This window comes from Listeria grayi (genome assembly GCF_900638015.1).
In the GTDB taxonomy this organism is placed as follows: domain Bacteria; phylum Bacillota; class Bacilli; order Lactobacillales; family Listeriaceae; genus Listeria; species Listeria grayi.
This window is the reverse complement of the sequence record NZ_LR134483.1, coordinates 2,292,501-2,350,171: the sequence shown is the minus strand read 5'-3', so window position 1 is coordinate 2,350,171 and position 57,671 is coordinate 2,292,501. Positions and strand designations below refer to the sequence as shown.

Here is a 57,671-nt window from a genome sequence, read left to right as displayed (position 1 = left end):
TAAACTTAGTGATCTCCATGATCATCAAACGTGCGGCCATCAAGCAGAACTCGGTAGCAATGAAGTCAAATGCCTTACATTTATATACAGATGTATTTACATCTGTCGGGATCGCCTTCAGTTTGTTTTTAGTCTATCTTACTGGCTGGTTGTGGCTAGATCCAGTTATCGCAATCATCACAGCGATCTATATTATGTATGAAGCATGGCAATTGTTAAAAGAATCGTTCCCCCCACTGATGGACGAGCGCTTATCTCCCGATGAGGAGAAAGAGATCAAGCGGATCATTGAGTCATATAGTGATAACTACATCGAGTTCCATGATTTTCGCTCCAGAAGAGCAGGGGCAGAAGAATATATTGATTTTCACCTCGTTTTTCCGGCAAGCATGTCAATCGAAGAGGCACACCATTTGTGTGACGAGATCGAGACAGCAGTCAATGATTTTTATTCGAAAGCGCAGGTATTGATCCACATCGAACCAGAGGAAGAACGGAAAAATAAATAATAATGAAAAGAAATCTATCTTGAGACGGATTTCTTTTTTTATATTGAAAATGATACAATAGAAACAAGACTATGCCGGAAAGGAAAATGAATCATGACTTCCATATTGATTGCAGATGACGACAAAGAGATTGTAGATTTGGTAAAGCTATACCTCCAAAACGAGGGCTATCAGATCTATCAAGCCTATAATGGAAAAGAAGCCTGGGAGATCGTTCAAGATAAAATGCCGTCCTTAGTGATTCTGGATGTAATGATGCCGGAGATGGACGGACTAGAGGTCTGTAAAAAAATGCGCAATGAAAATATTTTGACGCCGATCTTGATGTTGAGTGCGAAAGCAGAAGATAATGACAAGATCATGGGGCTCTTAACAGGAGCTGATGATTATATGGTCAAGCCTTTCAATCCGCTTGAGCTATCTGTACGCGTAAAAGTGATTCTGAGAAGGATCCAGAATATCCGAGCCAATAGTAGTGTCGATACAGCTAAAACGATCATTGGCCCGATCGTGATCGATAAAGATCAGCACATTGTGACGGTGAATGAAAAAGAGCTACATTTGACGACTTCCGAATTTGATATTTTATATTTGCTGGCCAGTGAACCGGGACGTGTTTTTAGCTCAGAATATATTTTTGAAAAGATCTGGCAGGAGAAAGCGCTTGGAGCAAGTAAAACGGTGATGGTCCACATCAGTAATTTACGAGATAAACTTCGCGTTGCTATGGCGGGAGAAAATGTTATCAAGACCATCTGGGGAGTGGGCTATAAAATTGAACTTTAAAAAAATCTTTCTACATGTCAGCCGAATGATGAATATTTGGCAGGTAGCATTCTTTGCGGTTTTATCATGGATGTTCGCATTGTTTTTGCTGCGGACGATGTATCTCTGGTTAGTAGCGATCCGCGATGATTCTATTGTACTCAAGGGATTATCAGATTCTTTTGTCCGCCTATTTGGCAAGACGAAATATACCCAACTGCGGGAGTCTATCGGGTTTGGGATCACGAAATATATCGTTGTTCTACTGCTCGCGACTTTGATTTTCTATTTATTCTACCGCTTTTGCCGGCATCAAATATTTAAGAAACAGCTGCGGACGATCAATTTTGCATTGCGGGAAGACCGTCCTGTGGATACCGCCAGTTATGTAAAGGATATCCAAGAGCTGGAAGAAAATATTGAGAATATGCGTAAACGGCAGCGTGTGCTTATGGAACAAGAATCACAAGCTCAAAAGGCGAAAAATGATTTGATTACCAACGTATCACATGATCTACGGACGCCGCTGACTTCGATCTTGGGTTACCTAAGCTTTATTCACGAAGACCGCTATCGTGATGAGATCGAACTGCGCTATTACACCGAATTAGTGTATGGCAAGGCGAAGCATCTTCATAAGTTGATTGACGACTTGTTTTCCTATACCCGTTTGGAAAGTACGGAATATCCGCTGAAACATGATATGCTTGATATGAACGAACTACTGAGCCAGCTTGTTTTAGAGTTCGAAGCACAAGCAGCTGAACGAAAAATCAAGATCAATGAGAGCTATCAACTTGATAAATTGATCGTAACAGGTGATGGGAATCAGATCATGCGGCTATTTGAAAATTTATTTTCCAATGCGCTCCGCTATGGCGAAAATGAGTTGGAGATCGTAGCTCGAAAAGAAGAAGAAATGGCTGTGGTCGAGGTTTCTAATTATGGAGAGGAAATCCCAGCTATCGATTTGCCATATTTATTCGATCGTTTTTATAAAGTCGACAAAAATCGGACGACCACTGGAACGGGGCTTGGGCTTGCGATCGCGAAGTCGATCGTAGAGAAGCACGGCGGGATCGTGACCGCAGAGAGCAAAAATCGCAAAACGACATTTATTGTCAAATTACCGCTTGCTGAGCATCAAAGTCGGAAAAATTGTTCGTATTCAATCAATAGTTGACAAAATTAAGCAGTTCGGTGTAATATAAACGAACAGCAATTATAACTAATAAAATCATATTCTTATCAAGAGCGGTGGAGGGAAATGCCCTACGAAGCCCGGCAACCTAAGCAATTTGCTTAAGGTGCTAATTCATGCAAAACATTTGTTTTGGAAGATGAGAAGAAAGTAATCGACCTCTAAATCGTCGCCTTTCTGCTCACTTGCAGAAAGGCTTTTTTCATATTCTGACAGAAAAAAAGGTGAATAAAAAATGATTACACTCAAACAAGTAGTGAAAGATTATAAAACGAGATCGCAAAAAATCCGTGCTGTTGATCATGTCGACCTTCAAATCGAGGACGGTGAGATCTTTGGAGTAGTTGGTTATTCCGGTGCTGGGAAAAGTTCATTGATCCGAATGTTCAATGGTTTGGAGCTTCCAACAGAAGGAACGGTTCAGATCGGCGAGAATATCATCAGCGAGATTCGTGGCGGCAAACTTCGCAAAGCCAGACAAAAGATCGGTATGATTTTTCAGCATTTCAATCTGCTGTGGTCGCGAACAGTTTTTGAGAACATCGCTTTTCCACTGGAGATCGCTGGCATCCGTGGTGCAGAAAGAAAACAGCGTGTCAATGAGCTGATCCGGTTGGTTGGGCTGGAAGGAAAAGAGCGTTCCTATCCATCCGAATTAAGTGGCGGTCAAAAACAGCGTGTCGGGATTGCCAGAGCGCTTGCCAATGACCCAAATGTACTGCTTTGCGATGAGGCGACTAGTGCGCTCGATCCGCAAACAACGGATGAAGTACTGGATCTGCTGCTTGATATCAATAAAAAACTCAATCTGACTATTATTGTCATCACCCATGAAATGCATGTTATCCGCAAAATCTGTAATCGGGTCGCTGTCATGGAAGAAGGAAAAGTAGTAGAACTCGGCAATGTGCTCGATGTTTTCCAGCATCCGCAGCAGCAAGTGACCAAACGTTTCGTGCGTCAAGTGACCGATTCCGATGAGACAGAAGAACTGATCCAACTGCTCTTAGAAAATTACGGTGAGCAAGGTGAGATCGTGAAGTTGCTGTTTGTAAATAAAAATGCGACTCAACCGATCATTTCAGAAGTAGTTAGGGCGCAGCAAGTGTCATTGAATGTCCTGCATGGTTCGTTGACACAGACGCAAAACGGTGCATACGGTACCTTATATGTTCATTTGACAGGAGAGCCGGAGCGTATCGCCAAGAGTATTGAACAATTTCACCAATTGCAGGTAGAAACGGAAGTGATCAGCAAATGATGAACCATTTATTCCCAGATGTGGATTGGCAGTTGATTGGAACTGCCACCCAAGAAACACTTTATATGACAGTGATTTCCCTAGTGCTGGTTTTTATAATCGGAATCATTCTAGGATTGCTGCTGTTTTTGACAGCTAACGAAGACAGCATTTGGAAGAAGATCATCCATTGGATCACAGCTGTTATTGTTAATATTTTCAGATCGATCCCATTTATCATCCTGATCATTTTATTGATCCCAGAGACAAAACTTCTAGTCGGAACGATCATTGGACCAAAAGCCGCACTTCCAGCTTTGATCATTGGCGCAGCACCTTTTTACGGTCGTTTGGTAGAAATCGCCTTTCGCGAAGTAGACAAGGGCGTTATCGAAGCCGCTAGAGCTATGGGTGGGAATATTTTCACTATCATTTGGAAAGTGCTGTTACCAGAAGCCATGCCGGCGATAATTTCCGGGATCACCGTCACAGCGATCTCACTCGTGAGTTATACAGCAATGGCAGGCGCGGTTGGAGCAGGTGGCCTTGGAAACGCCGCCTATATCGATGGCTATCAACAAGCGAACTTTCAGATAACGATCGTTGCAACCGTGATTATTTTAATTATTGTATTTATCTTCCAAATTATTGGAGATTTATTAACCAAATCGTTTGATAAACGATAAAAAAGGAGAGGGAAAAATGAAAAAGTTTACAGCATTATTTGCAGTTTTAGCAGTTATTTTAGTATTAGGGGCTTGCGGGTCCGGAAGCAAAAGTTCTTCAGGCGATTCCAAGAACAAAGAATTGATCGTAGGTGCATCTAGTTCACCACATGCAGTTATTCTTGAAAAAGCAAAACCGATCTTGAAAAAGAAAGGCATCAACTTGAAAATCGTGAAATACAATGACTATGTGTTACCGAATAAAGCACTAGACGAAGGCGATTTGACAGCTAACTATTTCCAACATAAACCATATTTGGAATTAGAAGAAAAGCAAAAAGGCTATAAATTCGCTGATGTCGGCGCTATTCACTTAGAACCACTTGGCATCTACTCGAAAAAAGTAAAATCACTGAAAGACTTAAAAGATGGCGCTCAAATTTTAGTATCCAACTCTAAATCAGACTGGCCACGTATTATCGGTATTTTTGTAGACGAAGGTTTGATCAAAGTGAAAAAAGGGGTAAAACTACAAGACGCGACTTTCAAAGATATTTCCGACAATCCAAAAAACTTGAAATTCAAAACCAGCTTCGATCCAGGCTACTTGATGACGGCTTACAAAAATAATGAAGGCGATGCTGTAGCAATCAACTCCAACTTTGTCGTTGCGCAAGGCTTGAATCCTGAAAAGGACGCAATCGCATTGGAAAGCAAAAAATCTCCATATGCTAATATCATCGTGACAACAGAGAAGAACAAAAACAATAAGGATGTAAAAGAACTAGTCAAAGTATTGCATTCGAAAGAAATCCAAGACTTTATCACGGATAAATGGAAAGGCGCAGTATTGCCAGTAAATAAATAACAAAAGCAAAAAAAGCAGCGTTCCTTGTTTAATAAGGGGCGCTGCTTTTTTGTATTTGAAAAGAAGAAGTGTAAATTTGCGTTTTTTGGTGTAGAAAAAAGCCGTAAAAAGCTACTTTTAATGCGGTTTTAAAATCCTTTTTTTTGTGGGAATTTTAAAGTTTTTTAAAGATTTTCAAGAATTTTTCTCAAAAAACTTTAACATATCTTACAAAATGGCTCTAGGATAGCAATATTACTATATATTACAAACCGAAAAAGTAAAGCTGTTCTTAAGAATTAAGGTTTTGCAAAGGTTTTCATAGTAAAAATAAAATTGGACAAAACAAAACAAATGAGTTAAATTAATATATGACATTTAATATTAATTTTTGTAATCTAACGGAAACATTAGAAAAGGAGGATTTTATCATGAAACTAAAATTATTGCTCACAAAACCAATTGTTATTTTCTTCCTGCGCACATTGTTTTATTTGCTTATCTTTTTTGGCTTATTTTGGTTCTATGGCTTCAAAAACCCTAATGGCGCACAATTCATCTACAACGAATTTTAGAAAGAAGGGACATTACATATGAGAACACAAACAGAGACGAGTTATTTACTTATGAAACTAAATGAATGGGCGGAAAAAGCGCCGAATGTCTCGTGTTATGAATATCGCGATGAGACGCTGACGTATCAGTCGTTAAAAACAAAGTCTGATGCGCTTGCTTATTATCTGGCAGAAAATTATATAGCAGGCACCTCGCAGCCTGCTTTAGTATATGGACACATGAATAGCAGTATGCTGGTAGCTTTTATCGCTGTTGTAAAGACTGGCCGTGCCTATATACCGGTCGACAGCAGTATGCCGAAAGAACGGCTGGAGCAGATTATTGAAGCTGCTCAGCCTGCATACATCATCGCTACGGAGTCATTCCCGCTCGAAGAAAGCCGACAAGTACCGCTCGTTACACCGGACGACCTTGACCGGGCGGTTATAAAAAACGACGGCAAAGCGCTCTCAGAGGAGCGAGGCGTGGCAGAGGATGAAAATCATTATATCATCTATACTTCTGGCAGCACGGGAATGCCGAAGGGAGTACAGATCAGCCACAATAACCTGGTAAGCTTTACGAATTGGATGCTAAAGACTTTTTCTTTTGCACCTGGTCGACGCGTTCTTAATCAAGCACCATTTTCCTTTGATTTGTCAGTCATGGATCTTTATCCGACATTGATCGCTGGTGGTACACTAGTGCCGCTCGACAAGGCAGAAAGTAATGATCTGAAAAACCTGGCGACAGCGATTCAAAATAAGAAATTACAGACTTGGGTATCCACGCCTTCCTTTGCAGACGTGTGCCTGCTGGATCCTAACTTTAATGGAGAAAACAATCCAGAATTGACGGAGTTCTTATTTTGCGGAGAAGTACTGACAAAAGAAACGGCTGCTGAGTTGCTGAAAAGATTTCCGAAAGCGCGTGTATTCAATACTTATGGGCCAACGGAAGCAACAGTGGCGGTTACCCACATCGAGGTAACGCCTGAAATCCTTGAGCAGTATGAGGCTATTCCCTTGGGAGAACCGAAAGCTGATTTGACATTGAAGATCATGCGGGAAGATGGTTCCGAGGCAGCGGCAGGCGAAAAAGGTGAAATCGTGCTGATTGGTCCTTCTGTATCAAAAGGCTATCTGCACGAAGCAGAGAAAACAGCAAAAGTTTTTTCCAAGCATGGTGGCTATCGTGCCTATCACACCGGAGACTGCGGCTACAAAGAAGCTGGGCAGCTCTTCTATCATAGCCGAATGGATTTCCAAGTCAAGTTACATGGTTATCGCATCGAACTAGAAGACATCGAGCAAAACTTGAAAGTAGTCGATTATGTCAAAAATGCTGTTGTGCTACCGCGATACCGCGCTGGTAAAGTGGAGAAATTAGTAGCCGTGATCGTTCCGAATGAACATGATTTTGAAAAAGACTACCAATTGACTAAAGCAATCAAAAATGAATTAAAAGAAGTGATGCCTAGCTATATGATCCCTGGAAAGTGGCTGTATAAAACAGAATTGCCGCTTACGATGAATGGTAAGATCGATCGGAAACTTCTTGCAGAAGAGGTGCAAAGATGACAACTCCATATGGGACGCTGTTTTATTTCGGCGTATTGATCCTCTTTTTATTACCAGTTGTGATCGCGGGATTATGCGGTAAGCGACTCCCAATTTACAATTCTTTTATTACGCTCGTCTTTCTTTATTTCTTGTACGCGCATAATACAGTTCAAGCTGTCACCTTCATCTGCTTTATCTTCTGGCAGCTAGCGATCGTGAGAATGTACTTCCACTATCGGAAAGTATGGAATAAAAATCATGGCGGGATCTTCGTTCTGTTTGTGATCTTATCGATTTTGCCATTGGCAGTTGTAAAAGTGCAGCCGCTTCTGGCAGCACACACGACGATGATCGGTTTCCTAGGGATCTCCTACGTTACTTTCAAGGCAGTTGCGATGGTCATAGAGATCCGTGATAATCTGATCAAAGAATATAACGCGGTTGACTTTGTACAGTTCCTGCTGTTCTTCCCAACGATCTCTTCAGGACCGATCGACCGCTTCCGGCGTTTTCAAAAAGACGTCAAAAAGCCGTTGGAAAAAGAAGCATATCTGGAGCTGCTGAATAAAGGGATCTTCTTGATCTTCTTGGGATTCCTTTACAAATTCATTCTATCGTATCTGATCGATACCTATTTGATCCATCATCTGCAGTTTCGCTTATTCAATCACATTGATTTCGGCTGGTCGATGGTCGGCTATATGTACAGCTATAGCATGTATCTATTCTTCGACTTTGCCGGCTACAGTGCTTTTGCAGTAGGTGTAAGTTATCTGCTGGGGATCCAAACACCGATGAACTTTAATAAGCCGTTCGCATCGAGAAATATCAAAGACTTCTGGAACCGCTGGCACATGACGCTTTCTTTCTGGTTCCGCGATTTTATCTTTATGCGCCTTGTCATGTGGCTGACGAAGAAGAAATGGTTCAAGAGCAAGTTCACCGTCATGTATATTTCCTATTTCGTCAATTTCTTCGTCATGGGTGTCTGGCATGGTTTGCATTGGTATTACATCGTTTACGGACTCTATCATGCAACGATGATTGTCGGGATGGATATCTTTGAACGAATCAATAAGAAGTATCGATTTTATCCTAAAAACAACGTGACTTATATCATCAGTTTGATAATCACATTCCACGTTGTCTGCTTTGGCTTTTTAATCTTCTCAGGAATATTCGCGAAAATCACATATTAAATAAAGGTGGTACTAAAAATGGAATTTAACGAAAAAGTATTGGACTTATTAGCAGAAGTAACAGAAACAGAAGAAGTAAAAGACGATTTGAATTTGAACTTATTCGACGAAGGATTATTAGATTCAATGGGCACAGTCCAATTGTTGATGGAAGTGGAATCAACTCTGGACATCACGGTGCCAGTTTCAGAATTTGATCGGGAAACGTGGGCTACTCCGGCAATGATAATTGAACGCTTGAAGGAATTCGAATAATGAAAAAGAAACTATGGATGACATTTGGCCCAATACTGGTTGCTTTATTACTATTCAGCTTTATTTTATTTGGGCCAAGTGCTATCTTTGGTGGTGTGAGCGAACAAGCAGTGCGCGACAGTGCGACTTCGATGAATCAGACATCTCTGCAGGGAAATATCTTGCAGAAAAGGGCAATGGAAGAAAACTATCTGCCGCTTTTTGGTTCCTCCGAGTTATCGCGTCTGTCTGCTTTTCATCCCAGTGTCTTTCTAGGAAAGTACGAGCCTACATATAAAACTTATTTAATGGGAAGACCGGGCACACAATCCTTGCAGCATTTTCTAGATGCTAATATGCTTGGCGATAGTTTGAAAGGCAAAAAAATTGTGTTCATTTTATCACCGCAATGGTTTAAACAAGATGGTGTAGGAAACGGCGGGTTCGGAGCCAACTTCTCGCCGTTGCAGGCTTATTATTTTGCTTTGCAAACGGAAAAACCGACGCCGGAGATCAAATACGCAGCCAAACGGCTTTTGGAGTTCCAAGTTGTAAAAGATGATGTTATTTTGAGTCATCTGCTGAAGAATAAGCTATTGCCACCTAATAAAAAAACGGCAAATGCGAAATTTTTCCGTAAATTGGGCGAGTTGAAATACAAGCTCTTGATGCGTAAAGACGAGCTGACCGCCAAACATATCCGAAAATCCAAACAAGAACAGATCGACAAGGGCATCGCAAAATTGCCAGAGACACTCGATTTTAAAACGTTAGACAAGCTGGCACTTCAAACAGCAGAAAAACAAACGGCTGATGTGCCTTTCCATATCAAACGCAAAGTATACCGCAGCAAGCTCAAACCTAATATGAAGAAATTGGTCAAGCAAGCGCAAAAACTGCGTTATGATCGTTCGCCGGAATATGTCGATCTTCAGCTGCTTTTAGATACCTTTAAAAAGCAAGGTGCTGATGTACTCGTAATCAACCAGCCATTGAACGGGGAATGGATCGATTACAGTGGAATGGATAAGCCAATGATCGAAAGTTACTATCGCAATAGTGAACGTATCGTCAAAGAAAACGGCTTCCGCTATCTTTCCCTGCAAAGTAAGCAAGATAAACCTTATTATATGGAAGATGCCTCTCACGTCAACTGGCGCAGCTGGGTCATTGTCGATAAGCGACTGCAAGCATTTTTAGCAGCACCAAAGCCCAATCATTATCCGAAGGGTCTTTCCATATCAGAAGTACAAAAAGAATATGGGAATCATAACCTGCCGCATACAATAGAAGGAAAAACAAAATAAAAAAAGCGTGTTCTTTCTATTTATGAAAGAACACGCTTTTTTTAACGGCTCATATAACTTGTGATCACGTCAGAAATTGCTTTATCTAAGCTTTCTTTATTGATAATAGTGGAACGTCCAGGAATGCTTGGAACGGGTTTATATTTCTTGAACTCGATATTGGTCGTAAAGACTAGCCGGTCATTGGCAGTCTGCAGATCATTCGTAATAAACATCTTTTTCAGTTTCTTATTGCTATCGCCAGTAAGGGCAATGTCAATGTTCCATTTATTCGCATGGTTATTGACGAAGCTTGTTAGCTTGCTGTTCGTCTCAGCCATTTGCTTTTCTAAAAATTGCTTCGCGTCTTGTTTACTCATATCCTCGTTTTCCATAACTAGATTCAGCAGATCTTCATCTTTGTAAAATGATTTTGCATTTTCACGGACCAGTGAACGGATATCGTGCTTATTTAAGCGTAACTTTAGGACATTATCATCTGTGGTGAAACGCTTTTTATTGATTTTATTCATGTAGTTATAGAGATTGAACATGACCTTATCTTCAATATTGGCGATTTCTTTTGCTTGCTTCGTCACCATTTGACTGTCGATCGTTTGGCCAGTGATATTTTGCATAGCTTCATAAAGGTCGAAATATTTACCTTTAAGCGCTTGGTTCATCGGTAAGACATCATCGGCGATGGTTTGGAGTTGCTTGCTGAAAAAGAAATCATATTCAGATTGGTTGGAAAACAGGTCTTTAGCTGGGAAATAGATGCGACCAGTTTCGAAATCTTGCAGTGTATGGAAAGTTAATGTGTGTGAGGTTGGTTTTGTTACATTCCATTGATAGGTATTGTAGCTTTGATTTGCTTTTCTATTTAATGAAGTATCATAAATAAATTCAGAGTTGCGTAACAGCGAGGCATGCTTCGTTTCATACTTTCCTGATAGTTCCTTGATATGGAATGTCATCTTCGCGGAAAAATCGGGTTCTTTTGCGAAATGTCTTAAATTTGCCAAGAAAACAGATTTAGACGAGCTGCAGGATGTTAAAAGACTTAAAAGCAATGTAAGAACAGCAAGAATGCCTATTGCTTTTTTCATAATAAAACTCCTTTTTTAAAAATAAAATATATTACAAAAATAAAACAGTATTGCAATATTATAACACTAAACACAATACCATATTAATGGCAGTCTGACAATACACTTCAAGAAAAAGTAGACCTTTTGCATAGGGAATAGTAATAGGGATTTGCCTGATTCTCAAATACAGAAGAAATAATGATAATGATAGAGGTGTGGTAAAAGTGCTTGCTTAGTAGTAAAATAGAGGAGAAAACGGCTGTAAGACTATTTCTTATAGTTGTAATTAGATTAGAATTATACTAAACTAGATTTAAGAAACGACAATAAAGGAGGACTATATTAAATGGCAATACTTAAAGTAGAAGATCTACATGTTGAAATAGAAGGAAAAGAGATTTTAAAAGGTGTTAATTTAGAAGTATCGACAAATGAAATTCATGCGATCATGGGACCAAACGGAACGGGGAAATCCACATTATCCTCAGCGATCATGGGGCATCCAAAATATGAAGTTACACAAGGCTCTATCACACTAGATGGAGAAGACGTTTTAGAAATGGATGTTGATGAACGCGCACGTGCTGGTTTATTCTTAGCAATGCAGTATCCAAGCGAAATCACCGGGATCACGAATGCAGAATTTATGCGTTCCGCGATCAACAGCCGCCGCGAAGAAGGTCAAGAAATGCCGTTGATGCAGTATATCCGTAAAATGGATGAAAAAATGGAACTGCTAGATATGTCAGAAGAAATGGCAGAACGCTATGTAAATGAAGGTTTCTCTGGTGGGGAAAAGAAACGTAATGAGATCTTACAATTATTGATGATCGAACCAACGATCGCGATCTTGGATGAGATCGACTCTGGTCTTGATATCGATGCATTGAAAGTCGTATCACGCGGCATCAACGCAATGCGCGGCGAAGGTTTCGGCTGCTTGATCATTACGCATTACCAACGTTTGCTTAACTACATCGAACCGGATTTTGTCCACGTTATGATGCAAGGAAAAGTCGTGAAAAACGGCGGACCGGAGCTGGCTAAACGCTTGGAAAATGAAGGGTACGATTGGATCAAACAAGAATTAGGCATTGAATTTGACGAAGAAGATGAAGAAACAGTAGAAGAACAATAGGAAAGTGGGGCTAAGATCATGGCAGAAAATTTAATTATAAAAGATGATTTTATCCGCACGTTTTCCGAAAATGGAAATGAACCAAAATGGCTGCTTGATTTTCGAACAGCTGCTTGGCAAAAAGTGGCAGAATTAGATTTGCCATATGTGGATAAAACAAAAATAAACCGCTGGAATTTTACCAAATTTGATACTTTCCATGCGTTCAAACCAGGGCTTACGGGCGAAGAACTTGATTCCAAAGTAACCGGCGTCTTGGACCTGGAAAATAAAGAAGCTAATTATTATGTGCAAGTGGATCAGCATCCGGCACGTTTGCAATTGCAAGCAGAATTAAAAGAGCAAGGCGTGATTTTTGAAGATCTGCATTCCGCTATTCAAAATCATCCAGAGCTGGTCAAAAGCTATTTAATGACACAAGCTGTGCAAAAAGACGAGCATAAGTTGACTGCTTTTCATGCAGCATTGATCAATGGCGGCGTTTTTCTCTATGTTCCTAAAAATGTAGAAGTAAAAGCACCAATCCAAGCTGTTTTTGTCCAAAAAAATATCGAATCACCACTTATCAACCACAACTTGATCATTGCGGACGACAACAGTTCGGTGACCTATGTGGAAAATTATATTACGTTAGATGAAAAAACGGCTGGGATCGTCAACATCGTCGAAGAAGTGATCGCGAATCAAAATGCGCGCATCACATTTGGCGCAGTGGACAATTTATCCAGTGAAGTAACGACGTATATCAACCGCCGCGGGCATGTGGGCGCTGACAGCCGCTTAGAGTGGGCGTTGGGCTTGATGAATGACGGGGATACGATCAATGAGAACAATACGAACTTGATCGGCGCTGGTTCGTCCAGTGATGTCAAAACGGTGACCGTTGGCCGCGGGAAACAAACACAAAACGTGACGACTCGCGTGACGCATTATGGAAAAGCATCCATTGGTACGATCCTTTCGCACGGTGTTATGAAAGATAGCGCGACGACCGTATTCAACGGGATCGGTCACATCAAACATGGCGCTTCCAAATCCGACGCCCAACAAGAATCGCGTGTTTTGATGCTTAGCTCGAAAGCACGCGGCGATGCGAACCCGATTTTATTGATCGATGAAAATGATGTAGTCGCAGGCCACGCCGCTTCTGTCGGACGAGTGGATCCAGTCCAAATGTTCTACTTGATGAGTCGCGGGATCTCTCGAAAAGAAGCAGAACGCCTGATCATTCATGGCTTCCTAGATCCAGTTGTACGTCAGCTGCCGATCGAAAATGTAAAACTCATGCTAAGAAATGTTATCGAAGGGAAAGTGCTGTAAATGACAGACATCCAAAAAATTCGCGCGGATTTTCCGATCTTGCATCAAAAAGTCAACGATAAGCCATTAGTTTACTTGGATAATGCAGCCACATCGCAAAAACCTAAAGCTGTATTGGATAGTCTGATGCACTACTACGAGTACGATAATGCAAATGTTCACCGCGGTGTCCATACACTTGCTAACCGCGCGACGACTGCTTATGAGAATGCACGCGAAAAAGTAGCGGCATTTATTGGAGCAGCCGAAACGGGTGAGATCATTTTTACAAGAGGAACCAGCGCAGCAATCAATCTAGTCGCAGATAGTTACGGCGCAGCTAATCTAGGCCCTGGCGATGAGATCGTGATCTCCTATTTGGAACATCACAGCAATCTGATCCCATGGCAGCAATTGGCCAAACGTACTGGCGCTGTTTTAAAATATTTGGATTTAGAAAGCGACGGCACGATCACCTTGGAAAATGCAAAACAAGCTATTTCAGAACACACGAAATTAGTGGCATTGACACATGTTTCCAACGTGATCGGCGGCATTACGCCAATTCAGGAGATCATTGACTTGGCACACGAATATCAGGCCGTTGTTCTAGTTGACGGAGCACAAGCTGTTCCGCATATGAAAGTAGACGTACAGAAACTCGACGCCGATTTTTATGCCTTCTCCGGACATAAAATGATGGCACCCACGGGGATCGGCGTGTTATATGGCAAGCGAGAATTGCTGGAAGAAATGGAACCAACAGAATTCGGCGGAGAAATGATCGACTTTGTGGAATTATATGATTCGACATGGAAAGAGCTCCCGTGGAAATTTGAAGCGGGCACACCGATTATTGCCGGAGCGATCGCGTTAGCCGAAGCCATTACCTATTTGGAAAAAATCGGCTTGGATCGAATCCATGAACATGAACAAATGCTCAGCAGATATGCGCTCGAAAAATTAGCCCAAATCGATGGCATCACGGTTTATGGACCACAAGATGTAAGCAAACGGACCGGCGTGATCACCTTTAATCTCGAAGGCGTCCACCCGCACGATCTGGCGACGATCTTAGACGAAGAAGGCATTGCTGTTAGAGCCGGACATCACTGCGCACAGCCGCTGATGAAATGGCTGGAAGTATCATCTACAGCACGGGCAAGTTTCTATATTTACAATACAAAAGAAGAGGTAGATGCTTTTATCAAAGCGCTGCAACTTACAAAGGAGTATTTTGACGTATGACGACTCGCAAATTAGATCAATTATATCGTAGTGTTATTATGGATCATAATAAAAACCCGCGGAATAAAGGAACATTGCCAGACGGTAATGTGACCGTTGATCTAAATAATCCAACTTGTGGGGATCAGATTCATCTTCATTTGAAAATAGAAAATGACAAGATCACGGCCGCAGCATTCACCGGCGACGGATGTTCGATATCGATGGCCTCGGCTTCGATGATGACACAAGCTGTCAAGGGAAAATCCGAACAGGAAGCACTACAAATGGCAAAGGAATTTTCCGAAATGGTCCAAGGGCACGAACATGGCCAGATCGACGAAGCGGGCGAAGTAGAAGCGCTCAGCGGCGTAGCGAAATTCCCCGCCCGGATCAAATGTGCCACGCTGGCATGGAAAGCAATGGAGCGAGCGATTTTAGAAAAAGCAAGTAAAGATAAAGGAGGATTATAATGACTGAAATTCCAGAAATAGATGAATATCAATACGGCTTTCACGATAAAGATACATCGGTTTTTCGTACAGAGCGTGGACTTACAGCAGATGTAGTCCGGGAGATCTCGAAAATCAAAGAAGAACCAGAATGGATGCTCGACTTCCGTTTGAAATCACTAGAACAGTTTTATAAAATGCCGATGCCACAATGGGGCGGAGATCTATCAGAACTGAAGTTTGAAGACATCACCTACTATGTGAAACCATCAGATCACACCGTGAAATCTTGGGATGAAGTGCCGGAAGAAATCAAACGTACTTTTGATAAACTCGGTATTCCCGAAGCAGAACAAAAATACTTGGCAGGCGCTTCGGCACAATATGAATCCGAAGTTGTCTATCACAACATGAAAAAAGACTTGGAAGAACTTGGAATCGTCTTTAAAGACACAGATTCAGCCCTAAAAGAAAACGAAGATATTTTCAAAGAATATTTTTCTAAAGTCATCCCGCCAAGTGACAATAAATTCGCAGCATTAAACTCGGCAGTTTGGTCCGGAGGTTCCTTTATCTATGTACCAAAAGGAGTCAAAGTAGATACGCCATTACAAGCGTATTTCCGCATCAATTCCGAGAACATGGGACAATTTGAACGGACACTTATCGTTGTGGATGAAGGCGCTAGTGTCAATTACGTAGAAGGCTGTACAGCACCAGTTTACACCACGAATTCCCTGCATTCTGCAGTCGTAGAAATTATCGTAAAACCTAACGCTTATTGCCGTTATACGACCATTCAAAACTGGGCCAATAACGTCTACAACTTAGTAACCAAGCGTACTTTCTGCGAAGAAAATGCCACAATGGAATGGATCGACGGCAACATCGGTTCCAAACTGACAATGAAATACCCAGCCGTACACTTGCGCGGAGAAGGCGCACGTGGCACAACATTGTCGATCGCGATCGCCGGAAAAGGCCAACGCCAAGACGCCGGCGCGAAGATGATGCACTACGCACCAAACACATCTTCCACCATCGTCTCCAAGTCGATCTCGAAACAAGGCGGCAACGTAACCTACCGCGGAATCGTCCACTTCGGACGAAACGCAGACGGCGCCCGCTCCAACATCGAGTGCGACACCCTGATCATGGACCAAGCCTCTACATCCGATACGATTCCGTACAATGAGATCCTAAACAACAATATCTCACTGGAACACGAAGCAAAAGTATCGAAAGTTTCCGAAGAGCAGCTCTTTTACCTGATGAGCCGCGGACTTACGGAGCAGGAAGCAACGGAAATGATCGTAATGGGATTCATTGAACCGTTTACGAAGGAATTACCGATGGAATATGCGGTGGAGATGAACCGGTTGATTAAGTTTGAGATGGAAGGTTCGATTGGGTAAATAGAGTTATGTGAGCTAGGAATACCTTTTGGTGTTTCTGGCTTTTTTTGTGCGGAGAAAAGCCATGGTGTGTAAAGTAAATTAATATTTTGGGCTGTTTTTCTTAATTTTTTAAAATTTTATTTAGCTAATCGTGCTATAATAAATGGTGTAGTTAACTCTCGCAGTAGCTAAGCGTAAGTTAAAACAAGCGAAAACGAACACTTCAAATTATAAAGAATTCCACTATTAGCTATAGAAAGGAAGGATGTAATTGGCAGAAGCAAAGTTTGAAGCAGCTTTGATCAAAAAACTAGAAGCTGAAGGTTGGACGTATCGAAAAGATCTGTCTAATGTCAGTATAAAAAGAATTGAGAGCCATTGGCGGGAAGTTTTAAATGAAACGAATGCTCACAAGTTAAATGGTACACCATTGTCTGATATCGAATTTGGATTGCTCTTACAAGAATTACAACGGATTCGTACACCTTATGATGCACAACTTCTATTAGTCGGAGCTGGTGGAGTGGGCTCGATTCCTGTAACTCGTGATGATGGGTCGAGTTTGGAAGTGGAGATTTTCTACGAAGATGATGTGGCGGGGGGACGCTCTCGTTACGAAGTAGTCAGCCAAATAACATTTGATGAGTTGCCTAAAGGATTGACAACAAAGCGTATTATCGATCTTGCACTACTTATAAATGGAATACCAGTGTGTCATATTGAGGAGAAAGACGAGCATCTGCAAAATCAATGGCGGGCTTTTGAACAGCTCAAAGGTTATCATGGGGATGGATTATATCAGGGACTGTTTTCTTTTGTTCAGGTGCAATTTATTTTAAGTCAACACTCCGCACATTATTTTGCTAGGCCAAATGCAATAGAGAATTATAATAAGAGCTTTGTCTTTGGTTGGCGAGATGAACATAACAAAGATATAACAGACGCATTTGAGTTTGTGCATCAAGTGATGGGGATTCCTGCATTACATCGGTTGATTACTGTTAATATGATACCAGATGCTTCAAATGACAATTTGATGGTTATGAGGAGTTATCAGATTCAAGCTACACGTCAAATTTTACAACGAATGAAAGAGATGGAAGCCAGTGGACTTATCCAAAAAGAGGGTGGATACATTTGGCATACTACTGGTTCAGGGAAAACAGTTACATCTTTTAAAGTAGCACAGCTATTAGCATCTGCCCCAAGAATTCGAAATGTGTTGTTCATTGTGGATCGGGTCGATCTTATTGATCAAACACTGGAAAATTTCAAAGACTTTGCTTATATCCATTTTAAAAAGCGTATAAAAAAAGTCAATGGGTATGAACTTAAACGTGAGTTAAAACATAAAGGCGCCTCACAAATTTTATTGATTTCTGTGCAAGGGCTAACAAAAGCAGTGAAAAACGGGTTAGTAAATGACGATTGGAACGTTATTATTATGGATGAAGCGCATCGAAGTGCAAGCGGTGAATCGGTCCAATTAATAAAAAAAGCCTTCAAAAAAACAAGTTGGTTCGGTTTCACTGGAACGCCGAACTTTTATAGCGATGAAATAAACGACATTAAAACGACACGTGAAATTTCCACTCATGATATTTTCGGAAAAAGACTGCATACCTATTCTATAAAAGATGCAATCGGTGATGGAAACGTTTTAGGATTTGATGTAACTTACTTCAAACCGCACTGGGTTGTTGAAAATCCAATAGATGATTTTACGGAAAAAGATTATGAAAAGGAAATTTATCAAAGTGATGTCTACCGACAAGAGGTCGTTCAAGATATCCTTGATAATTGGCAAAAAACTTCGAGTGGCGTGTTAATTGCCGGTAGACGTAAGGAAAATGCTTTTCAAGCGATGCTCGCCGTTTCTGGAAAACAAGCTGTCATTCATTATTACAATATTTTAAAAGAAAAAGCACCGCATCTCAACGTTGCGATGACTTTTTCTCGCGATGAGTCTAATGAATATGGTACCAAAGAACAAAACGAGGCGCTCAAAAAAGCGATTAAAGATTATACTGAAAAATATAATGTTCCGAGCATTTTGGATGCAAGGGATCCTGCTCGTGCGTACATGTTAGACATTACTAAGCGACTCGCACGTAAAAAGCCTTATAATCAAGGCAATGAAGAAGATCGACTTGATCTAGTGATTGTTTCCGATCAACTTCTTACGGGCTTTGATTCTAAGTATATCAATACGATCTACTTGGATAAAGCACTAAAAGAAGGCATGCTTATTCAAGCGATGTCCCGTACCAATCGAACGCTTGACCGGAATAGCAAGCCACATGGAAAAGTACGCTTTTATCGGCAAGGCGACAAGATGCAAGCATTTGTAGAAAATGCCCTGCTTATCTATACAAAAGGTGGGAATGATACGCTTCAAGAAGCTGAAAAAGATATGGCGGAGCAAGAACCGAAAGATTTAGAAAATGATGATATACTGGCTAAGCCTCAAAGCCATCAAATTTTGGAGTTAGAAGAGGCTGTGATCAGGTTAAAAGAGCTTGCTGGAGCTGACTTTAGTCAAATTCCGCGTGGAGATAATGATTTGAAAGAGTTCGTGAATCTAGGACTTTCCACTCAAAATAAAATTCAAAGACTCGTGCAACAAGGTTATGAACTTGGAAGCGAGATCGAGGAACTAGATTCAAGCCATCAGCCAACTGGGGAGATGGTTCGTTTGGATGTTTCGAGTATCGAAGAATTTGGCGCATTACAAGCCCGTCTAAACGATGCTCGAGTACGACTACCAGAAAAAGAACGCCCTGATTTAGCCGAAATAAAGGTAGGCATTCAGTTGTATAGCCACCAAATTATTGATTATGACATGTTAGTAGAGCTTTTGAATACCTTTATGGATGACAAGAGTAAAACAAATAAAGAAGCAATCGAAAAACATATTACACCAATGGAGGAAGAAAGTCGGCAAGAAATCAATGAAATTTTGGATGATATCGAGTCTGGCGAAATCACCAAACATTTTACAACCGAGTCCCTTCAAAATATGCGGAAGAAATATCGTACGGAACGACGCGAACTTAAGATTCGGCGATGGGCAGCCGATCAAAACGTCAATAGCAATCGAATAATAGAGGCCTATGACGTTTATCTCCCAGGGCAAACGCTTATCGAAAACCCTCAACTTGCTGATATCGTTAGAACGATCGAAAAAGAAGAAGATATCGGTTTCTTTGAGGCGGCCGAATTTGAAGATGCCCTGCTGGCTTTTTTTGAAACCTTTTAATAACTGATTTTATTAGAAAGAAGGAAAACATGCATGGCATTATCTAATGAACAACAAAATAAAATGTGGGCAATGCTCAATCAAACGCGAGGACAAATTGGTTTAACCGCCTATAAAGATTATATTTTTGGTATTTTATTTTATAAATATCTTTCCGAAAAAGCTACTCAATGGTTAGAGAGTGTTCTACGTGGAGAATCGTGGGAAAGTATTTATTCACAAGATCCTGCTAGAAGTTTAGATTATATGAAAAAGAACCTTGGTTATGCGATACGACCAAATAATTTCTTTTCAGATTGGAAAAAAGCCATTGAAGAAGATCAATTTAATATTGGTTTAATGACGGATACATTTGGACATTTCAACCAGCAAATCGCCTTTGAAGCAAAAAGTGATTTTGAGGGTATTTTTGATGGTATGCGTTTTGATAGTGCAGACTTAGGAGCCAATGCGCAAGCCCGAGCTAGCGTAATGATTTCTATGATTGAAGTATTATCTGCCCCGGAATTTGATTTATCAGGTGGAGATGACGCGATTTCAGATATCTATGAATATTTAGTGGCTAAATTTGCTACTGTCTTAGCGTCTGACATGGGACAGTATTATACACCAAAAGAAATTTCCGATGTAATGGCTCAAATTTTAACTTTTGGAATAGAAGAGGCAGAACATTTCTCTATTTATGATCCGACCGTCGGATCAGGATCGTTGCTGTTAACTACTGCTAGCTATATGAAGAACTCGCATAAGCGGGGAATGATCAAATACTTTGGTCAAGAAAAAGATGCGACGCCTTATCGTTTATCCAGAATGAACTTAATGATGCATGGTGTGGAATATAATGATGTTAGTATCAATCATGCGGATACGCTTGAAAGCGATTGGCCAGACGGTGTGGTGGAAGGAAAAGATAACCCGCGTATGTTTGATGCTGTTACGGCAAATCCTCCCTACTCCGCTCATTGGAATAATAAAGATCGTGAAGATGATCCGCGCTGGCGTGAATACGGAGTTGCGCCGAAAACAAAAGCGGATTATGCATTCTTATTACATTGTCTATATCACTTGGAAGATAATGGTAGAATGGCGATTATTCTACCACATGGTGTGCTATTCAGAGGAGCAGCGGAAGGGCGTATTCGTAAAGCGTTAATTGATAAACATCAGATTGAAGCTGTCATTGGATTTCCAGATAAATTATTCTTAAACACATCCATTCCTGTTTGTGTGTTGATTTTAAGAAAGAATCGCGTGGAATCAGATGTTTTGTTTGTTGATGCCAGTAAGGACTTTGAGAAGCTGAAAAACCAGAAACGGTTGCGACCGGAAGATGTAGCGAAGATCGTGGATACGGTGGTTCATCGTAAAGAAGTGGAGAAGTACGCGCATGTAGCAACGTTAGATGAAATTAAAGAGAATGACTATAACTTAAATATTCCACGGTATGTAGACACTTTTGAAGAAGAAGAACCAATCGACATTATTGAAGTAAGTCAAGAAATCACTAAAATCAATGGCGAAATCAAGCAAGCAGAATCAGATTTTCTTTCTATGCTAAACGAATTGGCGGTAGCTCCGGAAACGAAGGATTTAATAGAAGCAACAAAAGGAGTGTTCCGTAGTGAGTGAGAAAAGGGTTCCGGATTTGCGCTTTAAGGGGTTTAGTGGTGATTGGGAACAGCGTAAGTTGGGGGATGAAAGTGATGTTCGAGATGGGACCCATGATTCTCCTAAGTATTTTGATGACGGATATCCACTGGTGACTTCAAAAAATCTAAAAGATTTTGGTTTAGACTTATCAGATGTCTCTCTCATTTCTGATAAAGATTTTAAATCCATAAATAAAAGATCAAAAGTTGATATTGGAGATATTTTATTTGGGATGATAGGAACTATTGGAAATCCTGTACAAATAGATAGAGATGATTTTGCTATTAAGAATGTTGCGCTTATTAAAGAGCAAAAGAATATATTAAATAGGTTTTTGATACAAGTTCTAAAATCACCAGTATTTAATAGATATCTCAGAAATGAAAATACTGGTGGTACTCAAAAATTTCTCGCTTTAAGTAAAGTTAGAGGGTTTGAATTCTTGTGTCCAAATATTAAAGAACAAAATAGAATAGGAAACTTCTTTAAGCAGATTGACGATACTATCGCTCTTCATCAGCGAAAGTTGGAGCTGCTAAAGCAGTTGAAACAAGGGTTTTTGCAGCAGATGTTTGTGCGGGATGGGCAGAAGAAGCCGGTATTGAGATTTGCTGGTTTTGAGGAGGAGTGGGAGCAGCGTAAGTTAGGGGAACTGATTGATTTTACCATGGGACAATCTCCAAATTCAGAAAATTACACCGAAAATCCAAATCATTATATTCTGGTTCAGGGAAATGCGGATATGAAAAATAATAGAGTTGTTCCAAGGGTGTGGACTACCCAAATTACGAAGCAAGCGAATAAAGGAGATTTAATTTTAAGTGTTCGAGCACCAGTTGGAGAGATAGGGAAAACTGATTATGATGTGGTTATTGGGCGAGGGGTTGCAGCACTCAAAGGGAATGATTTTATCTTTCAACAGCTTAGAAAGATGAAAGAGAATGGTTATTGGGCGCGATATACTACAGGATCCACGTTTGATAGTATTAACTCGAATGATATCAAAGAAGCTTTAATTATTACTACTAATGAAGAAGAACAACAACAAATCGGTACCTTCTTCCAACAACTCGACAATACCATCGCTCTTCACCACAATAAACTAGAACAATTACAATCCTTAAAAAAAGGTTATTTAAAAGCTTTATTCATCTAAAATAATTAAACCAAAATAAAGGCCATGAAAAATCGGTACATCATTTTTCATGGCCTCTTTACTAACTACCTACATCAACATTGCCAAATGTCTCATAATCTTATCATTATCCTGATTCTCCAACTCCTGAATAATATGCAGATATGTTTCTTGAGTGGTAGTCATACTCGAATGTCCTAATCTTGTTGCCACGCTTGCAATCGAAACTCCCGCAAAAAGAAGCAGCGAGGCATGCGTATGACGCAATCCATGTATGGTAATGATTGGAATACCAGCTTCCACACACAAAGTTTTCAACCGATTATTTACTGTCGAATTAAATACTCTACTTTTAACAAAAATTGGTTTATCTGGATCGCTTTCCTTGATTAATTGCGAAAATTGCATCGCTGTCTGCCAATCGATTTGAATTTTACGCTTAGAAGAAATATTCTTAGTGGGTTGAAATTCACCGATTGTTCCTTTATAATTCCACGTTTTACTCACAGCTAATTTCTGTTTTGAAAAGTCAAAGTCATTAGGGGTTAGAGCAAGGGCTTCTGAAAATCGCAGGCCGGTTTTAGCTATCAATAAAATAAACCAGTCCCAATTGATTTCGTTAGTAAGCTTTAACTGTTTTAACATTGCTTGCACTTCATATTGATTTAAAAATTTAGGCTTCTTTTCTCGCGCTTTTCGCCCTTTAATAATAATTTTTCTAGTTGGATTTTTAGCTATCAATCCTTCATCCACCGCATCTAGGATGGATCCTTTTAATTGATGATGAAAATCCATCGTTGTCTGCTTTTCATGAGTCAATGCATAATCATTTAATAACTTTTGGTAACTTTTTCTGTCCAAATTACCAATTTTTAGTTGTGGCGCTAATTCTTCAAGACGTTGATGTGTCATATAATACTTTTGAAGCGTAACATCCCGAACGGCCCCTACTTTATACAACTCAATCCATTCTTCGAAATAAGTACAAAATAATTGCTCTGCTTTTTTCTTTCTTACCAAAATAAAAACCTCCTAATAATTTTTGATGTTTGTAACATCATTTCTATTATTGGGAAGTTTTTAATTATTGAAAAGTATTTTAAACGAATAAGTTTTTTAAGTAGCCTTTTTTTAGAGTAGTTAGTTTGTCTATTTTAGATTGTTGAAGAGCGAGGATGTTATCAAGTTGTTGGAAAAAGGTACCGATTTTTTGTTGTTCTAAAAAAGCAGGTGCTTTAACAGGTAATTTCATCAATATATTAGAAGTTAATTTTGCTCTACCACCACCAACTAAAAATGGCTCAATATTAATAGACTTAATTGCATTCATTAAAAATTTATTATCACTGACTCTGTCTATTCCTTGTATAACATGAACATGATTATTAACCCAAATTTTCTCGTTTACGTATTGGACGGGATAATTTATCAGGTCATTAGCTCCATCTTCTGCTACCAATACATACTCACCTTTATGAGTAAATCCTTCAACGTAATCTTGTATTCCATTAGCACCATAATAGGGAGTTGTCCCTGCTATTCTATCTGATGCAGTAACTGGAATTCTTAAATTATCAAAACGGTTAGTAATTTCTCCCAACGTACGCTGTTCCCAGCCACTCTCAAAACCAGCAAATCTCAATACCGGCTTCTTCTCCCCATCCCGCACAAACATCTGCTGCAAAAACCCTTGTTTCAACTGCTTTAGCAGCTCCAACTTTCGCTGATGAAGAGCGATAAGCGTATCTATTTTTTTTAAAAGCCTTCCAATTTCGTTTTGCTCTTCAAATGAAGGAATTAAAATTTGAAATGTCCTATACTCTTCGGCATTAACACCTGGTTGTCCAGAGCGTTGAGATATTACTTTAATGAACTTGTTGTATCTATCTGTTAATGTATTTTGAAATACAAATTCAGAATCAAATTCAGATTTTATACTCGCTTTGATTAGGAATCCAGCATAGTAAACTTTTCCATCGGAATATTTGTATCGATAAGTTTTACCAACACTTGCACCAGTTCTTACAAATAATATATCCCCTTCATGAAGTAGATAATCATCTGCATTTTCTAAATCAGTTTCTGGTGAAGTTACACCATCTTGAATGAACTCATGACTGCTATCATCAATATCTGTAATTCGTAGATACTTATTTTCACCATCAAAACTTGTCGCAGCTGCGTTCAAACCATAATTGAATCCATGGACCAGTTCCCCCAACTTACGCTGTTCCCAGTTGTCAATATTAAAGAATATTTTCAAAAAATCCCAAAAACAAGCAGCCCCTATTTAACTAATTTTCAACAGTTAAAACACAAAATATTACAAGAAAACTATTTATTGGCAACCTTGAACCGTATAAATACCATCCCCCAAACTTCAAATATAATACGCATATGCCCTTTACCCCAACAAAAAATACGCGCTAGGTTTACTTATAATTCGGTAACTTACGATTCAGCAACAGAAACATTTGACTCGATCCTATTTCATACTGCCACTGTGCTGCTAATTATGCGCTAATTTCGAAAAAATAGTGACGAAATGACCAAGTTTGCTCGGCAGCAAATGGATTTCATTATAAACTTTCTTACAAGGAAACTTCCTTCGCACATGATAAATATAGGAACCATGTAGGGCGGATGCCCCAAGACCTTATAAGGCATCACCATTCATTCCGATTTATTTGGAAGATGGGGAAGGTGCCAAGTAAGGTCTTTTTCCATTTGAAATGATAATGGGAGGGTTTAAAAAACTGATTTTTGCCAGAAATAACAATTCGAAAAATATCCAAAAGCCAAATATGATAAAATAGAAAATAAATACGTTCATCATTTTACAATCTTTCAACTTGAGGAGTGGAGCGTCATGTCTATCCCAAATGATTATCACGTTGACATCAAACAAATCCGCACACATATTTCGGAAGACGAACCAGGAACCAAGCTTCTTTTTGTGATCCAAGGGGAGCTACTTGCAACGGTTGCCGAGCAGACTTATCAGTTAGCAGCAGATGATATTCTGATTATTAATCGGCGCACACCATATGTAATACAAAGTGATGGTGATAATGTTGTCATTGTACTTACGATTTCTGATTCATTTTTTGCCCATTATGATGTGGATTATTTTCATTGCGTTTTTGAATGCTTTTCTAAAGAGTTAGATCATGGAAGAGAAAAAATCGTTGCATCGTTACGTAGACATTTAAGTGAAATCGTAATGATAGATATGGAGAAAAAAGCAGAACATCGGTTGGAGCTGGAGAGTGCACTCTTACAAATCTTGCTTTTACTCACACGATTCTTTAAAAGTGAATTATCGCTGAAAGAGGAAAGAAAGAATAGGGACAGCCGAATTTCCAGAATCATTCAACGTTTGCAGGATCATTATGACGAACCAATTACATTAAATGAACTTGCCAGCCGAGAATATTTGAGCAGTACCTATCTATCCCGTTATTTTAAAAAAGTGACAGGTTATGGGTTTTTGCAATATTTAACCGAAGTACGGCTGAAACATGCTTTGCAAGATCTGATTTATTCTTCCCATAGCATTACGGAAATTGCTTTTAAAAATGGTTTTTCAAGCCAAAAACATTTTCAAGAAGCGTTTTGGGCAGACGCCAACTACTTATCGTGGATCGATTGCTAATAAGAATGGGCTAGAAAAACCATCTCTTCCTGTCAAAAATCAGATGCGGGATTTGGAGCTGACGCCCTCTTTGCTAGTTCAACTAGTAGGATATTATCACGAGAGTAAGCTAGAAAAAGAAATGGATCGTGCTCTTTTGGAACAGAAAACCATTACTTTGCATCAAAAAGAAGCGCAAGAATTAGCTCATGCTATCCAAATTTTAGCGATTGGCGAATTGAAAGAAATTGTAAAAGCAATTGCGCGAGAAGAAATTACGCCTTCAACGGATAAAGCTGTATCGAATGCGCCAGAAGACAAAGTTGGTGTCGCTTCTGGTATTTACAAAATGGCTAGTTCGCTAGGCGGTTCGTTTGGGATTGCTATTTCTGCCACTGTCTATGGTGTCCTTGCAAATACTGGCAATGTCAACTTGGCAGCAATGGCAGGTCTGTTGACAAATGTAGGCTTTTGCCTCGTATCACTATTTGCAGTGGTACTGACGACACCAAAAGAGAAAAAAATCCTGAAAACGGTGGTGTAAATAAATAGTAAACTTTACGAAGAATCTTTTAAAACTAGGCTGATAAAATAAGCAGCCTAGTTTTTGTTTGTTTTTTCATAAACTATATATTTTCCAACAAATTTTTCCGAAATCCACCTTTTCACCTGCTTCCCACCACAAAAAAAGGTATAATAAAAGGGAGAACAATCAGAAAGGTTGGGATTTAAATGGTAATTATCGGACTTACAGGTTGGAGCGACCATGATACGCTGCTGAATAATCAAAAGAAACTGCATTTAGAAGATTATGCGGCTCATTTTCCGCTTGTAGAAGTAGACACGAGTTTTTACGCGATCCCCTCACCTAAAACGACCACGCAATGGGTCCGGCAGACACCGGCGGGTTTCGGATTTGTTGTAAAAGCCTTTCAAGCGATGACACTGCATAAAGAGTGGCAGGATTATTTTGATTCCGAGCAAGCCATGTATCGTGCTTTTATGGATATGATCGCCCCGATCAGTGAAGAGGGCAAGTTGAAAGCAGTCTTGTTTCAATTTCCACCATATTTTAATTGTACGAAGGAAAACATCTCTTACTTACGCTATATTGCTAAGCATATGGAAGGTTTGCCAGTCGCGATCGAGTTTCGCAATAAATCCTGGTATTCTGAGACTAATCGAGAAAAAACACTCGCATTGCTGACCGAACTGAAATTTATCCATACGGTCGTCGATGAACCGCAAGTCGGGAACGGAACGGTGCCAATCGTCTTGCAGGCGACACATCCAGAGCTGACATTAGTGCGACTCCATGGGCGAAACCAATTTGGCTGGCTCAAAGGTAACAGCGAGAATTGGCGGGAAGTACGCACGCTCTATCGCTATAATGAAGAAGAAATCGAAGAGTGGAAAAAATACATCCAGCATTTAGAAAAATCGTCGAAAGAGATCGTGGTGATCTTTAATAATAACAGCGGCGGAGATGCTGCCGATAATGCCAAGCAATTGGAAAAAGCGCTTCAAGTACAATACGATACACTTGCACCGCGGCAGATGAATCTGTTTGACTAACAAAAAAGGAGACGAAGTATGACACAATTAAATGATTATTTAGCTATCCAGGCGGGAAACTTCGAAAAAACACCTTCGACATTTGTCTTTACGCCTAAGCAAGCGATGACACTAAAAGAAATCCAAAAGCGCTTTAAACTATATCCGCTTTTTTCCAAAGTTCGCTTTGAAACAAATCCGGTAATGCCTGAAACCAGTATGTATATCGATTTCCAGTTTAAGCAGGAGGAGTATCGATACTATTTGGAGCTATTGGAGCGGCAGGAAGAGGAAGAATTTTTGGAAAGCTATTTTCGGATGGAACCGATCATGGAAGAAACGCTCGCTGCGGTAAGGCAGGCGAAGCAGGATATTTATTTGGAAACACTTTTTCAAGCAGACAGCATGCTTAGTTACGCTGTCCAGCTGCACGCGACTTATTGTATCGCACCGGATCTGCTTATCTGCCGTGACCTTTCCGCTGGGAACAAGCTTTTCGGCAAAGATTGGCTAGGATTCCAAACGGAGACTGATATCATGCCGGATGTGGAAAGTTTGTATATCATTCATTCGGTTTATGATAATGAGAGTGCAGAACCGCAGTCGTTCTGGTTCCACACGCACGGACTTAATCGTTTAGGCTTTGCTGAAGTGGAGATCATCATCCCGAATCCGCTGGAAAGTTTTTATGGGATCTCCGACTTGATTCGTACTTATGTCAATAACTGTATCGAAAATGAGCAGTTTGTGATGCTGGAGCCGGCGCCTATGGTCCAGACCCCGGAAAGATTGGAGTATGTGCTTGCCGTTCCTTGGGAAGTAGGCTTGGAATATGTGAAACAGCCGCCGCTGATCGAATCTATTCCGGATCTTGAAGAATTAGCGTTTCCCAGTAGCTTACCGCAAGGAGAATTTTTAGGCGATCTAGCAGACCGCGACGAGCACCACGCTGGTCCTTCTGTTCTGCTCTTCCGCGCGATCGAGACAGAACCTCAGCTACAGACATTTTTCCAAAGCTTTAATGAGCAACAATCGCTCATGTTTTTGAAAACTAGAAAAGAAACGCTGACAATGGCGGATAAAGCTAGAAATAGACTACCGTATTTCCGAAATATCTTTGAAGCAGAAACGAAACCGGCGAAAAAAAGGTTTTTTGGCCGTAATAAAGTACAGGCTGATCCTGATTATCGCTTTTTAATGAAATTCGGCATTCCTTTTGGAGAAGGAGAGGACGATAAGGAACATATCTGGTTTGAACCGCTTGAACTTTATAAAGATAAAATAAAAGGCAAGCTGATCAATGAGCCATTTTATCTCCGTGATATGCAAAAAGACGGCATTTATGAAGTGCCGCTCGAGCAATTGACGGACTGGCAGGTTTCCTCGGAAACAAGTTTTTACGACCCGAATAATGTGTATCAATTTTTCTTGCCGTACACAAATAGCTGACTGCGAGGAAAGGGAGGATCTGAATGAAAAAATTAACACTATGGCATACGAATGACATCCATAGTCACTTTGAAAATTGGCCGCAGATCATTGCTTTTTTACAAGCAAAGAGAGAACAGGCAGATTCTTCTGGAGAAGCCGCACTATTCTTTGATATCGGTGACTTTCTAGATCGCGTCCACCCGCTGACGGAAGGAACGAATGGAAAGGCAAATGTAGCGATGCTGAACGAGCTACCTTATGATGCCGTCACGATCGGAAACAATGAAGGGACGACGTTGGCACATGAACAGGTAGAAGAACTCTATGAGGATGCCATATTTCCTGTTGTCTGCTGTAATCTATATGAAGATCTCGATTATCAAATCAGACCAGATTGGGCGGCGCCTTTCGTTTATAAAAAAATCGATGATCATAAAGTTGCGATCCTCGGCGCAACAGCGCCATTTCGCGAGTTTTATGAAACATTAGGTTGGGGAATCGAAGAGCCGATTCCAGCTATCCAAAAAGTCTTAGCGATGCTAGATAAAGACACGGACACGATCATTCTGCTTTCACATCTGGGTTTACAGGCAGATGAACGGATCGCAGAGGTACTGCCAGAAATCGATATCATCATCGGTAGCCATACGCATCATTTACTCGAAACTGGTAAAATGGTAGGAAACACACTGCTTGCTGCCGCTGGGAAATGGGGACAGTATGTGGGCGAGATCACGATCACTTTCCATGATGATAAAACTATCGCAGCAAAAACGGCGATCACTTATCCGACCACCTCACTTCCCGATGTTGCTGGAAAAGAAGCAATGATCGCGCAATATTTTGAAGAAGGAAAAGCAGAATTATCTGCTGAAGTAGTCCACCTCCCAGAAGCTCTTTATCATGATTGGTACCAGACTTCAAAAATAGCGGATATAATGGCGGAAGCTGTGATAGAATGGACAGGGGCAGAAACATTTCTAAACAATGCCGGTATCTTTATGAAAGATTGGCAGCCGGGAACCATTACAGAATTCGACATCCATCAAATGTTGCCGCACCCGCTCAATGCGATCGTGGTGACGATGACAGGCGTGGAACTGGCCGTGCTGATCCAATCGATTGCAGAAAAAGAAGCAGAATTAGTCCAATTGCCGCTAAGAGGTTTTGGCTTCCGCGGCGAATTTTTTGGAAAGATCCTGATGCCCGGAGCGAGCTTCGATGCCGAAAACCAAGTGGCGCTATTTAATGGTGAATCGATCGATTCGCAAAAAGAATACCGGATCGCCACACATGATACATTTGTATTCGCACCATTTTTCCCGATCATCAAACGGGTATCTAAAAAAGAAGTGTATACACCGGAGCTTTTGCGTGATATTTTAAAATGGAAGCTAAAGGCTATTTACGGATAGAAGAGGAGGGAAGCCCGATGATCACCATCCAAAATATCAATTACGAATTGATAACGAACTATCGGGAAGCATTCGATCAGGAAAAGTTAGAAGAACGCTTCAGTGATATTCTCGGAAGATATGATTATATTGTCGGCGACTGGGGTTATGATCAGCTCAGACTGAAAGGCTTTTTTGAAGACAACAACCGGAAAGCCGCCTATGATAATAAAATCGGCACGCTGAAAGAATATATTTATGAATACTGTAATTTTGGCTGTGCTTATTTCGTTTTGAAAAAAATAAAAGGCAAATGAGGTTTGTAAAGTGATCACAAAAACATATGGTGCATATTTGATTGATTTAGACGGAACCATGTACCGAGGTTCAGAAAAAATCCCGGAAGCACCGCTCTTTGTAAAAGAACTGTTGGCTCGAAACATTCCACATTTATTTGTGACGAATAATTCGACCAAAACACCAGAACAAGTCGCTGCGACATTGAATAGCATGGATATCCCGGCAAAACCGGAAAATATTTTCACTTCTTCTTTGGCGACTGCACAATATATGACACAACTGAATCAAGGAAAAACAGCCTATGTCATCGGTGAGGCCGGCTTAAAAGAAGCACTCCAACTGGCAGGTTTTGAAGAGAAAGCCGTGGATCCTGATTTTGTGGTCGTAGGAATGGACCGGGAAGTAAATTATGAAAAATTAGCCACAGCAGCACTTGCGATCCGCGGCGGGGCTACCTTTATTTCTACAAACCGCGACCGAGCGATCCCTACTGAAAAAGGTCTCATGCCCGGTAATGGAGCGATCACGGGCGCGATCAGTTTGACCACTGGCGTAGAGCCGACGTTTATCGGTAAACCCGAAGCTATCATTGTAGAGCAGGCCTTGGAGCGCCTCGGAATCGGAAAAGAACAGGCGATCATGGTCGGCGATAATTATGAAACGGATATTTCCGCCGGCATTCAGTACGGTATGGATACAGTGATCGTGCATACCGGCTTTACTTCACCAGAAGAACTACGGGAAAAGCCACAGCAGCCTACATACGCCATTGCTGATTTATCGGAGTGGCAGTTTTGAGCAGGACTAATTTTTAGGGAGGTATCATGATGGAAATCAAAATCGTCGACTATGATCCGAATTGGATCACTTCGTTTTCTAGTGAGGCCGGAGCTATCCATGAAATCGTCAAAGATAATGAAATAGCTATCCTGCATATAGGAAGTACCTCCGTTCCAGGACTTGCAGCTAAGCCGATCATTGATATCTTACTAATTGTAGAAGCAATCAGCAAGCTGGATGATGCGGAAAAAGATTTGGAACGCTTAGGTTATGAAGCGCTTGGGGAAAATGGACTTCCAGGTCGCCGCTATTTCCGAAAAGGGAAAAGGAAGCGGACATACCATATCCATGCGTATCAATTTGACAATATCAGCGAGATCCAGCGGCATATCGCCTTTCGTAATTATTTACGAGCGCATAGAAACATCGCTGAGGAGTATGCGGAGCTGAAACGAAGTATAGCGAAGCGGTATCCAGCGAATATCGGCAAGTACTCGCTTGCGAAAGATCCATTTATTAAAGCACATGAAGCCAAAGCTTTGCAATATATTTGGTCAAAAGAAGCAGAATAAAAAGAGCTTATGACATCAATCAGACCTTTGTTTAGAATAAAAGATAACGGCAAAAAAGAATCGCTTAAAGTAGCCATTTCTAAAAATGGATTTTAAGCGATTCTTTCGTTATTTCGACTTACGTCCCAGCCTCTTTTTTTAACCGCAAGATCCTAGCAATATTCTCGCTGACACGTTCTAAACTTACACCAGTCTGCTGCATCGCCGTTTCTAAATCTATCACGCCAGGCTGAATACTAAAAGCACTCGTAAATCCCTCTTGATACAAGGCGGCATTTTCAGCAGTAATACTTCCGGCTAGTGCAATCACAGGGACATGATAATGGGCAGCAAGTTTGGCAACGGCAACGGGTACTTTCCCGGCTTTGCTTTGGTCATCGAGCTTTCCTTCGCCAGTCAAACAGAGATCGGCCTGCTGCATTTTCTCTGCTAGATCAGTATATGTCATAACGATTTCTGCGCCGTTTTCAATTGTGGCGTTGGTAAAAGCCGCCAGTCCTGCCGCCAACCCACCAGCAGCACCTGCTCCTTTTAGGGACAAAACATCTTTACCCAAGGTTTGCCCGATCAGCTCGCCATAATGATGAAGCGCATTATCCAATGCTTGCACAAGTTTCTTATCTGCGCCTTTTTGCGGTCCGAAAACAACACTTGCACCATTGGCTCCGCAAAGGGGATTATCGACATCCGTAGCAATGATAAATGTTGTTTCAGCGACGCGCGGATCTAACTTTGATACGTCAATCTTAGCCAATTGCATCAGTGGGGGAACACCGCTTGGGAGAAGCTGGCCGTTTCTATCTAAAAAACGAACACCAAGCGCTTCGGCCATGCCTCTGCCGCCATCATTTGTAGCACTTCCACCGACGCCGATCAAGATCGTTCGCATGCCGTCAGCCAAACATTGTTTGATCAGCTGGCCTGTTCCATAAGTAGAAGTAATGGCGGGATCTCTTTCTGGCAACTTCAAAAGTCCTAATCCACTGGCAGCGGCCATTTCGATGATACCGGTCTTACTAGCTTCAATAATGCCGTAATGCGCTAGTATCGACCGACCGAGCGGGTCGCACACTTCCAGCTGCTTTTTGACTCCGCCTGCTGCTATAATAACTGCATCCAAAGTTCCTTCCCCGCCATCCGCTATGGGGGAGAGAATAAAGGTGGCTTCTGGATATACTTTTTGAATGCCGCGCTGGATCGCTAGGCAAACTTCTTGGGCAGATAAACTTTCTTTGAAAGAATCTGGCGCGATCAAAATAGTAGGACTTTCTTTCATGAGAACAGCTCCCTCTACTGGACGATATCATCGTGATAACTATGTGCAAGTCTACTTGCTGCAGCTGCAGCGATCGCTCCGACAATGTCATCAAGGAAGGTATGCACATCCGTACCGTTATGTTCATTTAATTTAGCTAAAATACCAGGTTTGACTTTATCGATATAGCCATAATTAGTGAAACCGATCGAGCCATAAACATTGACGATCGAAAATGCCAAGATCTCATCAATACCATAAAGACCTTCATCTGAATCAATAATACTTTGTAGCGGTTCAACGAGTTGCTTTTGTTCCGCTAAGACATCTAACTGGATACCAGTCAAAATCGCATTTTGAACTTCACGCTTGCGAAGAACACGCTCTACATTTTGGCGACAGATCTCAATATCCAAAGTAGGATGATATTTTTTTTGTAAATATAAAACAAGCTCTGCGATGTCGTCGATCGTGACGCCGCGTTCTTCCAGCCAACTTCTAGCTTTTGCTTCTAAGACACTTTGTTTTTCAACCATTGTGATCACCTCATCATCAAAATGAAAAAGCATTCTAAAAAGGGATAGCGGATTATTCCTTTTTAGAACACTTCAATTATTCTATGTTTAATATACTTGAACGACTTCTTTAAAGCCGATCAACTTATCTGCAAGTGTTGTTTCCAGTCCTATTTTTAGCGTGATCTCTGAACTTGCGCAAGACTCGCATGCCCCTAAAAGTTTGATTTTGACAATACCGTCTTTCGTAACATCGATCAATTCATAGTCGCCGCCATCTCGTGCGAGATAGGGGCGGAACTTTTGAAGCGCTCGCTCGACCGCTTCGTAGCTGATTTCTTCCATCATAATAGAAACAGCCTCCTTTGAATGCTTATATTCCTATTATAACAGGTTGTTGCCAAAAGAAAACCATTAATATCTGAAGCCGATTTTTAGATAAAAAAGACGCGTTCCTAAGGCTCAAAAAGGAACGCGGTTCTACTAAAAAAGTAGATAAAAGCTGCAGGTATAAGTGCCTGCAAACAAAAGGGAGTGTTGCTAGATCCAAATCATTTGACTTAAGATAGCAACTGCATTTCAACACTTGGTCGCATTAAAGCGTCATAGATGTTGGGACAATTATAATATAAGACAGAATTATCTGTCAACCATTATCTAAACAAGATAGTCGCAATTGCCTGTAAGATTCGTTACAATATGGATAGAAAGGTGGGAAATAAAATGACAGAAGCAGTGACTATTTATGTATATGGTTCTTCCATCCCGTGTGCTAGCTGTGTAGGTGCTCCGTCCTCTAAAGAAACGGAAGAGTGGCTGCGGGCAGCAATCAGAAGGAAGTTTCCGGAACAATCATTCCGCGTGACGTATGTCGATATTTTTGACCCGCCAAACCAGCAGGAGACCCGGCAGCTCGCAGAAAAAATCGTGGAAGAAGACTATATCTACCCAGTTATCGTTGTGGATAATGAAGTGGTGGCCGAGGGAAATCCGCGGCTGAAGGATATCTATGCGATCATGCTGGATAGAGGATATATAGCGCAACCATCTTAAAGGAGAGGGCAGAAATGAACCCGATTGTCGAATTTTGTGTGAACAACCTGGCACAAGGATCACAAGCAGTTTATGATAAGTTGGAGAATGATCCGAATCTAGATGTCGATGTCATCGAATATGATTGTCTGACTTACTGCGATCTATGTGCAACCAGCCTGTTTGCATTAGTGGATGGAGAAGTCGTTAGAGGGAGCAATGCCGAAGAACTTGCTGCCAATATCTATCGCTTTTTGGAAGAAAATCCCATATAAAAAATGGACCAAGTTAAATAGACTTGGTCTTTTTCCATAGTTTGTTGAGAAACTCATTATCAAGCTTTATTAAATAAAAAAGTTTACTTATTCTGCGATAATTTTTTTAGTAAGTTTATTATTTTCATAAACTGCCCACTCATTATTATGTTTCCTTTTGCTATGAGGAACTAGTTTAAATTGTATATCTGTGTTAGCTGGAAATTTATAATAGTGATAAACATTTTTCGCGAAAGGATTATCATCTACATTCGCTTTCATATTTTCAGTATTAAGAGCAATAGAAATATGCTCTCCTTTAAATGCTCTGACAAGAATTATTTCACGATCAAGATCGACTTTAACTTTGATTTTATCATTTTTATCGCTTTTAATTAAAAAGTTATATAGTTCCAATTTTGTAGCATTTTCATCGCCGAATTCAAAAGAAACAATAGAATTTTGCTTATTTCCAGTGTACACTACATCATTTTCTGTTTTCATTGTAATATTGTTTAATTCGTCAGCTCCCTTTATATGAAGAGAATTCATATCCCCAACAATATTAAAATTGTGCGGTAATTTTCTACTTATATGTAATGGATAGGACTTTATAGTTAAAGCTTCAAATTGTTTGCTTTTAAAATAAAATATCCCTGCAATAATTAAAATCACTAAGCTAACTAACAATGAAATTGAAATAATTATTTTTTTTGTTTTATACGTCATGATAGCCTCCTATAAATTGTTTGACAATTCCCATAAATCAATTATATACTGAAAGTGCAACAAAATACAAATGAGAGAAGGCATAAAATGAAAAAAGCATTATACATCTTAGGGTTGTTGTTGATTGTAGGGACATTTGTAAGCGTTTTAGGAAGTACTGCTTCTGCCCATTCTTCTGAAAACGGTGAGTATGATGAAGTTTTAAACTCAATAGTTAGTGAAGAAGAGAGTATACAGATTATCGATACTTCAAAACCAGTTATCACACCTCGGTTTATACCTTGTGGAATGGGTGGAAAGCACATGATGAAGGGTAACGGTATTGGGTATGTATGGAATAAAGATACAAAAAAATATTTACTCGAAAGAGGGCAGTCGTATAGATGCTCCAAATGTGGATTAGTCGTAGTTAGCCAAAATAATGTATTCGCTGGGGCCAAATCTTTAGGAAAATACTATACAGGCGCTGGTGCGGCATCGAATATCACAGCTATTATAGTTAAAGGTAAAAAAACTAAGCTACATAAAAATACGAGCTTGGCAAGAGATCCATTTACACAAGGGATGAGTTTTCATCGATAAGTGAGCATTGAGAAATTTGAATATTAAAAAAATTTAATGTTGAAATAGAGACAATGAAATTTACTAGCAAAATGAAGTTCAAATAATCCATTTGTTGTTATCTTGATTGGTATTCTAGGTAATTTTCACTCTAGAATACCAATCAATTATCTCCAGTTGACTTTGTCCATTCCATAGGCGCTTTCGCTGAAAAGCAAGGCGCTTTTTTAATTCCAAAAATCCTCGATCTTAGTAGATCCGTTTTCAATGGTATAGATTTTCTGATAAGCTTTTTCGACTGGAAGAACTTCTGTGACGAAAGCCGCAACATCCGCGCGTGAGATTTTTTCGGTAGGCGCGTTATTAACGACTTCACCGACTTTCCCAGTAGGCTCATCATTTGTGAGAGCAACGGGACGGACGATGGTGTAATCCAGACCGCTTTCGATCAATGCGTCATCTGCCCGGCCTTTTGCTGCTAGATAATGAGCAAGCGAATCAGGTCCTTTATCAGGTTCACCGGCGAAAATCGTACTGATCAGTACAAAGCGTTTCACACCTTTTTGCTTGGCAGTCTCGATCGCGCGGATCGCTCCTTGTTCGTCGACGGCAGTTGTTTTTTCAGGACCACCGCTTCCGCCAGAACCAGCCGCGAAGACAACTGCATCGATTTCGTCATAAGCGTAGCTGAAATCTTTTTCAAGATCTGCGATAACGGGTTTTCCTCCAAGTTTGGAAAGCGTATCACCTTGTTCTGCTTTACGCACCATTGCCCGTACAAAATAACCTTTTTCCAAGGCTAACTTTTCCACGATTTGCTTGCCGATCTGGCCATTTGATCCGATAACTAAAACATTCACTCTATCGCCTCCAAAATTTCTATAGTTATTATTTCCCGGTCTTGCCAAAATAAAACAAGGGGCCACGCCTAATTAGACGTGGCCCCTTGTAGAATCACTTGTCTTGATCGAACAATGAGCTAGAGTGCATTGGTTGCACGCGGGCTTTAGGATCAATAAAGTGCATCGCGTTATTAACAGCAGTTGGTGCTTCACCAAAACCAGTGGCAATCAACTTTACTTTGCCGTCATACGTACAAATATCACCCGCACTGTAGATGCCGGGAATGTTCGTTTCCATTTTGGAATTGACGACGATCGAATTTCGTTCGAGATCCAAACCGAAATCTTTGATCGGTCCCAGCGAGGAAACAAAGCCATAATTGATAATAAAATCATCGACCTCTAAAAGTTCTTTTTTGTCACCCTTCACTTCATCTAAAGCAATTGCGGACAAACCACTTTCATCGCCTACGATGCTAGTAGGGATGAAAGGTGTCATGATCTTGACATTACTCTTTTCCAAATTGGAGACGCTATGTTCATGTGCGCGGAAAGCATTGCGACGATGGATGATCGATACTTCGGCAGCGATCGGTTCCAACATCAGCGCCCAGTCGACAGCGGAATCACCGCCACCGCAGACAGCCACCCGGCGCCCTGAAAAGCGGCTCAAGTCGTTGATGAAGTAGTGGAGGTTTTTCCCTTCGTATTGTTTAGCTTCTTCCAACTCCAAACGGCGCGGTTGAAAAGCGCCATTACCAGCAGTGATGATGATCGACTTGCTGTAATGGATATCTGTTTCCGTTGTGATCTCAAAAGTGCCATCCGCCTGCTTTTCCACGGCTTGTACTGCTTCACCGAGACAAACGGTTGGATCGAATGGTTGCATTTGTTCGGTTAAATTATTGACGAGTTCCTGCGCGCGAACAGCGGGGAAACCGGGGATGTCATAAATATATTTTTCTGGATATAGTGTCGAAAGCTGACCGCCTAATTGAGGAAGGCTTTCGATTATTTTCACACTGGCTTTACGCATTCCTGCATAAAAAGCGGCAAAAAGACCAACTGGGCCTCCGCCGATAATGGTGATATCATAAATTTTGGTAGTGTCGTCCAAAAGAATTCCTCCTTATTATAGGTACAATACAGCTATTTTAGCATAAAATCAGTTAAAAAGAACAGCTTTTCTTACGGAAGCGGATACTTATAAAAAGATAAAAAAAGTAAGTTTATCTTCTTGAAAATGCTTGTGAAAAAGTCTATGATAGAATAGTGAGTTGACATTTTCACTTAGTAATAGATGTTTAGCGCAATCTATCTAGAAGTGAGAAATATTTGCAAAATTATTTGTGAAGAAAAATATAAGGGAAAGTAGATGTGATTACAGATGAGCAAATCTAAAATTGTCATTCTAGGTGCTGGTTACGGCGGTCTTAGAACGTTACGTAAATTACAGCAATCGAATATCGATGCGGAAATCGTATTGGTTAACAAGAATGACTATCATCATGAAACAACTTGGCTGCACGAGGCAGCTGCAGGTACGATCGAACCAGAAAAATTGATGTACTCGATCGATAAAGTAGTGAACAAATCAAAAACAACTTTCATCCAAGATACTGTTGAAAAAATCAACAAAGACGAAAAAACAGTTACCCTAACTACAAAAGGGGAGATCGCATACGATTATCTATTGATCGCATTAGGTTCCGAAGCAGAAACTTTCGGTATCAGTGGGTTGAAAGAGTATGCACATACTATCACAAGCGTAGATTCTGTTAAAAAGATCCGCGCGCACATTGAAGCACAATTTGCGAAATGGAAATCCGAACAACGCGATGAACTATTGACGATCATCGTTGGTGGAGCAGGATTTACGGGTATCGAATTCTTAGGGGAATTAACAAACCGTATTCCTGAATTAGTGAAAACATACGACGTTCCTCGTGAAAAAGTTCGTATCGTTTGTCTAGAAGCTGCTCCTCGTGTACTTCCACAATTCGATGAAAAATTAGTTAGCTACGGCGTTGGCGTATTAGAAGACCGCGGTGTAGAGTTTAAAGTGGGCAAACCAGTTAAAGAAGCAAATGCAGAAGGCGTTAAATATGCGGAAAGCGAAAACGATGTTCGCGAGATCAAAGCAGCAACGATCATTTGGGCTGCCGGCGTTCGTGGGAATAGCGTGATCGAAGCTTCTGGCTTTGAAGCAGGCCGTGGCCGTGTGAAAGTAAACAATAACTTAACTGTACCAAATAATGAAGAGATCTTGATCGTAGGCGACTGTTCCTTGATCATTAATCCGAATAATGAACGTCCATACCCACCAACGGCACAAATTGCGTTGCAACAAGCAGATATAGCTGCGAAAAATCTAATCAAATTGGTCAACGGCCAATCTGATTTAGAAGATTTCGTTTATCACGAAAAAGGAACAGTATGTTCCATCGGTGATAACGATGCGATCGGCGTTGTTATGGGCAAACCGCTTAAAGGTTATCCGGCATCTGTCATGAAAAAAGTGATCGACGACCGTGCGCTCTTAATGCTAGGCGGAGCTGGCGTTTTAGCTAGTAAAGGGAAATTCCAGTTCTACAAATAAAAACAAAATGAAAAGAGGTGATACACCAGCCCGCTGGATATCACCTCTTTTTTTTATAGGAATAATTCAAACAGGATACCGATTACGATCCCTGTTACTGCTCCGAAAAATACTTCTACTGGCTTATGACCAAGTAATTCTTTCAAATGCTTGGTTTTTTCTTCTTGCTTTTCCGCCGTCAATCCTTTTGCGTGAACAACAAATTCTTGGAAATCCAGTGTTAGTTTGTTCAGTACGATGGCTTGCTCCCCGGCCTGCCGTCTAACACCAGTAGCATCGAACATGACGATGACGCCGAACACTACGGCGATTGCGAAATAAGGAGAGCCGAAACCATGTTCTACTGCCAGTGTAGTCATCAGCGCCGTTACTGCAGCGGAGTGCGAGCTTGGCATACCGCCCGTTGAAAACATCAAGCCCCATTCGATTTTTCGGTAAACGATCAAATGGATCGGAACTTTGATAAACTGCGCGAATAAGATTGCTACAATAGAAGCAATAAAAGGTATATTAGTGAATAAGTCCATGGAAATCTCCCCTGTCTAAAGCTTTATAATTTATTTTACCACAAAGCAAGTATTAAAAACGCCATCTGCTCGCAAGGAAGCGTAATAATTTGTATAATAGAGATATTCTACTAGAAGAAGGTGTTTTTATGGCATTTCATGAAACGATCGGAATTATTACCGAACATTTGGAAAAGGGAAAAGCAATCTTAAAACTTCCGGTCACAGAAGCAGTCCTGCAGCCGTTCGGTTATCTGCACGGTGGTGTATCGGTCGCACTTGCTGAACATGCAGCTAGTATGGGAGCGAGTAAAATGATCGCAGAAGATGAGATCGTTTTTGGATTGGAGATCAATGCCAATCATCTGGCTTCTAAGCAATCAGGCGAACTTACCGCAACTGCACTACCTATTCATATCGGTAAAACGACCCATGTCTGGGAAGTAAAGATCACAGATGAAACGAATCGTTTGATCTGTATCAGCCGCTGTACGATCGCGGTAAAGAAAAAAAGACAGTAATAGGGAAATCACTTTAGATTTCCCTATTTTTCTTCCTTTTTATTCTCGGTTTTATTTTCTTCTTCTTCCTCGGCGATGATCTCGCCTTCGGAATCTTCTTCTTGTTTTTCGACTGTTTCTGATTCTTTTTCGCGAGCCTCTTCTTCCTCACGGTCTTGTTTCTCGATTCGTTCTACTTCCCGATCCCATTCGAGTCGATCTTCCAATTCTTCTTTTTCCTGACGCGCTTTTTCGACTTGTTCTTGTCTGATGATCAAATTACGGCGCTGTTTGATATCTTCTTTTTTCACCGACCGCAGCTGGTCACGAACCCGGATCGCCAGTGGAACGCCGGTGTCATAAGCGGCACGGTTGATAAAGTGCGACGCAACCGGTGTGGTCAGATAGATGAACAAAATTGCTAATATCAAGCGAGCATTAAAGCCCTCGCCGGAATGGAAAAAGTAGCCGACTGTCGTAAACAACAGCAGGCTGACACCAAATGTGTTACTCACCCCGGCAGCATGCGTCCTTGTATAAACATCGGGAAGTCGAATGACGCCGACCGCAGCAAGGACGCTAAGCAGCCCGCTGATGATGATCAAAATCGAAATGATCCACTCAATTATCACGTTCACGTTCGATCACCTTCCCTTTTTCAATAAATTTCGCATACGAAATCGTTCCAATAAATGCCAACAAGGCAATCAAGAGAATAACATCTAAATAAGCATCTGTATCATAGAAAATCGAAAGCAGTGCTACGATCGCTACAAGATTCATTCCAGTAGAATCGAGCGCGACTGCTTTATCTGAGGTGGTAGGTCCTTTGAGCATTCGATATAGGTATAAGAAAGTCGAGATGGAATAAAGCAATAGTCCGATCGACAAAGCGATTTTTAAAATCATCCGTGAAACACCTCCATAATGGCACCTTCATAAGATTTACGGATCGTTGCGATTTCTTCTTCGATGTTTGGCACATGCAAGGAATGGACATAAATAACTTTATAATCATCGGAAATATCAATGGAAAGTGTCCCAGGAGTAAGTGTGATCATGATCGCCAGCATGGTTACTTCCCAGTTTGTCTCCAGCGTTGTGTCATAACGAAATATACCAGGTCGGATATTCATATCCTTTCGCAAAATAATCCGAGCAACATGGACTGTTGAGATAATCAAATCATGGATAAAGAAATATACCAATTTGACGAGTGCGAATAATCGAAAGAGGTAAAACCGGGAGCCAAGGAAACGGCGCATAAAGAAGAGCAGCACGATCCCGATCAAAAACCCGATAATGAACGTTCCTACTGTAAATGAAGATTCAAGGAACATCCATAAAGCGGCGAGAATTATATTGATAATCAATTGAAAGGCCATAAACACTCACTCTCCTAGTACTGCATGAATATAGATTGTTGGATCGATCAATGGATCGACCGCTTGTTTGATAAACGGATAGATCGCATCTGTGAAAATCCCGTAGCTGAGTGATAAGGCAAGCAGGACGACGATCGGGATCATCATTCGCTTGTACGATACCTGCAGATTAAACGTACCTTCTTTAACGCCCCAGATCCCTTTCGTAAATAACTTGATCATGGAAAAGAGGACGAATAAACTTGAGACCAAAACGATTGTTCCACCAACAAAATGTTGGGAATCAAAAGCACCTTCCACAATGAAAATTTTTCCGATAAATCCGCTAAGAGGAGGGATGCCCGCAAGGCCAAGCGTTCCGATAAAGAATGCCCAGCTAAGCGCTGGTTTTACCGACATCAGTCCGCTGAACCGCTTCGTACTGGAATAACCGGTGATCGCGATGATCGTTCCCACTATCAAGAATAAGGCTGTTTTGATGATCATATCATGGAACAGATAGAAGATCGCACCATTCAATGATTCCCGCGTCATCAGCGATACGCTGTATAAAATAACACCGATCGCGATCATAATGTTATAGATCAATACCGTTTTCATATCATAGTAACTAATTGCCCCAATAATACCGAGCACAATCGTCAGCAGCGCCAAAATGCTAAGTAGCGGCATGACAAAGGAAGTTTCTTGATGGAAGAATAAGCTGAATGTTCGAATGATCGCATAGACCCCGACCTTAGTCAGCAGCCCGCCGAACAATGCTAAAATCGGCATTGGAGGAGCAAAGTAAGAACCAGGCAGCCAAAAATAAAGCGGGAAGACGCCGGCTTTTAAACCGAAAACGAATAAGAACAATACCCCGACAACACTTAGCATGCCATAACTATGATCCCCCAGGGTGCTGATCTTCTGAGAAATGTCTGCCATATTTAAAGAACCGATCATTGAGTAAAGCAGCCCGACCGCTACAACGAAGAAGGCAGAACCAATCACGTTGATCAGCAGGTACTTGATCGTGGCTTTCAGCTGAATCTCCGTCCCGCCGATGACAAGCAATACATAAGAAGCCATCAGCATTACTTCAAAGAACACAAACATGTTGAAAATGTCGCCCGTTAAAAACGAGCCGTTCACCCCGACGATCATAAAGAGAATCATCGGATAGTATAAAAAGCGTTCCCGCGGTTTCCCAATTGAATAAAAGGAGTAAAAGATAACGACCGTAACAAGCAGGCTGGTGGTGAATGTCAATAATGCCGCCAACATGTCGGCCACGATACTAATACCAAACGGCGCTTTCCAGCTGCCGAGATTTACAACTTGAATCCCATGTACATGCACATAATAAACTAAAAATCCTGATCCGAACAACAGCAAAATACCGAAACAAAGAGCAGCGATCCGCTGGACGATGATCTTTTTAGGAAGTAAGAGCAGCATGATGGAGCCGAGGAAAGGAATCAAAATGGGTAGTAACACAATATTATTTATCATCAGCTTCATGTCCTCTCGTCTTAGAAATACTCTCACTGTCTAATTCTTGATAAGCTCGGTAAGCGAGGACAAGGAAAAAGGCAGTAACCGCAAAACTGATAACGATCGCCGTCAGTACAAGCGCTTGCGGCAGCGGATCATTAAAAAGTTTTCCGATTCCTTTTCCGATCAGGGGAGCTTTCCCTTTTTTGATGCCACTCATCGTAAGCACCAGTAGATTGACACCGTGACTTAAAATTGCAGTTCCGATAACGATACGGAGAAGACTTTTCGACAGGATGAGGTAGATACCGGCAGCAAAGATCAGTCCGATGAGGATCGACATTAATACTTCCATCTAATCACTCTCCCCAATCGATTGAATAATCGTCATTGTCACACCAACAACCACTAAGTAAACGCCTAAATCAAAAAGTGTTGCTGTGTGCAGATTTGTTTCTCCTAGGATCGGCAATTGAAAATGACCGTATTTATGTGTCAAAAAAGTATCGCCGGTGAAAATACCGATCATCCCAGTTCCAAGCGCGAATGCCAATCCGATCCCAATCAGCATGATCGGATTGATATTCAACATACTGCTGACTGTTTTCGTATCATAAGCAAGTAATGTCAGCGTGATCGCGCCAGAAGTGGTGAGCCCAGCGACAAACCCGCCGCCAGGATTATAATGTCCGGCAAAAAACAAATGGAGCGAGAAAAGGAAAATAATGAAAGAAACTACTTTCGTGACATTTCGAAGTAAGACGTCATTCGTTTTCATCTAATTTCCTCCTTTTCGTTAAACGTAGTTTGATCATGATAAAGATACCAATGGCAGCAATGGAAAGGACCATTGTCTCAAAGAGCGTATCAAAACCACGGAAGTCGACCAAAATAACATTGACGATATTTTTACCAGCCGCTTCTTTATAAGCATTTAGTTCATAGTATTTAGAAATAGACTCGAAAATATCCGTATTATAAGCAGAAAGAGAAATCAGCGTTACCACAACGCCAACACCGATACTCAAGAATGTCTTGATCGACAGCCATTTCGGTTTTTCTTCGATATTACTGAACTGCGGTAAGAAATAAAAGACAAGCAAGTACAAGACGACCGAAATCGTTTCAATGACAAGCTGCGTCAAAGCCAGATCCGGTGCCCGTGCGATCACGAAGAAGATACTGATCGTATAGCCCATCGCACCGAGTAAAATAATCGACGTGATCCGTGACTTGGAAAATACGATTCCGACGAGTGTCACGATAATCACGACCACAAGGATAAAGTCGATCAGTGTCACTTTCGTCAAGTTGGAAAAGTCGAAGTTCCAAGCATTCGTGAATGTCATCGCCGACAGTACCATTACAATGAAAGAAGCAAGCATATAATTCAGATAGGTCCGCAGCCAACCAGTCATCAGCCACATCGTCATCCGATAAGAACCACTTTCTATCCAGAAAAGGCTATTATCATAAATACCGCCCCATTTAAAGAAACGCGGGGTTTTTTCGATCAGCCAAACTTTCCAAACAGAATGCCATTTATAAAGCAGTGTGCCGATAATGACGATGCCAAATGTCATCAAGAGGGCAGGCGTGATACCGTGCCAGAAACTGATATGGATCGTAAAGTTTTCACCCAAACCGTTATTTTGCAGAGCGGGCATGATGGAACGAACAGCAGGTTCTAAAATCGGTCTAGCCAGAAGGTTCGGGAAAAAGCCGGTCACGATAACAATAGCGCTAAGTAATAGAGGCGGGATCAATAATCCGGCTCCAGCTTCATGCGGTTTTTTAGGTAGTTTTTTGATTTCACCTTGACCCGTAAATGTTCGGAAGAAGATCAGCATGCTGTAAATGAAGGTAAATACGCTTGCGATCCAGATGATCGCTGGCAAGATGATCATCAGCGCATCGGCGTTGAACAACTGCAGATGTGTGATATCGACCATTGCTTCCAAGAACATTTCCTTGCTTAGAAAGCCATTGAACGGTGGCAGACCAGCCATGGAAAAAGTCCCGATAAAAGCAATAGTTGCCGTGATCGGCATGATCCGAAGCAGTCCACCAAGTTTCCGAATATCCCGCGTTCCGGTTTCATGGTCAATGATTCCGACCATCATAAACAAGCTGCCTTTAAAAGTCGCATGATTGAATAAGTGGAACATCGCTGCTACTAAAGCCGCGATATAAATATTGTCATTGTTACCTTTGAAATGAAGTGCAGCAGCACCGATCCCAAGGAGGGACATGATCATCCCTAATTGACTGATCGTCGAATAGGCAAGGATCGCTTTCAAATCATTTTTGAGTGTCGCATTCACAGAACCCCACAGAATCGTGAGTACGCCGACGATCAAAATCGTCCAGAACCACACACCCGAACTGGCAAACAAAGCAGTAAAACGAGCGACTAAATAAAGTCCCGCTTTGACCATTGTAGCGGAGTGCAGATAAGCACTAACAGGCGTAGGAGCTTCCATTGCATCCGGCAGCCAGATGTGAAACGGCACTTGAGCAGATTTCGTAAAAGCACCAAGTAATATAAAAATCATTGCGGGAAGAAATAGAGGGCTATCCGAGAGGGAAGCGGCATTTCCAATAATTTCATGAACCGAATAAGTACCGCTCATCAAATGAAGGACAATAAACCCACCGAGCATCATTAGCCCACCAAAAACGGTGATCAGCATTGCTTTACGAGCGCCATATCGAGAACGTTCACGGTGATACCAGTAACCGATCAATAAAAACGAGCTGATAGAAGTAAGTTCCCAGAATAGATATAAAACAATTAAATTATCACTCAACACAACGCCGAGCATGGCGGTCATGAAAATAAGTAAAAAGACATAAAAATTATTCAAACGCTCTTTGTTTTTACCGAGATAAAAAATCGAATAAAAAGTCACTAAAGCACCGATACCAGTTATCAGTAGGACAAATAACAGACTAAGCCCATCGAGCTGAACGGTAAAATCGATCCCTAATCGCGGGATCCATGCCATCGTCTTCGTGATCGGCCCATTGATTGTTTGCGGGATCAATGTCAAAAAGTAGATAAAGAGTACGATCGGGATCGGAAGCGCAAACCACCCTGTGTGGACTGATTTTGTAAATCGATAAATTATCGGGATCAAGATTGCCATTAAGAGAGGCAGCAAAATAGCCAGATGGAGAAAATTCAAATTTAGTCCTCCTTTTGTAAACAGCCACTATCAAAAATCATTACTAGATTATTTTTCAAGTAAGTACTTACATTTATTTTTGTAAAATAAAAACTTAATTTAAGTATAACATAAATATTTCTGAAAAAAAAACCTCAAGCTGCCGGCAAATGCTGGGGAAATAATCTCATCCAGCACTTGCCGCCAAAAGGAAGCCGCTCGATCAATCCACATTCACATGACGCTTGCGGTCGGAATGCAGTGAGCCTAACAAGATGAAGAAGGCGACGAAAAACATCGCGCTCGTAAAAAGAAAAACATTCGAGATGCCCACAAAACCAGCCAAAATGCCACCAAAGATCGGGCCGATCACATTTCCTAAGAACCGAGCACTTTGATTGTAGCCTAGAATCTCTCCCTGCATTGCTGGCGGAGCAGCGATCCGAATATACGCCGTTGTACAAGGAATCATGCCACCAAGAGCGATCCCAAATAAGAACCGGCAGATCACAAACACCCAGAGGTTAGAAACGAAAGCTTGAGGGATGACTGTCACCGCAGCAAGAATGAGCAAAATGTTGAGGATCTTTTCATAGCCGTATTTATCGCCCCATTTGCCCCATTGCCGCGTCATCACCAAGTTGCCAAACCCAGTAGCGGAGAAGGCAAGACCAGAAAGAAAAGCAATATTTGTGGAATGCGTCATACTACCCACATATAAAGCAAGCAACGGCTGAACGCTGAAGTTAGCGACTTGGATCAATGCCGTGATGATCAATACGGTCAAGAGAACCCGCAGACTGAAGATTTGTTTCAATACCGCACGTCTGGAATAGAAGGGACGTCCGCCTTCCTCAGAATCCAATCGGTATTCCTTCAACCCGAAGCCGACTAAAATCGCAGCTATCATGATCGCGATCCCAGTAATAGTAAATGTATTTTTGAATCCAAATACATCCGCCATCGCTCCGCCAAGCAAAGGCCCGAACAGCATGCCCGTTACACCGCCTAATTGAAGCGTTCCTAATATCTTTCCGGCTTCTTTAGCAGGCGTTTGTCTGGCAATAAAAGCGTTGGAAACACCGACAAAACCAGTAACGATCCCCATAAATATTCGCAAAACAAACAAATGAAAGACCGAATCGGCAAAGCCCATCAAAAAAATACAGACCGCAAGCCCGATCGCTGTGCCCGTAAGAATGCCCTTGTAGCCATGTTTATCACCTAACCGACCCCAAATCGGAGAAAATATAAATGCAATCAAAAAGGTGATGCCGAAAATATATCCCGCCCAGCGCTGCACATAAGCATCACTATAATGCCCAAATGTTTCAATATATAAGGAGAGAAAAGGCATGATCATCGTCATGCTCGCGGAAACAAGTAAATTCGCCCCCATCAAGATATATAAATTCCGCTTTTGTGCTGTCATTATCTCACCTCATTTCTTAAAAGTTTGCATATTGTCTTATCTATTATAGAATAAATACAATAGACAATAAAAAGGATGTGCTTTTTTGGGTAAAAAAATTGTTATTTGGTCAGCAGCTGTTATACTAGTATTGTACATGGTCGCAGTAATAAGTAATTTACTTTATATGTGGCTAGGTTGAAAAATTTAAAAATAAAGGAGTTAATACAATTGACATACCCTCAATTATCGAAAGAAATCGCAGAAAATGAAGTTGCAGTAGAAATGGTGACAAATCGTGGAACAATCAAATTAAAATTATTTCCAGAAATAGCGCCAAAAGCAGTAGAAAATTTTGTCACACACGCTAAAAATGGTTATTATGATGATTTGATCTTCCACCGTGTTATCCCTGAATTCATGATTCAAGGCGGCGACCCACAAGGGCAAGGTTATGGCGGCGAAAGCATCTGGGGTGATCCATTTGAAGACGAATTTTCACCTTATGCGTTCAATATCCGTGGAGCTCTTTCGATGGCGAATGCCGGCCCGAATACAAACGGTAGTCAATTCTTCATCGTTCAAAAACCGGACATGCCGGAAGATATGATCGAACAAATGAAAGAAGCTGGTTTCCCATCTGAAATCATCGAAGCATACAAAACAGGAGGCACGCCCTGGTTAGACGGTCGCCATACTGTTTTCGGTCATGTGGTAGAAGGTTTGGATGTAGTAGATACGATCGCAAGCGTACCGACTGTGGGACAAGATAAACCTGCCAATGATGTAGTGATCGAAAAAGTTATTGTGAAGTAAAGAATGGTTAAAAACCGCTTGAGATCCTTCTCAAGCGGTTTTTTTGAAGTCCATAAATTTACTCTTCCGCAGTAGCGGGAGTAAAGAAATTGATGAGATTTCCATCAGGGTCGCGGAATAGCAAGGAACGGTTGCCCCAAGGCATATCCGTAGGTGCGTTGACAAAGGATGAAATAACCTTTTTGAGCCGTTCATATTCAGCGTCTACATCAGCAACGAGGAAATCAAGCATGACAGATCGATTTGCTCCGGCTTCGGCAGCATTATCTCCTAACAGAGGCACTGTTTTTGAACTCGCAATGGCTAGAACGCCAGCATTGGTCCGTAGCTCCGCAAATAAAGGATGTAAGCGTACGGCTTTTAGTTCCGTGATTTTTTCATAGAAACGGATTAAAACATCAACATCATCCGTTATAATGCGAGTGGCTTGTAATTTCATCTACATCTCCTACTTTCTATAATAAATACACTATTTATTATAATAAAATAGCCGCAGAAAAGCAAACATACGTTCTATTTTGTGGAGCCACTTAGAAAAGCTATTTCAAAACCTGTACAAAAAACTCCTCATATAACGCCTGAACCGCGCGCTCCTCCTGTTCTTCACTGACACCAAACATAATACTGACCTCCGAAGATCCTTGGTTCAACATCTCGATATTCACACACGAGCCAGACAATGCTTTCGCCGCACGCGCTGTGATTCCAACATTTTGGCGCATTTCCTCACCAACCACCATAATTAGAGAGATCTGGTGCTGGATATGAATGCTATCCGGCTTCAATTCCGTCTCCAAATCTGTGATCAGCGTTTGCTCCAATGTCGCAGTCAATTGATTTTCCCGCAATAGGATTGTTAGATTGTCGATCCCCGAAGGCATGTGCTCGAAGTTCAAATGATGTGCTTCCAGAATCTGTAGTATCTTTCTCCCAAAACCAATCTCACGGTTCATTAGATATTTACTAATGAAAATACTGCAGAACCCGCCATCGCTTGCGATCCCTGTGACCGGTCGACTACTTCCTAACCGTTGCTTGACGATCTTAGTTCCTTCGCTAAACGGGTTGTTAGTATTCTTGATATGTACTGGAATGCCGGCTTTAAAAGCAGGGATCAAGGCTTCATCATGGAAAACAGAAAATCCGGCATAAGAAAGTTCACGCATTTCCTGATAAGTTAATTCGTTGATCTGCTCTGGATCTTTGACGATATTCGGATTGACAGTATAAACTGCATCCACATCAGTAAAGTTTTCATACAAATCGGCTTGGATGCCATTGGCAAGAATCGCGCCAGTAATGTCAGAACCGCTTCGGGAAAATGTCACGATCTCGCCAGCTTTCGTATAACCGAAGAAACCGGGAAAAACAATGATACCAGGTTGTTCGCGCAATTTATATAAATTGCGATACGATTCGGGGAGGACTTGGGCATTTGCATGTTCAGCCGTAACGAATAAGCCAGCGTCTTTTGGATTGACATACGTGGCTTCAAGCCCTTGATGTCGCAAGTAAGCAGCGACTAATTTCGCATTATTGTCTTCACCGCTCGCTTTGATCTTATCCATGAAAACATCCGGATCGTTTGTATCTGCGGCTAAAAGAAGTGTCAAATCTTTCTCGATCTCTTCTATAATAGCCAGATCCATATCACTATCTAGCGCGATATCACGATAACGGTGGATGATCTTCGCGAAAATCGCTTCCGTGTCTTCCTGCAACAACCGCTTTGTTGCACAATCGATCAATAAGTCCGTTACCTTGGCATCTCCCGCAAAACGTTTGCCAGGAGCAGAAACGACAACGATTTTTCTAGATAGATCTTCCGCTAATAACTGATGTACTTTTTGGAGTTTTTCTCCCGAAGCGAGCGAGCTTCCTCCGAATTTGATTACTTTCATGCTTTCACCTCGACGTTTTTTTGGAAAAGTTTATTGTCTATTATCGCGCTATTTCTATAAAAGTGCAACACGAAAAGTTAGTTTATTTGGAAAATTCTAGTTATTTATAGAAAAAAACCGCCATAAAAAACATTTTCTAAAATAAAGTAAGGGTTTACTTGTTAATTATACCAGTCATGCGCTATAATAAAGATGTAGCAAATATTTGTACCTTGAACTAGAAAGGAAAGATTGATAATGAAAAATATAGTATTAGTATGTGCGGCAGGAATGTCCACGAGCCTTTTAGTTACAAAAATGCGCCAAGCTGCGGAAGCAAAGGGAGAAGAAGCTAAAATCGACGCTTATTCTATCTCTGAAATCAATACGGTAGCAAAAGACGCAGATGTTGTATTGTTAGGACCACAAGTTCGTTACCAAAAGAAAACAGTTGATGATGTTGTAGCTGGTCGTATTCCAGTTGATGTTATCGATATGACGGCGTATGGTACAATGAACGGCGAAAAAGTATACGCACAAGCTGTAGAATTAATTGAAGGTAACAAATAAGCAAACTCATTTTTAAAAATAAAAGCACTCAAGAAAACGAACTGTTCGGCCGTTTTTTGTCCGAAATACTGTAATCGTTTTCTCAGAGTGTTTTTTTTGATTTCAAAAAGAACCTTTTGACGGCATTTGGCAATCAAAGGGTTCTTTTCTATTTTTGTTTTGTCAATAAACCGTCTTCCATATAGTAAACATGATCGCAGAGATCCAACATTCTTTCATCATGTGTGACCATGATCGCAGCACGATTAGTGCCAACGACTTCGGAGCGGAGTAGTTCGACGACTTCGCGGCTCCGCTTGGAATCTAAACTTGCAGTCGGCTCATCAGCAAGGATGATCGAAGGCTGATTGATGATCGCCCGTGCGATCGCGACCCGCTGTTTTTCACCGCCAGAAAGGTCTTTTGGATAAAATTGCTTGCGGTCACCAAGTCCCAATTGCTCCAAGATCACGTCAGCTTCTTGATTGGCTTCGCTTTTCGTCTTCCCAGCAGTACGGCCGATAAAGGTGATCTGCTCTTTTACTTTTAAATAAGGAACAAGATAGGCCGCTTGGAAAATAAAACCAATCTCTTCCAACCGAATATCTGTCCGCTCTTTTTGTTTAAGAGTACTGATATCACGTCCGTTTATGGAGATCGTTCCTGTAGTAGGCGAGATCAAAGCACCGGCAAGCGAAAGAAAAGTACTTTTACCGGAACCAGAAGGTCCTACGATTGCAATCAATTCACCACTTGCAGCTGAAAAGTTAGTTGGCTTCAGCGCTTCGATGGTCGATTTTCCGGATGGGTAGGTTTTGCTTACATTTTCAAATGTCATAAGATTTGTCATTATTCGTCACCTCCGCGAATGGCATCTAGTGGATCGATCTTAGCGATCCGGTATAACGAAAGCAGCGAACCGATGATTGCAACAACGAAGAACAAGACGGAATAACTGATGATCGTTACAGTATCAAGTCGGAATGGCATTGCATCCGGCAAGATCAAAGGAAGCAAGAATGTGACCAATACGCTGATAATGATCGCGATCAAAGAAATGATAACGACTTGACCAATAATGCTGCCAGCCAAGCGTTTTGTCTTGACTCCGAGCGCTTTTAAAATCCCGAATTGTGCAGTTTTCTGTAAAGTCATGACGTAGAAGAAAGCTGTTAGGATAAAACCGCCAATGACAACTAAGAAATAAATCATCATGTTCAGCGTCATTTGTTCTGCAGAATAGCCTGGGATCTGATCCAAGAATGCTTTATGATCTAGTAGTGTCAATTTCTTATCACTAAGCGCCACTTTTTTATCGGCATCGACTTTTTTGATTGCTATCGCGCTGGTTTGTGGCGTTTTTTGATGATATAAAATCGGATTTATCTGCTGCCAAGTCGCGATGTTCAGATAGGCAACTGGCGCATGACTGTATTTTTGATCAGTTGTAAAGCCTACAATTGTAAGTTCACGATTTAAAATATCGTCCATCAACACGTCGCCAATGTGTAAGCCCTCTTTTTTCAAAGAGGAATCCACGACGATCTCGTCAGGCTTTGTCACTTTCAAAGAATGACCGCTGGCGATCTTCGGAGCTAAAAAGCTATCAGGCTGAATGCCGAAAAGCGCCACGCTGTATTTTTTATCATCGCTTTCTCGTTTTAAAGTCTGCATAGATTGGCCAAAAAGAGCAGCATCTTTGACATTACTGTCTTTTTTGATCGTATCTAAAGCCTTCTCATTGAAAAGCGAGCGAGCAAGTGTACCTTGGGCGTCCTTACTGATCGCATAAAGTGGTACATTGTTATTGGCGATCGAGGAAGCATTGTCATATGCCAGACCGTTTGCAAGACCAGATAAGATCAAGGCAAGCAAGATGATCAATACCATGATGCCAGTAACTAAGAAATAACGTAATTTTGAATATAAAAATTCACGCATTCCAAGAAACATGAATAAAACTCCTTCTATTATTTATTTTTTTTAAGACCGGCAATAAGCGCGGCAGTTCCTTTTTTTAAAGTTTCACGCGGGCAAGCGATGTTGAGGCGGACAAACTTTTTGCCTGACAATCCGAAAGTGGAACCCATTTGCACGCCCACGCCTTCGTCAATCAGGTTTTGATAGATTGTTTTCTCATCACTTTCAAAAGAACGACAATCGAGCCACATGAGATAAGTCGCTTGCAATTCAGTGACTGTGATTTCCGGAAGTGCTTCATGCAGTGCTTTTTTGACATACAAATAGTTGTCATAGATGTAATCACGTAATTCATCCAGCCATTCGGCTCCACCAGTATAAGCAGCTTCCATTCCTGCGATCGCAAAAGCGTTCAAGTCAGGCTGGCTCATATAAGTCTGCTCTGCACGGACTTTTTCTTGATAGTCAGGATTCGTAATAATGAAATAAGAAGCTTTGATGGCAGCTAGGTTAAACGTTTTGGTTGGCGCCATCAGTGTAATGATCTCGTCTTCATAGTCAGGTGCAGCCACAGCGAGCGGGATATGCTTATACTGCTTCATTACCAGATCACTGTGGATCTCGTCAGATACAATCGGGATATTATAGGTAGCGCAAAGTCTAGCGATCGCCTGCAGTTCTTCCTTAGAATAACAGCGACCACCAGGATTTTGCGGATTACACAGTAAGAAAAGTTTGACATTCTCCTCGCGAATCCGTTTTTCCATATCTTCTAAATCGATCTGATATTGGCCATCTTCATAACGAAGCGGTGACATTACTACTTGGCGGCGTGTTGCTTTTGTGACTTTGAAGAAAGGATGGTAGATTGGCGAATGCATCAGCACCCCGTCACCTTCTTTCGTTAATGCCCGTATCAATAAAGAGATAGAAGGCACGACAGCTACATTATAAAACAGCGACTCCTCTTTAATAACATAGTTATGACGATCTTTATTCCATTCGATTATTGCTTTTGGCAAAGAATCGGGGATCAGCTCATAGCCGAAAACACCACTTTCCGCGCGCTTATGTAGAGCCTCGATGACTACATCGGGAGCTTTAAAATCCATATCGGCTACCCACATCGGGATAAGGTCTTTGCGACCGAAAAGTTTCTCCGCGCCATCCCACTTTTCAGAGTTGGTTCCAAGCCGTGTGATGACCTGATCAAAAGTACTCATAGCAGTAATCCTCCTTTACAAAAATTCTCTATTATTGTAACACAAAAGCAGTTTTATCCCTATAAGGATGAATTATTGTTTAATAATACATGGAGTGTTATAATGTAGGACACATATATCACAGTAGAAAGCAGGTGCGGGTATGAGTGAATATAAAGTTGGCGATGTCGTTACTGGTAAAGTGACCGGTATCCAAGCTTATGGAGCCTTTGTAGCGCTCGATGAACACACTCAGGGTCTTGTGCATATCTCTGAGATCACACATGGCTTTGTCAAAGATATCCATGATTTCTTGGAATTAGAACAAGAAGTAAAAGTCAGGATCCTTGATATCGATTCAGAAGCAAATAAAATCAGCTTATCCATACGTGCGACCGAAGAAAATAATCACACAACCAGCAAAAAGAAACCAACACGCGATGATGGAAAAGAAGATAACGGTTTCCATACATTAAAGGAAAAATTACAAGAATGGATAGAAAAAGCAGATAAATAAGCGAGCTCTGTCAAAGGGTTTCGCATCGCTGTTGTTTTTTAAATTTTCGGATTATTCTCACGGAAAAGGGGACGAGGGATGAAACGGATCATCAAAGTGGAAAGCTTTATTTATAATGAAAAAAAGGATAACGTTCTTCTTACAAGACAAAAAGATTTGAGCTGGACTTTGCCTGGCGGTGTAGTCCGAAATGATCAAACTTTAGAAGACGCATTGCGTCAGCTGGTCGCTCATCAGACTGATGTAGATCTGTGCATTGACGCGCTGATTTACTGCAAAGAACGAAAAACTGAGTGGGAGCATGTCTGTACTTTCTTATTCCGCGCCTATCCGCTTGGTGATTTTGACCAGGTAAGCGTCGGTGATACCATCATCCAAGCCGAGTGGGTATCGATCCCTACTGCAGACAACATGCTCAAATGGCAAACGTTGTCTTTGGCGGAATTTATTCGATCAGCAGGAAGCCATTATGAAAATTTGATCCAATAAGGGGCATTCCTTGATAAAATGGCGTTATTAGGATAAAGTAAGGATGAAATCTTTTTTAATTTGGAGGGAAAATCATGACACATATTAAGTTTGATTATTCAAAAGCGCTCCGTTTTTTTGAAGAACGCGAATTAGATTATTTGGAACCTGCTGTCAAAGCGGCACACGATGCTTTACATAACGGCACCGGCGCAGGAAGCGACTACTTAGGTTGGGTGAATTTACCTAGCGATTACGACAAAGAAGAATTTGCACGTATTCAAAAATCTGCAGAAAAGATCCAAAATGATTCAGAAGTATTGATCGTTATCGGGATCGGCGGATCTTACCTTGGAGCAAGAGCGGCTATCGAAGCGTTAAATCATTCCTTCTATAATGTACTTGAAAAAGGAGAACGAAAAACACCTCAAGTTTTCTTCGCAGGAAACAGCATCAGTTCCAGCTACTTGCATGACTTAGTAGAAGTAGTAGGAGATCGTGATTTCTCTGTAAATGTTATTTCTAAATCCGGTACAACAACAGAACCAGCAATTGCATTCCGCGTATTTAAAGAGTTGCTAGAGAAGAAATATGGTAAAGACGGTGCGAAAGGCCGTATCTATGCAACAACGGACAAAGCGAAAGGCGCACTTAAAACATTGGCTGACAACGAAGGCTATGAAACATTTGTTGTTCCTGATGATGTTGGCGGTCGTTTCTCTGTTCTTACAGCTGTTGGCTTATTACCGATTGCAGCCACTGGTGTGGACATCAAGAAAATGCTAGAAGGCGCTGAAGCTGCTAGCAAAGATTTTAGCGCTCCAGAATTAAAAAACAATATTGCGTATCAATATGCAGCAGCACGTAATGTCCTTTACCGTAAAGGGAAAGTAACAGAATTGCTGATCAGCTATGAACCAAGCCTGCAATATTTCAATGAATGGTGGAAACAATTATTCGGCGAAAGTGAAGGGAAAGATAAGAAAGGTATTTATCCTTCCAGCGCAAGCTTCTCTACTGACTTACATTCTTTGGGACAATATATCCAAGACGGTAGACGCAACCTATTTGAAACAGTAGTAAAAGTAGACAAACCACGTCATAACCTTACTATTAATAAAGAAGATGTTGATTTGGACGGTCTTAACTACTTGGCAGGCGAAACAGTAGACTATGTAAATACCAAAGCATTTGAAGGGACTTTACTCGCACATACAGATGGCGAAGTTCCAAACTTTGTTGTAGAAATTCCTAGCTTAGATGAATATACATTTGGTTATTTAGTATACTTCTTTGAGAAAGCAGTCGGCATCAGTGGCTACTTAAATGGCGTCAATCCATTTGATCAACCTGGAGTAGAAGAATATAAAGCAAACATGTTTGCTTTATTAGGTAAACCAGGATTTGAAGAAAAGAAAGCCGAATTAGAAAAACGCTTGAATGACTAATAGTCAGTTATAGAAAGCCTTTAGCACTATGCTAAAGGCTTTCTGTTTGCTGTTTTTGCGAAAATAATGTAGAATATTATATTAGACAAGTTGATTCTATCTAACATTTTGGTGCGAAGCAAAACATACATTGTTTTTTCTGCCTGAATAATAGAATATCCGCCTTTTTAAAACTTTTTCAACTTTATTCAAAAAACTTTCGGAAAAGTATTGACGAAAGCGAAAAAACTTGGTATATTTATAAACGTTGCTGATACGCACAA

The 57,671-nt window shown here is 41.0% G+C and carries 59 protein-coding genes, 1 pseudogene and 1 riboswitch (1 of these 61 only partly in view); of the genes and pseudogenes, 37 read left to right on the top strand and 23 right to left on the bottom strand.

The window, feature by feature from the left end; translation table 11 throughout:
- The 11 genes from EL241_RS11620 to dltD all read left to right on the top strand — a co-directional run.
- On the top strand, nucleotides 1-509 hold the 3' portion of the coding sequence (locus EL241_RS11620) for a cation diffusion facilitator family transporter (RefSeq protein ID WP_036108143.1). The gene continues 361 nt to the left of window position 1, outside the view; the window shows 509 of its 870 coding nt (coding positions 362-870); its start codon lies beyond the left edge, outside the window; its stop codon occupies nucleotides 507-509.
- Between the two features lie 90 nt (nucleotides 510-599).
- Complete coding sequence (locus EL241_RS11615; protein WP_126320608.1) at nucleotides 600-1,295, top strand: response regulator transcription factor; 696 nt, start codon at nucleotides 600-602, stop codon at nucleotides 1,293-1,295.
- Nucleotides 1,279-2,457, top strand: coding sequence for a sensor histidine kinase (locus tag EL241_RS11610; protein ID WP_232020877.1), 1,179 nt, complete (start codon nucleotides 1,279-1,281; stop codon nucleotides 2,455-2,457). The genes EL241_RS11615 and EL241_RS11610 overlap by 17 nt, the downstream gene beginning before the upstream one ends.
- A 59-nt stretch (nucleotides 2,458-2,516) precedes the next feature.
- Nucleotides 2,517-2,621, top strand: a riboswitch (SAM riboswitch).
- Nucleotides 2,622-2,710: 89 nt separating this feature from the next.
- Complete coding sequence (locus EL241_RS11605) at nucleotides 2,711-3,736, top strand: methionine ABC transporter ATP-binding protein (protein WP_003759118.1); 1,026 nt, start codon at nucleotides 2,711-2,713, stop codon at nucleotides 3,734-3,736.
- Nucleotides 3,733-4,401, top strand: coding sequence for a methionine ABC transporter permease (locus EL241_RS11600; RefSeq protein WP_003759121.1), 669 nt, complete (start codon nucleotides 3,733-3,735; stop codon nucleotides 4,399-4,401). Before EL241_RS11605 ends, EL241_RS11600 begins: the two co-directional genes overlap by 4 nt.
- 16 nt (nucleotides 4,402-4,417) lie before the next feature.
- The gene (locus EL241_RS11595) at nucleotides 4,418-5,248 is read left to right on the top strand and encodes a MetQ/NlpA family ABC transporter substrate-binding protein (protein ID WP_040486942.1); all 831 of its coding nucleotides are present in this window, start codon (nucleotides 4,418-4,420) and stop codon (nucleotides 5,246-5,248) included.
- A 410-nt stretch (nucleotides 5,249-5,658) separates the two neighbouring features.
- Complete coding sequence (locus tag EL241_RS11590; RefSeq protein WP_260450464.1) at nucleotides 5,659-5,802, top strand: teichoic acid D-Ala incorporation-associated protein DltX; 144 nt, start codon at nucleotides 5,659-5,661, stop codon at nucleotides 5,800-5,802.
- 18 nt (nucleotides 5,803-5,820) lie between these two features.
- Nucleotides 5,821-7,362: a D-alanine--poly(phosphoribitol) ligase subunit DltA gene (gene dltA, locus EL241_RS11585; RefSeq protein ID WP_036108151.1), complete on the top strand. Its 1,542-nt coding sequence runs from the start codon at nucleotides 5,821-5,823 to the stop codon at nucleotides 7,360-7,362.
- On the top strand, nucleotides 7,359-8,543 hold the full coding sequence (gene dltB / locus EL241_RS11580) for a D-alanyl-lipoteichoic acid biosynthesis protein DltB (protein WP_036108154.1): 1,185 nt from the start codon (nucleotides 7,359-7,361) through the stop codon (nucleotides 8,541-8,543). Before dltA ends, dltB begins: the two co-directional genes overlap by 4 nt.
- Before the next feature lie 18 nt (nucleotides 8,544-8,561).
- Entirely contained in the window at nucleotides 8,562-8,798 is a 237-nt protein-coding gene (gene dltC, locus EL241_RS11575; protein ID WP_003759135.1) for a D-alanine--poly(phosphoribitol) ligase subunit DltC, read from the top strand.
- Nucleotides 8,798-10,084: a D-alanyl-lipoteichoic acid biosynthesis protein DltD gene (dltD, locus tag EL241_RS11570; RefSeq protein ID WP_126320607.1), complete on the top strand. Its 1,287-nt coding sequence runs from the start codon at nucleotides 8,798-8,800 to the stop codon at nucleotides 10,082-10,084. Before dltC ends, dltD begins: the two co-directional genes overlap by 1 nt.
- A 41-nt stretch (nucleotides 10,085-10,125) precedes the next feature.
- Here dltD and EL241_RS11565 read toward each other — a convergent pair whose 3' ends face one another.
- Nucleotides 10,126-11,172: an Lmo2079 family surface lipoprotein gene (locus EL241_RS11565; protein WP_036108159.1), complete on the bottom strand. Its 1,047-nt coding sequence runs from the start codon at nucleotides 11,170-11,172 to the stop codon at nucleotides 10,126-10,128.
- A gap of 328 nt (nucleotides 11,173-11,500) precedes the next feature.
- Between EL241_RS11565 and sufC the strand changes: the two genes are divergently transcribed.
- The 8 genes from sufC (at nucleotide 11,501) to EL241_RS11525 (ending at nucleotide 22,732) form a co-directional block, all read left to right on the top strand.
- Nucleotides 11,501-12,292: a Fe-S cluster assembly ATPase SufC gene (gene sufC, locus EL241_RS11560; protein WP_003759142.1), complete on the top strand. Its 792-nt coding sequence runs from the start codon at nucleotides 11,501-11,503 to the stop codon at nucleotides 12,290-12,292.
- An 18-nt stretch (nucleotides 12,293-12,310) separates the two neighbouring features.
- Nucleotides 12,311-13,612, top strand: coding sequence for a Fe-S cluster assembly protein SufD (gene sufD, locus EL241_RS11555; RefSeq protein ID WP_036108161.1), 1,302 nt, complete (start codon nucleotides 12,311-12,313; stop codon nucleotides 13,610-13,612).
- Nucleotides 13,613-14,839, top strand: a complete 1,227-nt coding sequence (locus tag EL241_RS11550; protein WP_003759146.1) for a cysteine desulfurase — start codon at nucleotides 13,613-13,615, stop codon at nucleotides 14,837-14,839. It begins immediately after the preceding gene.
- Complete coding sequence (gene sufU, locus EL241_RS11545) at nucleotides 14,836-15,291, top strand: Fe-S cluster assembly sulfur transfer protein SufU (RefSeq protein WP_036108164.1); 456 nt, start codon at nucleotides 14,836-14,838, stop codon at nucleotides 15,289-15,291. The genes EL241_RS11550 and sufU overlap by 4 nt, the downstream gene beginning before the upstream one ends.
- A complete protein-coding gene (gene sufB / locus EL241_RS11540) occupies nucleotides 15,291-16,685 on the top strand; it encodes a Fe-S cluster assembly protein SufB (RefSeq protein ID WP_036108167.1) in 1,395 nt (464 codons plus the stop codon). The genes sufU and sufB overlap by 1 nt, the downstream gene beginning before the upstream one ends.
- Before the next feature lie 253 nt (nucleotides 16,686-16,938).
- The gene (locus tag EL241_RS11535) at nucleotides 16,939-19,926 is read left to right on the top strand and encodes a type I restriction endonuclease subunit R (protein WP_126320606.1); all 2,988 of its coding nucleotides are present in this window, start codon (nucleotides 16,939-16,941) and stop codon (nucleotides 19,924-19,926) included.
- 33 nt (nucleotides 19,927-19,959) lie between these two features.
- Nucleotides 19,960-21,555 carry a type I restriction-modification system subunit M gene (locus EL241_RS11530; RefSeq protein WP_036108170.1) on the top strand — a complete coding sequence of 532 codons (1,596 nt, stop codon included), beginning with the start codon at nucleotides 19,960-19,962 and terminating at the stop codon, nucleotides 21,553-21,555.
- Nucleotides 21,548-22,732: a restriction endonuclease subunit S gene (locus tag EL241_RS11525; protein WP_036108173.1), complete on the top strand. Its 1,185-nt coding sequence runs from the start codon at nucleotides 21,548-21,550 to the stop codon at nucleotides 22,730-22,732. The genes EL241_RS11530 and EL241_RS11525 overlap by 8 nt, the downstream gene beginning before the upstream one ends.
- A gap of 69 nt (nucleotides 22,733-22,801) precedes the next feature.
- On the opposite strand, the gene EL241_RS11520 is transcribed toward EL241_RS11525, so the two are convergent.
- Nucleotides 22,802-23,731, bottom strand: coding sequence for a site-specific integrase (locus EL241_RS11520; protein WP_036108175.1), 930 nt, complete (start codon nucleotides 23,729-23,731; stop codon nucleotides 22,802-22,804).
- 79 nt (nucleotides 23,732-23,810) lie between these two features.
- A complete protein-coding gene (locus EL241_RS11515) occupies nucleotides 23,811-24,974 on the bottom strand; it encodes a restriction endonuclease subunit S (RefSeq protein ID WP_126320605.1) in 1,164 nt (387 codons plus the stop codon).
- Nucleotides 24,975-25,580: 606 nt separating this feature from the next.
- Here EL241_RS11515 and EL241_RS11510 point away from each other — a divergent pair.
- From EL241_RS11510 to EL241_RS11475, 8 genes and pseudogenes are all read left to right on the top strand, one after another.
- The gene (locus EL241_RS11510; protein WP_126320604.1) at nucleotides 25,581-26,366 is read left to right on the top strand and encodes an AraC family transcriptional regulator; all 786 of its coding nucleotides are present in this window, start codon (nucleotides 25,581-25,583) and stop codon (nucleotides 26,364-26,366) included.
- 256 nt (nucleotides 26,367-26,622) lie between these two features.
- A pseudogene (locus EL241_RS11505) lies at nucleotides 26,623-26,889 on the top strand (MFS transporter); the annotation flags it as partial.
- A 188-nt stretch (nucleotides 26,890-27,077) separates the two neighbouring features.
- The gene (locus tag EL241_RS11500; protein WP_036108178.1) at nucleotides 27,078-27,920 is read left to right on the top strand and encodes a DUF72 domain-containing protein; all 843 of its coding nucleotides are present in this window, start codon (nucleotides 27,078-27,080) and stop codon (nucleotides 27,918-27,920) included.
- 18 nt (nucleotides 27,921-27,938) lie between these two features.
- A complete protein-coding gene (locus EL241_RS11495; protein WP_126320603.1) occupies nucleotides 27,939-29,348 on the top strand; it encodes a DUF4026 domain-containing protein in 1,410 nt (469 codons plus the stop codon).
- A gap of 23 nt (nucleotides 29,349-29,371) precedes the next feature.
- A complete protein-coding gene (locus EL241_RS11490) occupies nucleotides 29,372-30,745 on the top strand; it encodes a bifunctional metallophosphatase/5'-nucleotidase (RefSeq protein WP_036108182.1) in 1,374 nt (457 codons plus the stop codon).
- A gap of 17 nt (nucleotides 30,746-30,762) precedes the next feature.
- Nucleotides 30,763-31,041, top strand: a complete 279-nt coding sequence (locus tag EL241_RS11485; protein ID WP_036108185.1) for a YutD family protein — start codon at nucleotides 30,763-30,765, stop codon at nucleotides 31,039-31,041.
- Between the two features lie 10 nt (nucleotides 31,042-31,051).
- On the top strand, nucleotides 31,052-31,822 hold the full coding sequence (locus EL241_RS11480; RefSeq protein WP_036108188.1) for a TIGR01457 family HAD-type hydrolase: 771 nt from the start codon (nucleotides 31,052-31,054) through the stop codon (nucleotides 31,820-31,822).
- 26 nt (nucleotides 31,823-31,848) lie between these two features.
- A complete protein-coding gene (locus EL241_RS11475; RefSeq protein ID WP_232020831.1) occupies nucleotides 31,849-32,376 on the top strand; it encodes a GrpB family protein in 528 nt (175 codons plus the stop codon).
- 118 nt (nucleotides 32,377-32,494) lie between these two features.
- Here EL241_RS11475 and EL241_RS11470 read toward each other — a convergent pair whose 3' ends face one another.
- The 3 genes from EL241_RS11470 to EL241_RS11460 all read right to left on the bottom strand — a co-directional run bounded on the left by EL241_RS11470 (nucleotide 32,495) and on the right by EL241_RS11460 (nucleotide 34,491).
- Entirely contained in the window at nucleotides 32,495-33,652 is a 1,158-nt protein-coding gene (locus EL241_RS11470) for a glycerate kinase (protein WP_126320602.1), read from the bottom strand.
- A 14-nt stretch (nucleotides 33,653-33,666) separates the two neighbouring features.
- Nucleotides 33,667-34,167 (bottom strand): phosphatidylglycerophosphatase A family protein, encoded by a 501-nt coding sequence (locus EL241_RS11465; protein WP_036108194.1) that lies wholly within the window; start codon nucleotides 34,165-34,167, stop codon nucleotides 33,667-33,669.
- Nucleotides 34,168-34,254: 87 nt separating this feature from the next.
- The gene (locus EL241_RS11460) at nucleotides 34,255-34,491 is read right to left on the bottom strand and encodes an iron-sulfur cluster biogenesis protein NfuA (RefSeq protein ID WP_036108239.1); all 237 of its coding nucleotides are present in this window, start codon (nucleotides 34,489-34,491) and stop codon (nucleotides 34,255-34,257) included.
- A 378-nt stretch (nucleotides 34,492-34,869) separates the two neighbouring features.
- Here EL241_RS11460 and EL241_RS11455 point away from each other — a divergent pair, with 378 nt between their 5' ends.
- A complete protein-coding gene (locus tag EL241_RS11455; protein WP_036108197.1) occupies nucleotides 34,870-35,199 on the top strand; it encodes a YuzD family protein in 330 nt (109 codons plus the stop codon).
- Between the two features lie 14 nt (nucleotides 35,200-35,213).
- On the top strand, nucleotides 35,214-35,453 hold the full coding sequence (locus tag EL241_RS11450; protein ID WP_036108198.1) for a YuzB family protein: 240 nt from the start codon (nucleotides 35,214-35,216) through the stop codon (nucleotides 35,451-35,453).
- 87 nt (nucleotides 35,454-35,540) lie between these two features.
- Here EL241_RS11450 and EL241_RS11445 read toward each other — a convergent pair whose 3' ends face one another.
- Nucleotides 35,541-36,161, bottom strand: a complete 621-nt coding sequence (locus EL241_RS11445; protein ID WP_036108200.1) for a hypothetical protein — start codon at nucleotides 36,159-36,161, stop codon at nucleotides 35,541-35,543.
- An 87-nt stretch (nucleotides 36,162-36,248) separates the two neighbouring features.
- On the opposite strand from EL241_RS11445, the gene EL241_RS11440 reads away from it, so the two are divergent.
- A complete protein-coding gene (locus tag EL241_RS11440; RefSeq protein WP_036108202.1) occupies nucleotides 36,249-36,743 on the top strand; it encodes a hypothetical protein in 495 nt (164 codons plus the stop codon).
- A gap of 206 nt (nucleotides 36,744-36,949) precedes the next feature.
- On the opposite strand, the gene EL241_RS11435 is transcribed toward EL241_RS11440, so the two are convergent.
- Nucleotides 36,950-37,582: an SDR family oxidoreductase gene (locus EL241_RS11435; protein ID WP_036108203.1), complete on the bottom strand. Its 633-nt coding sequence runs from the start codon at nucleotides 37,580-37,582 to the stop codon at nucleotides 36,950-36,952.
- A gap of 94 nt (nucleotides 37,583-37,676) precedes the next feature.
- Nucleotides 37,677-38,681 (bottom strand): NAD(P)/FAD-dependent oxidoreductase, encoded by a 1,005-nt coding sequence (locus EL241_RS11430; protein WP_003759170.1) that lies wholly within the window; start codon nucleotides 38,679-38,681, stop codon nucleotides 37,677-37,679.
- A 270-nt stretch (nucleotides 38,682-38,951) separates the two neighbouring features.
- On the opposite strand from EL241_RS11430, the gene EL241_RS11425 reads away from it, so the two are divergent.
- Complete coding sequence (locus tag EL241_RS11425) at nucleotides 38,952-40,163, top strand: NAD(P)/FAD-dependent oxidoreductase (RefSeq protein ID WP_036108204.1); 1,212 nt, start codon at nucleotides 38,952-38,954, stop codon at nucleotides 40,161-40,163.
- A 53-nt stretch (nucleotides 40,164-40,216) separates the two neighbouring features.
- Here the strand turns inward: EL241_RS11425 and EL241_RS11420 are convergent, their stop codons facing one another.
- Nucleotides 40,217-40,690, bottom strand: coding sequence for a divergent PAP2 family protein (locus EL241_RS11420; RefSeq protein ID WP_003759173.1), 474 nt, complete (start codon nucleotides 40,688-40,690; stop codon nucleotides 40,217-40,219).
- A 128-nt stretch (nucleotides 40,691-40,818) separates the two neighbouring features.
- Here EL241_RS11420 and menI point away from each other — a divergent pair, with 128 nt between their 5' ends.
- Entirely contained in the window at nucleotides 40,819-41,190 is a 372-nt protein-coding gene (gene menI, locus EL241_RS11415; RefSeq protein ID WP_036108206.1) for a 1,4-dihydroxy-2-naphthoyl-CoA hydrolase MenI, read from the top strand.
- 23 nt (nucleotides 41,191-41,213) lie between these two features.
- Here the strand turns inward: menI and mnhG are convergent, their stop codons facing one another.
- From mnhG to EL241_RS11375, 8 genes are all read right to left on the bottom strand, one after another.
- Complete coding sequence (gene mnhG, locus EL241_RS11410) at nucleotides 41,214-41,807, bottom strand: monovalent cation/H(+) antiporter subunit G (RefSeq protein ID WP_036108208.1); 594 nt, start codon at nucleotides 41,805-41,807, stop codon at nucleotides 41,214-41,216.
- The gene (locus EL241_RS11405) at nucleotides 41,791-42,078 is read right to left on the bottom strand and encodes a Na(+)/H(+) antiporter subunit F1 (protein WP_003759179.1); all 288 of its coding nucleotides are present in this window, start codon (nucleotides 42,076-42,078) and stop codon (nucleotides 41,791-41,793) included. Before EL241_RS11405 ends, mnhG begins: the two co-directional genes overlap by 17 nt.
- Nucleotides 42,075-42,554: a Na+/H+ antiporter subunit E gene (locus EL241_RS11400; RefSeq protein ID WP_036108210.1), complete on the bottom strand. Its 480-nt coding sequence runs from the start codon at nucleotides 42,552-42,554 to the stop codon at nucleotides 42,075-42,077. The genes EL241_RS11405 and EL241_RS11400 overlap by 4 nt, the downstream gene beginning before the upstream one ends.
- Before the next feature lie 6 nt (nucleotides 42,555-42,560).
- Entirely contained in the window at nucleotides 42,561-44,048 is a 1,488-nt protein-coding gene (locus EL241_RS11395; protein ID WP_036108243.1) for a Na+/H+ antiporter subunit D, read from the bottom strand.
- Nucleotides 44,038-44,385 carry a Na(+)/H(+) antiporter subunit C gene (locus tag EL241_RS11390; protein ID WP_036108211.1) on the bottom strand — a complete coding sequence of 116 codons (348 nt, stop codon included), beginning with the start codon at nucleotides 44,383-44,385 and terminating at the stop codon, nucleotides 44,038-44,040. The genes EL241_RS11395 and EL241_RS11390 overlap by 11 nt, the downstream gene beginning before the upstream one ends.
- Complete coding sequence (locus EL241_RS11385; protein ID WP_003759186.1) at nucleotides 44,386-44,808, bottom strand: Na(+)/H(+) antiporter subunit B; 423 nt, start codon at nucleotides 44,806-44,808, stop codon at nucleotides 44,386-44,388. It abuts the gene before it with no gap.
- Nucleotides 44,795-47,218, bottom strand: coding sequence for a Na+/H+ antiporter subunit A (locus EL241_RS11380; protein ID WP_036108213.1), 2,424 nt, complete (start codon nucleotides 47,216-47,218; stop codon nucleotides 44,795-44,797). Before EL241_RS11380 ends, EL241_RS11385 begins: the two co-directional genes overlap by 14 nt.
- Before the next feature lie 202 nt (nucleotides 47,219-47,420).
- Nucleotides 47,421-48,629, bottom strand: a complete 1,209-nt coding sequence (locus EL241_RS11375; protein WP_003759192.1) for a lmo2377 family MFS transporter — start codon at nucleotides 48,627-48,629, stop codon at nucleotides 47,421-47,423.
- A 210-nt stretch (nucleotides 48,630-48,839) separates the two neighbouring features.
- Here EL241_RS11375 and EL241_RS11370 point away from each other — a divergent pair, with 210 nt between their 5' ends.
- Nucleotides 48,840-49,424 carry a peptidylprolyl isomerase gene (locus tag EL241_RS11370; RefSeq protein WP_036108216.1) on the top strand — a complete coding sequence of 195 codons (585 nt, stop codon included), beginning with the start codon at nucleotides 48,840-48,842 and terminating at the stop codon, nucleotides 49,422-49,424.
- Between the two features lie 58 nt (nucleotides 49,425-49,482).
- Here EL241_RS11370 and EL241_RS11365 read toward each other — a convergent pair whose 3' ends face one another.
- Both EL241_RS11365 and EL241_RS11360 read right to left on the bottom strand, forming a co-directional pair.
- Complete coding sequence (locus EL241_RS11365) at nucleotides 49,483-49,863, bottom strand: VOC family protein (protein ID WP_003759196.1); 381 nt, start codon at nucleotides 49,861-49,863, stop codon at nucleotides 49,483-49,485.
- 100 nt (nucleotides 49,864-49,963) lie between these two features.
- Nucleotides 49,964-51,325, bottom strand: a complete 1,362-nt coding sequence (locus tag EL241_RS11360) for an aspartate kinase (protein WP_003759199.1) — start codon at nucleotides 51,323-51,325, stop codon at nucleotides 49,964-49,966.
- A gap of 237 nt (nucleotides 51,326-51,562) precedes the next feature.
- Between EL241_RS11360 and EL241_RS11355 the strand changes: the two genes are divergently transcribed.
- Nucleotides 51,563-51,874: a PTS sugar transporter subunit IIB gene (locus EL241_RS11355; protein WP_003759200.1), complete on the top strand. Its 312-nt coding sequence runs from the start codon at nucleotides 51,563-51,565 to the stop codon at nucleotides 51,872-51,874.
- A 148-nt stretch (nucleotides 51,875-52,022) separates the two neighbouring features.
- Here the strand turns inward: EL241_RS11355 and EL241_RS11350 are convergent, their stop codons facing one another.
- Genes EL241_RS11350 through EL241_RS11340 form a run of 3 tightly spaced genes read right to left on the bottom strand, consistent with a single transcriptional unit; the run spans nucleotide 52,023 to nucleotide 54,996 of the window.
- A complete protein-coding gene (locus EL241_RS11350; protein WP_003759202.1) occupies nucleotides 52,023-52,703 on the bottom strand; it encodes an ABC transporter ATP-binding protein in 681 nt (226 codons plus the stop codon).
- Complete coding sequence (locus tag EL241_RS11345; RefSeq protein WP_036108219.1) at nucleotides 52,703-53,806, bottom strand: ABC transporter permease; 1,104 nt, start codon at nucleotides 53,804-53,806, stop codon at nucleotides 52,703-52,705. Before EL241_RS11345 ends, EL241_RS11350 begins: the two co-directional genes overlap by 1 nt.
- 17 nt (nucleotides 53,807-53,823) lie before the next feature.
- Nucleotides 53,824-54,996 carry a MalY/PatB family protein gene (locus EL241_RS11340; protein ID WP_126320601.1) on the bottom strand — a complete coding sequence of 391 codons (1,173 nt, stop codon included), beginning with the start codon at nucleotides 54,994-54,996 and terminating at the stop codon, nucleotides 53,824-53,826.
- Nucleotides 54,997-55,138: 142 nt separating this feature from the next.
- Here EL241_RS11340 and yugI point away from each other — a divergent pair, with 142 nt between their 5' ends.
- The 3 genes from yugI (at nucleotide 55,139) to EL241_RS11325 (ending at nucleotide 57,408) form a co-directional block, all read left to right on the top strand.
- On the top strand, nucleotides 55,139-55,492 hold the full coding sequence (gene yugI, locus EL241_RS11335; protein ID WP_003759207.1) for a S1 domain-containing post-transcriptional regulator GSP13: 354 nt from the start codon (nucleotides 55,139-55,141) through the stop codon (nucleotides 55,490-55,492).
- Between the two features lie 78 nt (nucleotides 55,493-55,570).
- Nucleotides 55,571-55,981, top strand: a complete 411-nt coding sequence (locus EL241_RS11330; RefSeq protein ID WP_003759209.1) for an NUDIX hydrolase — start codon at nucleotides 55,571-55,573, stop codon at nucleotides 55,979-55,981.
- Between the two features lie 74 nt (nucleotides 55,982-56,055).
- The gene (locus tag EL241_RS11325; protein ID WP_003759211.1) at nucleotides 56,056-57,408 is read left to right on the top strand and encodes a glucose-6-phosphate isomerase; all 1,353 of its coding nucleotides are present in this window, start codon (nucleotides 56,056-56,058) and stop codon (nucleotides 57,406-57,408) included.
- Nucleotides 57,409-57,671: the final 263 nt, after the last annotated feature.

Coding starts and splice junctions, on each gene's coding strand:
- EL241_RS11605 (WP_003759118.1), top strand. CDS start 2,711: ATGATTACACTCAAACAAGTAGTGAAAGATTATAAAACGAGATCGCAA.
- EL241_RS11600 (WP_003759121.1), top strand. CDS start 3,733: ATGATGAACCATTTATTCCCAGATGTGGATTGGCAGTTGATTGGAACT.
- EL241_RS11595 (WP_040486942.1), top strand. CDS start 4,418: ATGAAAAAGTTTACAGCATTATTTGCAGTTTTAGCAGTTATTTTAGTA.
- EL241_RS11590 (WP_260450464.1), top strand. CDS start 5,659: ATGAAACTAAAATTATTGCTCACAAAACCAATTGTTATTTTCTTCCTG.
- dltA (WP_036108151.1), top strand. CDS start 5,821: ATGAGAACACAAACAGAGACGAGTTATTTACTTATGAAACTAAATGAA.
- dltB (WP_036108154.1), top strand. CDS start 7,359: ATGACAACTCCATATGGGACGCTGTTTTATTTCGGCGTATTGATCCTC.
- dltC (WP_003759135.1), top strand. CDS start 8,562: ATGGAATTTAACGAAAAAGTATTGGACTTATTAGCAGAAGTAACAGAA.
- dltD (WP_126320607.1), top strand. CDS start 8,798: ATGAAAAAGAAACTATGGATGACATTTGGCCCAATACTGGTTGCTTTA.
- EL241_RS11565 (WP_036108159.1), bottom strand. CDS start 11,172: ATGAAAAAAGCAATAGGCATTCTTGCTGTTCTTACATTGCTTTTAAGT.
- sufC (WP_003759142.1), top strand. CDS start 11,501: ATGGCAATACTTAAAGTAGAAGATCTACATGTTGAAATAGAAGGAAAA.
- sufD (WP_036108161.1), top strand. CDS start 12,311: ATGGCAGAAAATTTAATTATAAAAGATGATTTTATCCGCACGTTTTCC.
- EL241_RS11550 (WP_003759146.1), top strand. CDS start 13,613: ATGACAGACATCCAAAAAATTCGCGCGGATTTTCCGATCTTGCATCAA.
- sufU (WP_036108164.1), top strand. CDS start 14,836: ATGACGACTCGCAAATTAGATCAATTATATCGTAGTGTTATTATGGAT.
- sufB (WP_036108167.1), top strand. CDS start 15,291: ATGACTGAAATTCCAGAAATAGATGAATATCAATACGGCTTTCACGAT.
- EL241_RS11530 (WP_036108170.1), top strand. CDS start 19,960: ATGGCATTATCTAATGAACAACAAAATAAAATGTGGGCAATGCTCAAT.
- EL241_RS11510 (WP_126320604.1), top strand. CDS start 25,581: ATGTCTATCCCAAATGATTATCACGTTGACATCAAACAAATCCGCACA.
- EL241_RS11500 (WP_036108178.1), top strand. CDS start 27,078: ATGGTAATTATCGGACTTACAGGTTGGAGCGACCATGATACGCTGCTG.
- EL241_RS11495 (WP_126320603.1), top strand. CDS start 27,939: ATGACACAATTAAATGATTATTTAGCTATCCAGGCGGGAAACTTCGAA.
- EL241_RS11490 (WP_036108182.1), top strand. CDS start 29,372: ATGAAAAAATTAACACTATGGCATACGAATGACATCCATAGTCACTTT.
- EL241_RS11485 (WP_036108185.1), top strand. CDS start 30,763: ATGATCACCATCCAAAATATCAATTACGAATTGATAACGAACTATCGG.
- EL241_RS11475 (WP_232020831.1), top strand. CDS start 31,849: ATGATGGAAATCAAAATCGTCGACTATGATCCGAATTGGATCACTTCG.
- EL241_RS11470 (WP_126320602.1), bottom strand. CDS start 33,652: ATGAAAGAAAGTCCTACTATTTTGATCGCGCCAGATTCTTTCAAAGAA.
- EL241_RS11465 (WP_036108194.1), bottom strand. CDS start 34,167: ATGGTTGAAAAACAAAGTGTCTTAGAAGCAAAAGCTAGAAGTTGGCTG.
- EL241_RS11460 (WP_036108239.1), bottom strand. CDS start 34,491: ATGGAAGAAATCAGCTACGAAGCGGTCGAGCGAGCGCTTCAAAAGTTC.
- EL241_RS11455 (WP_036108197.1), top strand. CDS start 34,870: ATGACAGAAGCAGTGACTATTTATGTATATGGTTCTTCCATCCCGTGT.
- EL241_RS11450 (WP_036108198.1), top strand. CDS start 35,214: ATGAACCCGATTGTCGAATTTTGTGTGAACAACCTGGCACAAGGATCA.
- EL241_RS11445 (WP_036108200.1), bottom strand. CDS start 36,161: ATGACGTATAAAACAAAAAAAATAATTATTTCAATTTCATTGTTAGTT.
- EL241_RS11440 (WP_036108202.1), top strand. CDS start 36,249: ATGAAAAAAGCATTATACATCTTAGGGTTGTTGTTGATTGTAGGGACA.
- EL241_RS11425 (WP_036108204.1), top strand. CDS start 38,952: ATGAGCAAATCTAAAATTGTCATTCTAGGTGCTGGTTACGGCGGTCTT.
- EL241_RS11420 (WP_003759173.1), bottom strand. CDS start 40,690: ATGGACTTATTCACTAATATACCTTTTATTGCTTCTATTGTAGCAATC.
- menI (WP_036108206.1), top strand. CDS start 40,819: ATGGCATTTCATGAAACGATCGGAATTATTACCGAACATTTGGAAAAG.
- EL241_RS11405 (WP_003759179.1), bottom strand. CDS start 42,078: ATGATTTTAAAAATCGCTTTGTCGATCGGACTATTGCTTTATTCCATC.
- EL241_RS11400 (WP_036108210.1), bottom strand. CDS start 42,554: ATGGCCTTTCAATTGATTATCAATATAATTCTCGCCGCTTTATGGATG.
- EL241_RS11395 (WP_036108243.1), bottom strand. CDS start 44,048: ATGATAAATAATATTGTGTTACTACCCATTTTGATTCCTTTCCTCGGC.
- EL241_RS11390 (WP_036108211.1), bottom strand. CDS start 44,385: ATGGAAGTATTAATGTCGATCCTCATCGGACTGATCTTTGCTGCCGGT.
- EL241_RS11385 (WP_003759186.1), bottom strand. CDS start 44,808: ATGAAAACGAATGACGTCTTACTTCGAAATGTCACGAAAGTAGTTTCT.
- EL241_RS11375 (WP_003759192.1), bottom strand. CDS start 48,629: ATGACAGCACAAAAGCGGAATTTATATATCTTGATGGGGGCGAATTTA.
- EL241_RS11365 (WP_003759196.1), bottom strand. CDS start 49,863: ATGAAATTACAAGCCACTCGCATTATAACGGATGATGTTGATGTTTTA.
- EL241_RS11360 (WP_003759199.1), bottom strand. CDS start 51,325: ATGAAAGTAATCAAATTCGGAGGAAGCTCGCTCGCTTCGGGAGAAAAA.
- EL241_RS11355 (WP_003759200.1), top strand. CDS start 51,563: ATGAAAAATATAGTATTAGTATGTGCGGCAGGAATGTCCACGAGCCTT.
- EL241_RS11350 (WP_003759202.1), bottom strand. CDS start 52,703: ATGACAAATCTTATGACATTTGAAAATGTAAGCAAAACCTACCCATCC.
- EL241_RS11345 (WP_036108219.1), bottom strand. CDS start 53,806: ATGTTTCTTGGAATGCGTGAATTTTTATATTCAAAATTACGTTATTTC.
- EL241_RS11340 (WP_126320601.1), bottom strand. CDS start 54,996: ATGAGTACTTTTGATCAGGTCATCACACGGCTTGGAACCAACTCTGAA.
- yugI (WP_003759207.1), top strand. CDS start 55,139: ATGAGTGAATATAAAGTTGGCGATGTCGTTACTGGTAAAGTGACCGGT.
- EL241_RS11330 (WP_003759209.1), top strand. CDS start 55,571: ATGAAACGGATCATCAAAGTGGAAAGCTTTATTTATAATGAAAAAAAG.
- EL241_RS11325 (WP_003759211.1), top strand. CDS start 56,056: ATGACACATATTAAGTTTGATTATTCAAAAGCGCTCCGTTTTTTTGAA.